Source organism: Lactobacillus sp. N54.MGS-719 (genome assembly GCF_000980505.1).
In the GTDB taxonomy this organism is placed as follows: domain Bacteria; phylum Bacillota; class Bacilli; order Lactobacillales; family Lactobacillaceae; genus Lactobacillus; species Lactobacillus amylovorus.
The window spans coordinates 1-49,072 of the sequence record NZ_LARO01000009.1; the positions used below are offsets into that span (position 1 = coordinate 1).

Annotated in this window: 46 protein-coding genes and 1 pseudogene; 38 read left to right on the forward strand and 9 right to left on the reverse strand. The window is 39.6% G+C overall.

The genetic code is table 11. The features are described from left to right. Positions 1-100: 100 nt before the first annotated feature. Positions 101-595 (forward strand): annotated as a pseudogene (locus WS44_RS02785) (ribonuclease H); the annotation flags it as partial. Positions 596-640: 45 nt separating this feature from the next. Here WS44_RS02785 and WS44_RS02790 read toward each other — a convergent pair. Beyond that, positions 641-1,600, reverse strand: coding sequence for a DUF1002 domain-containing protein (locus WS44_RS02790; protein ID WP_013436972.1), 960 nt, complete (start codon positions 1,598-1,600; stop codon positions 641-643). 150 nt (positions 1,601-1,750) lie between these two features. Here WS44_RS02790 and WS44_RS02795 point away from each other — a divergent pair, with 150 nt between their 5' ends. From WS44_RS02795 to WS44_RS02845, 12 genes are all read left to right on the forward strand, one after another. After that, positions 1,751-2,569: a glycosyltransferase family A protein gene (locus WS44_RS02795; RefSeq protein WP_013436973.1), complete on the forward strand. Its 819-nt coding sequence runs from the start codon at positions 1,751-1,753 to the stop codon at positions 2,567-2,569. An 11-nt stretch (positions 2,570-2,580) separates the two neighbouring features. After that, positions 2,581-3,237: an alpha/beta hydrolase gene (locus tag WS44_RS02800; RefSeq protein WP_046432982.1), complete on the forward strand. Its 657-nt coding sequence runs from the start codon at positions 2,581-2,583 to the stop codon at positions 3,235-3,237. Positions 3,238-3,321: 84 nt separating this feature from the next. Beyond that, positions 3,322-3,960, forward strand: a complete 639-nt coding sequence (locus WS44_RS02805; protein WP_046432985.1) for an NAD(P)H-binding protein — start codon at positions 3,322-3,324, stop codon at positions 3,958-3,960. A gap of 148 nt (positions 3,961-4,108) precedes the next feature. After that, on the forward strand, positions 4,109-4,276 hold the full coding sequence (locus WS44_RS09855; protein WP_288145674.1) for an ATP-binding protein: 168 nt from the start codon (positions 4,109-4,111) through the stop codon (positions 4,274-4,276). Between the two features lie 251 nt (positions 4,277-4,527). Next, a complete protein-coding gene (locus WS44_RS09860) occupies positions 4,528-4,953 on the forward strand; it encodes a hypothetical protein (protein ID WP_288145675.1) in 426 nt (141 codons plus the stop codon). Beyond that, entirely contained in the window at positions 4,938-5,108 is a 171-nt protein-coding gene (locus WS44_RS09865) for an ATP-binding protein (protein WP_288145676.1), read from the forward strand. Before WS44_RS09860 ends, WS44_RS09865 begins: the two co-directional genes overlap by 16 nt. Positions 5,109-5,150: 42 nt before the next feature. Further along, on the forward strand, positions 5,151-5,351 hold the full coding sequence (locus WS44_RS09870; RefSeq protein ID WP_288145677.1) for a hypothetical protein: 201 nt from the start codon (positions 5,151-5,153) through the stop codon (positions 5,349-5,351). Positions 5,352-5,437: 86 nt separating this feature from the next. Next, positions 5,438-6,424 (forward strand): ribose-phosphate diphosphokinase, encoded by a 987-nt coding sequence (locus WS44_RS02825; protein WP_013436976.1) that lies wholly within the window; start codon positions 5,438-5,440, stop codon positions 6,422-6,424. Positions 6,425-6,583: 159 nt separating this feature from the next. Further along, a complete protein-coding gene (locus tag WS44_RS02830) occupies positions 6,584-7,267 on the forward strand; it encodes a TetR/AcrR family transcriptional regulator (protein WP_013641387.1) in 684 nt (227 codons plus the stop codon). Between the two features lie 12 nt (positions 7,268-7,279). Beyond that, positions 7,280-8,104 carry a hypothetical protein gene (locus tag WS44_RS02835; RefSeq protein ID WP_013436978.1) on the forward strand — a complete coding sequence of 275 codons (825 nt, stop codon included), beginning with the start codon at positions 7,280-7,282 and terminating at the stop codon, positions 8,102-8,104. Positions 8,105-8,233: 129 nt separating this feature from the next. Further along, the gene (locus tag WS44_RS02840; RefSeq protein WP_046432989.1) at positions 8,234-9,718 is read left to right on the forward strand and encodes an ABC transporter substrate-binding protein/permease; all 1,485 of its coding nucleotides are present in this window, start codon (positions 8,234-8,236) and stop codon (positions 9,716-9,718) included. Beyond that, the gene (locus tag WS44_RS02845) at positions 9,711-10,448 is read left to right on the forward strand and encodes an amino acid ABC transporter ATP-binding protein (RefSeq protein WP_013436980.1); all 738 of its coding nucleotides are present in this window, start codon (positions 9,711-9,713) and stop codon (positions 10,446-10,448) included. The genes WS44_RS02840 and WS44_RS02845 overlap by 8 nt, the downstream gene beginning before the upstream one ends. A gap of 32 nt (positions 10,449-10,480) precedes the next feature. Here the strand turns inward: WS44_RS02845 and WS44_RS02850 are convergent, their stop codons facing one another. After that, positions 10,481-11,722, reverse strand: coding sequence for a CAP domain-containing protein (locus WS44_RS02850; RefSeq protein ID WP_013436981.1), 1,242 nt, complete (start codon positions 11,720-11,722; stop codon positions 10,481-10,483). Between the two features lie 150 nt (positions 11,723-11,872). Here WS44_RS02850 and WS44_RS02855 point away from each other — a divergent pair, with 150 nt between their 5' ends. The 5 genes from WS44_RS02855 to WS44_RS02875 all read left to right on the forward strand — a co-directional run bounded on the left by WS44_RS02855 (position 11,873) and on the right by WS44_RS02875 (position 16,550). Continuing rightward, positions 11,873-12,955, forward strand: a complete 1,083-nt coding sequence (locus WS44_RS02855; protein ID WP_013436982.1) for a D-alanine--D-alanine ligase family protein — start codon at positions 11,873-11,875, stop codon at positions 12,953-12,955. Between the two features lie 27 nt (positions 12,956-12,982). After that, the gene (locus tag WS44_RS02860; RefSeq protein ID WP_022087158.1) at positions 12,983-13,732 is read left to right on the forward strand and encodes a MerR family transcriptional regulator; all 750 of its coding nucleotides are present in this window, start codon (positions 12,983-12,985) and stop codon (positions 13,730-13,732) included. A 109-nt stretch (positions 13,733-13,841) separates the two neighbouring features. Further along, the gene (locus WS44_RS02865; protein ID WP_013436984.1) at positions 13,842-14,975 is read left to right on the forward strand and encodes a YibE/F family protein; all 1,134 of its coding nucleotides are present in this window, start codon (positions 13,842-13,844) and stop codon (positions 14,973-14,975) included. Further along, positions 14,972-15,757 carry a YibE/F family protein gene (locus WS44_RS02870; RefSeq protein WP_013436985.1) on the forward strand — a complete coding sequence of 262 codons (786 nt, stop codon included), beginning with the start codon at positions 14,972-14,974 and terminating at the stop codon, positions 15,755-15,757. Before WS44_RS02865 ends, WS44_RS02870 begins: the two co-directional genes overlap by 4 nt. Further along, the gene (locus tag WS44_RS02875) at positions 15,729-16,550 is read left to right on the forward strand and encodes an alpha/beta hydrolase (RefSeq protein ID WP_046432994.1); all 822 of its coding nucleotides are present in this window, start codon (positions 15,729-15,731) and stop codon (positions 16,548-16,550) included. The genes WS44_RS02870 and WS44_RS02875 overlap by 29 nt, the downstream gene beginning before the upstream one ends. 52 nt (positions 16,551-16,602) lie before the next feature. Here the strand turns inward: WS44_RS02875 and WS44_RS02880 are convergent, their stop codons facing one another. Beyond that, positions 16,603-19,614, reverse strand: a complete 3,012-nt coding sequence (locus tag WS44_RS02880) for a TIM-barrel domain-containing protein (RefSeq protein WP_046432996.1) — start codon at positions 19,612-19,614, stop codon at positions 16,603-16,605. Positions 19,615-19,770: 156 nt separating this feature from the next. Here WS44_RS02880 and nagA point away from each other — a divergent pair, with 156 nt between their 5' ends. Continuing rightward, on the forward strand, positions 19,771-20,925 hold the full coding sequence (gene nagA, locus WS44_RS02885) for an N-acetylglucosamine-6-phosphate deacetylase (RefSeq protein WP_046432999.1): 1,155 nt from the start codon (positions 19,771-19,773) through the stop codon (positions 20,923-20,925). Between the two features lie 388 nt (positions 20,926-21,313). On the opposite strand, the gene WS44_RS02890 is transcribed toward nagA, so the two are convergent. Beyond that, complete coding sequence (locus WS44_RS02890; protein ID WP_013436989.1) at positions 21,314-21,790, reverse strand: nucleoside 2-deoxyribosyltransferase; 477 nt, start codon at positions 21,788-21,790, stop codon at positions 21,314-21,316. Positions 21,791-21,909: 119 nt separating this feature from the next. Here WS44_RS02890 and WS44_RS02895 point away from each other — a divergent pair, with 119 nt between their 5' ends. Further along, the gene (locus tag WS44_RS02895; RefSeq protein ID WP_046433002.1) at positions 21,910-22,413 is read left to right on the forward strand and encodes a PTS sugar transporter subunit IIA; all 504 of its coding nucleotides are present in this window, start codon (positions 21,910-21,912) and stop codon (positions 22,411-22,413) included. 3 nt (positions 22,414-22,416) lie between these two features. Here WS44_RS02895 and WS44_RS02900 read toward each other — a convergent pair whose 3' ends face one another. Continuing rightward, positions 22,417-23,220 (reverse strand): tyrosine-protein phosphatase, encoded by an 804-nt coding sequence (locus WS44_RS02900; protein ID WP_013436991.1) that lies wholly within the window; start codon positions 23,218-23,220, stop codon positions 22,417-22,419. 144 nt (positions 23,221-23,364) lie between these two features. On the opposite strand from WS44_RS02900, the gene WS44_RS02905 reads away from it, so the two are divergent. From WS44_RS02905 to phnE (WS44_RS02925), 5 genes are all read left to right on the forward strand, one after another. Continuing rightward, positions 23,365-23,850: a universal stress protein gene (locus WS44_RS02905; RefSeq protein ID WP_013436992.1), complete on the forward strand. Its 486-nt coding sequence runs from the start codon at positions 23,365-23,367 to the stop codon at positions 23,848-23,850. A 353-nt stretch (positions 23,851-24,203) separates the two neighbouring features. Next, on the forward strand, positions 24,204-25,133 hold the full coding sequence (locus tag WS44_RS02910; protein ID WP_046433004.1) for a phosphate/phosphite/phosphonate ABC transporter substrate-binding protein: 930 nt from the start codon (positions 24,204-24,206) through the stop codon (positions 25,131-25,133). A gap of 29 nt (positions 25,134-25,162) precedes the next feature. Then, positions 25,163-25,936 (forward strand): phosphonate ABC transporter ATP-binding protein, encoded by a 774-nt coding sequence (phnC, locus tag WS44_RS02915; protein ID WP_013436994.1) that lies wholly within the window; start codon positions 25,163-25,165, stop codon positions 25,934-25,936. After that, positions 25,936-26,727: a phosphonate ABC transporter, permease protein PhnE gene (gene phnE / locus WS44_RS02920; RefSeq protein WP_046433007.1), complete on the forward strand. Its 792-nt coding sequence runs from the start codon at positions 25,936-25,938 to the stop codon at positions 26,725-26,727. The genes phnC and phnE (WS44_RS02920) overlap by 1 nt, the downstream gene beginning before the upstream one ends. Continuing rightward, the gene (gene phnE, locus WS44_RS02925) at positions 26,727-27,539 is read left to right on the forward strand and encodes a phosphonate ABC transporter, permease protein PhnE (protein ID WP_013436996.1); all 813 of its coding nucleotides are present in this window, start codon (positions 26,727-26,729) and stop codon (positions 27,537-27,539) included. The genes phnE (WS44_RS02920) and phnE (WS44_RS02925) overlap by 1 nt, the downstream gene beginning before the upstream one ends. A 47-nt stretch (positions 27,540-27,586) precedes the next feature. Here phnE (WS44_RS02925) and WS44_RS02930 read toward each other — a convergent pair whose 3' ends face one another. Further along, positions 27,587-28,159: a DNA-3-methyladenine glycosylase I gene (locus WS44_RS02930; protein ID WP_013436997.1), complete on the reverse strand. Its 573-nt coding sequence runs from the start codon at positions 28,157-28,159 to the stop codon at positions 27,587-27,589. Between the two features lie 150 nt (positions 28,160-28,309). Between WS44_RS02930 and WS44_RS02935 the strand changes: the two genes are divergently transcribed. From WS44_RS02935 to WS44_RS02995, 13 genes are all read left to right on the forward strand, one after another. Further along, complete coding sequence (locus WS44_RS02935) at positions 28,310-28,795, forward strand: hypothetical protein (RefSeq protein WP_013436998.1); 486 nt, start codon at positions 28,310-28,312, stop codon at positions 28,793-28,795. A 55-nt stretch (positions 28,796-28,850) separates the two neighbouring features. After that, positions 28,851-30,248, forward strand: a complete 1,398-nt coding sequence (locus WS44_RS02940) for a serine/threonine protein phosphatase (protein ID WP_013436999.1) — start codon at positions 28,851-28,853, stop codon at positions 30,246-30,248. Positions 30,249-30,365: 117 nt separating this feature from the next. Next, positions 30,366-32,315, forward strand: a complete 1,950-nt coding sequence (gene asnB / locus WS44_RS02945) for an asparagine synthase (glutamine-hydrolyzing) (RefSeq protein ID WP_013437000.1) — start codon at positions 30,366-30,368, stop codon at positions 32,313-32,315. Between the two features lie 21 nt (positions 32,316-32,336). After that, positions 32,337-33,605 (forward strand): carboxylate--amine ligase, encoded by a 1,269-nt coding sequence (locus WS44_RS02950; RefSeq protein WP_013437001.1) that lies wholly within the window; start codon positions 32,337-32,339, stop codon positions 33,603-33,605. Positions 33,606-33,956: 351 nt separating this feature from the next. Further along, positions 33,957-34,514: a BspA family leucine-rich repeat surface protein gene (locus WS44_RS02955; RefSeq protein WP_081456844.1), complete on the forward strand. Its 558-nt coding sequence runs from the start codon at positions 33,957-33,959 to the stop codon at positions 34,512-34,514. Then, positions 34,462-34,785 carry a hypothetical protein gene (locus tag WS44_RS02960; protein WP_013641396.1) on the forward strand — a complete coding sequence of 108 codons (324 nt, stop codon included), beginning with the start codon at positions 34,462-34,464 and terminating at the stop codon, positions 34,783-34,785. The genes WS44_RS02955 and WS44_RS02960 overlap by 53 nt, the downstream gene beginning before the upstream one ends. Positions 34,786-34,904: 119 nt before the next feature. Then, a complete protein-coding gene (gene nrdD, locus WS44_RS02965) occupies positions 34,905-37,100 on the forward strand; it encodes an anaerobic ribonucleoside-triphosphate reductase (RefSeq protein ID WP_013641397.1) in 2,196 nt (731 codons plus the stop codon). After that, entirely contained in the window at positions 37,084-37,797 is a 714-nt protein-coding gene (nrdG, locus tag WS44_RS02970) for an anaerobic ribonucleoside-triphosphate reductase activating protein (protein ID WP_013641398.1), read from the forward strand. Before nrdD ends, nrdG begins: the two co-directional genes overlap by 17 nt. A gap of 70 nt (positions 37,798-37,867) precedes the next feature. Continuing rightward, positions 37,868-38,449, forward strand: a complete 582-nt coding sequence (locus WS44_RS02975; protein ID WP_013437007.1) for an iron-sulfur cluster assembly protein — start codon at positions 37,868-37,870, stop codon at positions 38,447-38,449. Beyond that, the gene (locus tag WS44_RS02980; protein WP_046433013.1) at positions 38,449-39,657 is read left to right on the forward strand and encodes a DUF438 domain-containing protein; all 1,209 of its coding nucleotides are present in this window, start codon (positions 38,449-38,451) and stop codon (positions 39,655-39,657) included. The genes WS44_RS02975 and WS44_RS02980 overlap by 1 nt, the downstream gene beginning before the upstream one ends. A gap of 98 nt (positions 39,658-39,755) precedes the next feature. Next, a complete protein-coding gene (locus tag WS44_RS02985; RefSeq protein ID WP_022087593.1) occupies positions 39,756-40,973 on the forward strand; it encodes an MFS transporter in 1,218 nt (405 codons plus the stop codon). 84 nt (positions 40,974-41,057) lie between these two features. Further along, positions 41,058-43,010 (forward strand): M13-type metalloendopeptidase, encoded by a 1,953-nt coding sequence (locus WS44_RS02990; RefSeq protein ID WP_046433017.1) that lies wholly within the window; start codon positions 41,058-41,060, stop codon positions 43,008-43,010. A gap of 703 nt (positions 43,011-43,713) precedes the next feature. Further along, a complete protein-coding gene (locus WS44_RS02995) occupies positions 43,714-45,054 on the forward strand; it encodes an RNA-guided endonuclease TnpB family protein (protein ID WP_013437011.1) in 1,341 nt (446 codons plus the stop codon). A 356-nt stretch (positions 45,055-45,410) separates the two neighbouring features. On the opposite strand, the gene WS44_RS03000 is transcribed toward WS44_RS02995, so the two are convergent. From WS44_RS03000 to WS44_RS03010, 3 genes are all read right to left on the reverse strand, one after another. Further along, positions 45,411-47,432: a KUP/HAK/KT family potassium transporter gene (locus tag WS44_RS03000; RefSeq protein WP_046433019.1), complete on the reverse strand. Its 2,022-nt coding sequence runs from the start codon at positions 47,430-47,432 to the stop codon at positions 45,411-45,413. Positions 47,433-47,772: 340 nt separating this feature from the next. Continuing rightward, positions 47,773-48,210, reverse strand: coding sequence for a hypothetical protein (locus WS44_RS03005; RefSeq protein ID WP_013641406.1), 438 nt, complete (start codon positions 48,208-48,210; stop codon positions 47,773-47,775). A gap of 289 nt (positions 48,211-48,499) precedes the next feature. Then, a complete protein-coding gene (locus tag WS44_RS03010; RefSeq protein WP_288145678.1) occupies positions 48,500-48,943 on the reverse strand; it encodes an RloB family protein in 444 nt (147 codons plus the stop codon). Positions 48,944-49,072 lie beyond the last annotated feature (129 nt).

Consider the following 49,072-nt stretch of genomic DNA (forward strand, 5'->3'; position numbering starts at 1 on the left):
AACTCGATTCTCCGGGAGCCATTTCCCGATTAGGCCTGTATTTCAAAATAAAATTGCTTAAAATCGTTGATAACACTTGACTTAGAGTAGAAAAAAGCAAAATACCCAATCTAGTGAGTATTTTGCGACTACTTATACTGATGGCGGTACCCGAAATACCGGTGTTTATAAGGGCGGCCACGTTAAAAAGACAGATAAGGCTGCCTGGGCCTACTTAATTGAGTGGGATGGCGGCTCTGAAGATGGTTCTGGTGGCGAATACGGCGCAACCAACAACAAGATGGAGCAGACTGCTTTGATCAATGCATTGAAAAAGCTAATTGAGCTTGGCTTTAACGAAAAGCATTTGTTGTTTGTGCTTGATTCAAAATACGTTTTAAATGCTATTAATCAGCACTGGCTCCAAGGTTGGAAGAAACGCGGCTGGAAACGCTCATCAGGTCCATTAAAGAATGTGCCTGAATGGAAAGAACTAGACCGCTTGCTGCAATCCTTCCCTGACAGCACCTTTGAATGGACTAAAGGCCACGCCAATAACCGCGGCAACGAATATGTCGATCACGCATTGAATCGCTACATGGATGAGCATATGTAATTAAAAAAGGTCATGACTATCATTGATAATCATGGCCTTAATTTTTTAGCCTAAAATAACTCCGCCGAACATGTGGCTGAAGAAGTTCACGATACTGTCCCACAATTGTTGTAGCCAGCTGCGATTTTCTGGCGTGTTGAACTTGTTAAAGATGTTCTTAGCACTATTTTCGATTTGACTAGAAAGCTTAGAAGCTTGACCCTTGAAACTGCTGCTCTTAAGGGCACCAGAATCACGGATTTCAATCAACAGGTTAACAATTTGGTTCTTTTGATTGTTGTTAATGGTGTTGCCCAAGTGATTGATATTGATTTGGTTATTTACAATATCACGAATTTGGCTGTCAGAAATGTTTTGACCTTGCTTAGCCATTTCACTCTTGGCACCGGCAACCGCGTTGTTCAATTGAGCGTCAGAGTAGCCTTTTTTATCTTTGTTGTCTTGAGTAATGCCACTCAAAGTATTCATTTCGTCTTGAGCTGCATTAACTTGCTTTTGGTTCAAAGCATTGCCGTTTTTAGCGTATGCAGCATAAACACCAGCCAAGGCACCTGAACCGTCGATTGGAATAGCACTAGTAACGTAAATGTTAGCGTCTGTGATACCGGCAGTTAAAGCCGCGTTTTTGTATTGGTTGGCAGTGATGGTTGTAATGTTGTTTTTGCCGTTATAGTCCAAAATCTTAACGTTAATTCCGCTACCGCTGCTGGTCTTTTGAATCATGGCACTGGACCAAACGCCAGAAGAAGTAGTGAAGTTGTCACCAGATGGATTCAAATATCTAACCAAGTCAGAACCGGTAACAGTGATGGTTTGGTAGTTGCCGCCATTTAATGGGGCAGTCAAAATCTTTAATGTACCATCTTTTTGTGAGTCGGTTAATGAGGTACCAAGTGTTACCACGGGAGTTTCATCGTCAGCTAAAACACGATTGTTTTGACCAACTACGATTGTCGCGACAGCACTAAACAAAATGGCTGTTAAAATTTTAATAGTTTTTTTCATGTTTTTTCCTCTTATCGAATGTTTATTCTGTTTGATACGAAATATTATACTAGATAATTTTGAACGGAATGTAAATCTTCTCCTAAAACTTTCTTAATTTCAACCTAAAACTTGAAGATGGTATAATTAAGAGCAATAAAGGGGGACAATATGTTACAAGTGCCTAAGTTAACTATCATTATGCCGGTCTATAATACGGCACAATACCTGCCACGTGCTTTTGAAGCTCTGCTCAAGCAAGTCGACAAGAGTTTTAAGTTAATCGTGGTAGATGATGGCTCAACAGATAATTCGGCTGAGGTAGCACAGAGCTATGCCAAACGTTTTCCATACTTCAAATTAATCAAAAAGAAAAATGGTGGCCCATCCGACGCACGTAATGTCGGTATGAAATATATCGATACGCCATATGTCACCTTTCATGATGGTGATGATTGGGTAGATCCAGGTTACACAGCATTCTTTATCAGAGCTTTTGAAGAACATCCAGATGTCAGTCTGGTATCTTGTGGCTACTGGATGGATTATCCTGACAAAAAATCTCATGTTGTTGGTCATCCTGAAGGTGGTCTTTTAACACGCGGTGAAACTTACCTTAAATTGACCAATGTTTTCGGCTCGCCAATGAAGGGCTACAGCTGGAACAAAGCTTATAAGACGGCAATTATTAAGAAATACCACTTAAGATTTGATTGTGATATTTCACTGCTTGAAGATCAAATTTTTAACGTAAAGTACATCTCAGTCTGCAAGGGTGTATATTACACGCAAAAGCCTTACTACCACTACTGGCAAAGAAAAGGCAGTATTATTCACCAACCTAACATCAAGAAGGTAGCAGATAATTTCCGTGGCAATTATCGAGTATGGCATAAGATTATCAAGACCATGCTTAAAGATCGTGAAGATGAGAAGCTACGTAAGAAGATGGATGATAATCCAGCTTTGCGCGACAGCGACGCTCAATAAGAGAGGGTTTTATGAAAGAAAAAGTCAACGGTGTTGAATTTTATTACCATAAATTAGGCAAAGGTGCACCTTTGCTTCTTCTTCATGGACATCATTTAGATGGCGGCATGTTCGATAAGATCGTGGCCCCATTATCGCTATACTACTCAGTTTATGTTTTAGATATGCGTGGTCATGGACTGAGTGAAGGTGATATTGCGGAACACTATCAGACCGAAGTCGAAGACGTTTATGCTTTTATTAAGCAAGTTGGCATTGAGGGATGTTACTGCTTTGGCTTTGATGCAGGCGGCTTAGTAGCCATGATGCTTGCCAAGCAGCATCCTAATATCTTTAAGAAAATGATCGTGGCCGGCGTTTTTGTAAATGGTGCAGGAATTCGCCCATATCACTACCTCACTGAAGGATTTCATCGTTTCTTGAAGCTAGATCGTGATAGCCGCGTTGAATTGACTGAATCATTTATTTCAGAAGACGATTTGAAGAAAATCAAGACACCAACTTTGTGCGTGGTCGGTGAAAAAGATTGGATAAAAGTTGAACACGTTCGTTGGTATAGTCAATTAATGCCAAATGCGCGCTTAGTAATTATGCCCCGCCAAACACATAATAGTTATGCGGTTAGAAGCCTAAAAATGCTTGATTTAATTAAGGATTTTTGTAAGTAAATTAGCTTATTTTTTCGTTTTGGTCTAGTATGTAGATAGAATAATGCATAATGAATTTTGACTAGATTAAATAAGGAGAAAATTATGGTTAAAGTTGTAGTACTTGGTGCTCACGGACGAGTAGCCCAAATTGTAGAAAAGTTTTTATTTGCGGATAAAGACGTTCAAACATCATTGTTTTTACGTAACGCTTCTCGTATGGCAGACAAGAAGAATCAAGCTACGATTTTTGAAGGTAGTGCAACAGATGCTGCTCAACTTGAAAAGGCAATGAAGGGTCAAGATATTGTTTATGCTAACTTAGGTGGCAAGGATGATATTGATCTTGAAGCTGAAGCTACGGTTGAAGCAATGCAGAATGCCCACGTAAAGAGACTGATCTGGATTTCAACTTTAGGCATTTATGACGAAGTTCCTGGCAAGTTCGGTGAATGGAATAAGGAAACTTTAGGCGATTACATTACTGAATATGCTAAGGCTGCTAAGAGAATTGAAGAATCGGGTTTGGATTACACGATTATTCGTCCAACTTGGATGACCGATAAAAACGAAGTTGACTACGAAAAGAGTGAAAAAGGCGAGCCAATCAAGGACACCGAAGTTTCACGTAAATCTGTCGCAGCTTACGTTTACCATTTGATCAAGTATCCTAAGGAAGATATTGGTAAGTCAATCGGTTTAGGTAAACCAGGTACTGAAGGCGACAAACCAAGCTGGTATTAAGTGAATTTACGTTTCATTTTAAACGTAAAAAGGGACGCAAAAAAATGCGTCCTTTTTTACGTCTTTTTTTGGACGTAAAATCTGAAATTTACGTTTTAAAAAGGGACGCAAATACTATAATTTAGAAAAAAGAAAAGCAGGTGACTTAATGCGTGAAACGAAAAATTTGGAATTTAAAGAAAGTATAACTAATACCTTTTTAAAAACAGTTAGTGCTTTTGCCAATTATGGTGATGGAGAAATTAATTTCGGTGTTAAAGATGATGGAACTGTAGTTGGAGTAAAAGATCCAGTTCAAACATGGTTTGAATATTGAGAATAAAATCAATGATTCAATTAGACCACAAGTTGATTATCGTTTACATATTGATGAACAAACTAATGTAATTACATTGAAAATTTTTCAAGGATTATATCCTCCATATTTATATAAAAAAAGCCTACAAAAGAAATGATAGTGCATCTGTACCAGTAGATTCTTTAGAATTATCACGTCTTATTCTAGAAGGACAAAATTGTTCATACGATAGTTTGCCATCTCATGCATCAAATCTACACTTTTCTATTTTGGAAAAAGCTTTACAGAAAAAGATTGGTATTGAAAAACTTACGCCAAATTTATTGATTACGCTTGGCTTGAGAGAGAAAAATGGAAAATATACTAACGCTGGTGCATTATTTGCAGATGAAAATGATTATCGAGGCATTGACTTAGTTAAATTCGGTGACAACATTAATGTAATGCTTGATCGCGCTCAGATAGAAAAGGTGTCAGTATTGAAACTTTATCAAGATGCATTGCAAAAGTATCGACAATATTATCAAAATGAGGTAATCGATGGGGCATACCGCAGAAAAAATGAGCAAATTCCTGAAAATGCCTTTAGAGAAGCGATTGCTAATGCGATTGTTCATCGAACTTGGGATGTTAATGCTCAAATCAAGGTCGCAATGTTTGATGATCGAATTGAAGTGGTTTGCCCAAGGGCCTAAGTAAAGAAGAATATTTAGCTGGTCAATTATCTATTTTACGTAATCCAATTATTGCGAATATTTTCTTTAGACTAGGTTTAATTGAACAATTTAGTACAGGAATTCAGAGAATTCTTGCTGCTTATGCTGATAGCAAGACTCAACCACAATTTTAGATTTTCGAAAACTCAATTAAGATTGTTTTGCCAGTGGTTAAAATGGAACTTCAGGGTGTTTCAGAAGATGCCAATGAAGTATACTCAATTTTACAAAGTGCACCGTTATCAAGTTCTCACATTAGTCAAGAGACCTCTTTTAGTAAAAATAAGGTTCTGAATCTCTTAGAAGAATTAATCCAAAAGGGCTATGTAGTAAAGATTTGCAATGGTCGTGGCACTAAGTATCGTAGATCAAAGTAGAAAGAAACACCTCTTTTATTTCTAAGAGGTGTTTTTTTGTATATAATAGATCTGTATATAATTTTTAGAATTCAGAAGAGGTCGTTATGAACAAGGAAGAACTCCATCAATTATTACACCCAATGAAGGTGATCGGGTTAGGTGGTAATCCCGCATTAAATGAAAAGATTGCTTCAATTTTGCATCAACCACTAATCGAAACTGCAGTTCATCACTTTAGCGATGGTGAAATCCAAGTTAACATCGGTGAATCTGTCAGAGGTTGTGACGTTTTCGTTATTCAATCTGTTCAAGATCCAGTTAACGAAAACTTCATGGAACTTGAAATTGTGTTGGATGCACTTCACCGTGCATCAGCTCATGCTATTAACGTGGTAGCCCCATACTTAGCATATTCACGTTCAGACACCAAGACACGTTCACGTGAACCTATCACTGCCAAGCTTGTTGCTAACTTGCTTCAATTAACTGGTATGGATCGTCTGATCACTGTTGATTTGCACGCTTCACAAATTCAAGGTTTCTACAACATTCCTGTAGATCACTTACACGCTATTCCACTTCTTGGTCAATACTTCTTAGACAACGGTATTGCTACCAAGGAAGACGATGATATCGTAGTTGTTTCACCAGACCACTCAGGTGCTAAGCTTGCTCGTAACTTTGGTCAATACTTCAATGCTCCAATTGCTATTGTTGACCAACGTGGTGCACGCTACGACACTGAAGTTCACGATATTATTGGGGATGTAAAGGACAAGAAGTGTATCATTGTTGATGATTTGGTCGATACTGGTTCACGCATTTCATCTTCAACCAAGTCAGTTTTAGCTGCAGGTGCTAAGAAGGTTTACGTTGCAGCAACTCACGCACTTCTTTCAAAGAATGCAACCGAAGTACTTAACGAATTGCCAATTGAACAAATCGTTGTAACTGATACTATCAAGCACACTCGTTACCCAGACAGAATGGTTCGTATCTCTGTTGATCAACTTTTGGCTCGTGGTATTGATTATGTTTACAATGACCGTTCAATTCACCAAATTTTTGATGAGCAAAATCGCTTAAAGTAAAATATAATCCAAAGTTGATATATAATAATCCTCATCAACATTGAGGATTATTTTTTGTGTTAAAAAGTTGAGTAGATAAACCATAAAACTATTCATAAATAGCAATGATTGATATAATTGATGTAAGTTGTATAGAAAGAGAAAGTTAGAGGAATAGACATGGCACGACGGAAAAACATGAAAAGACGGAGAATTATTCTTGGCAATACTTTCCATCTGATCAGAGAAAATGGAATGGATAATGTTTCTTTGCAAATGATTGCAGAAAAATCAGGCATTTCCAAATCCCTGTTGCAATCATATTATCCGCATAAAGCCAAGTTGACTAATGATATCATCCGCAATCTTTTTAATACGTTAGGTCAACAAGTAAATAATTACGACATGGCAAACAGTAGCGCTCCATACGCTAGAACCAAGGCCTTTATTTACACAATTGTTATTTTGGGGATGCACGATGAAGGGTTAGACAGAATCATCTCAGAAGCTTTCGTAAGCAATGCTACCTTGGATAACTGGGGCGTAATGCTCAACGACTGGATTCAATCTAATCATTTGTTTGATGGCATCGATGTTGATGAAAAAGAGCTTGAAACTGGGATTGCTTTTGTTACCAGCGGTATTGGTCGCGTGTACCATGACCGTAAGAAGCATCAATTAACAGCTGAAGCATTGGCTGACTACGCAACTAGTGCATTGATGTTCAGTTTCTTGCATTGTTCTTCTGATGAAATCGATCATGCCTTAAAAGAAGGACACGAAATTATTGAATCAGCTGATATGGAAGTCGTTCATCGTGCGATTGATACGATGTTTGACGAAGGTAAAGAAATTTTCAGCTAAAGGGGAATCGTCATGGTTGAAGGCAAAAGAGCTGATTTGCGACGAATGGGACATGAGCAAAACAATCAGTATAAACGAACGCTTGCTTTCGTAATCTTTTTGATTGCGGCATTAGCCCTAATCACAGCTACTTTTCTGAATCCAATTTTTATGAAAGGTCAGATTAGAACTAGCTCCAATCAAGCTGTTGTTGTCAGACAAATTAATAAAAATTTTGATAATCTTGCTGATTTGGTAGGGGCAAGAAGCGAAGATGATGCAAATTTGCTTGCTAATGCGCAAACTCAACCCATTGCCGACCATGTTATTGACTACTCGCTAGGCATTCATGGATTTAAGGTTAATAATCTAGATCTGGCTAATCAAATTCTGACAGATATTCATAAGGGAATTGATAAGGGTTCATCTAGTGGAGCCCAAACAATCGACAGTAAATTGAAAAAGCAAGGGACTAACGCACCATATGCGGTAGCTAAGGCATTTAATCTAAGCGTAGTAACGTTAGGTGCCAATATTGCTTGTCTGCTAGTGATTGTTAATATCATTATCATCATTGTCACTATCATTACTTTGTTCTCACTGCTCAATGATATGAGAACTAAGTCGGCAACACGCATGTTGATTCACGACATCGCGGCAGCTGGCATGTGGGCTGGTTTCTGGGTGATTTTGATTTCAGGATTGTTAGCAGTAGTGCCAGTTATTTTTGACGTTGATAATATTGAGTTGGGTTTCTTGCTAGAAATTGGCAGCAGCGTCTTCTTAGAGTACGTAATTACGGGGGTAGTTATGTACGTGATCTGTGCCATTCCTTGGCAAGCAACATCAGCTAAATAGTAATGTGAAAAACGTAATTACGCAGTGTGGTTACGTTTTTTCTCTTGCACAAAGCTTATTCTTTCTTTACAATTAAAAAATAAATAATAATCTTTATATGTATTTAACGAAAGAGTTAGGCGAATTGATATGAAAAAAGCAAAGATAATCCATTTGTTTCTTGCTTTCATTACACTAATTTCAACTCTTTTTTTGTTTAATCAACCAACTTTTGCGGCCACTAAAAAGGTCGAAAGCGGCACAGTCATGAAGAAGATTAAGCAATCAAAAGAGCTCGTCGTGGGTACCTCTGCTGACTATCCGCCACTTGAATTTACTATTAGTGTGAATGGAAATACTAAATATGTTGGGATCGATATTGAATTAGCTAAAGATATCGCAAAGGACTTGCACGCCAAGTTGGTCATCAAGAACATGAGCTTTGACTCACTTCTTGTTGCCCTTGAAACTGGCAAGGTCGACATGGTTATTTCAGCCATGACGCCAAACCCTGAAAGAAAAAAGAGCGTCGATTTTTCTAGGATTTACTACAAGCCAAGCGGCGAATACTTTTTAATTAATAAACGTGATCAATCTAAATACAGAAAGATCAAGGACTTCGCTGGTCAAACCGTTGGTGCTCAAACAGGTAGTATCCAATACCAATTGATCCAATCTCAAATGAAGAAGTCTAAGGTTAAAGGCTTAGGCAAGATCAACAACTTAGTCTTGGCATTGAAATCAGGCAAGATGTCTGGAGTAGTCATGGAAGAATTGACTGCTAAAGCTTATGCGCAAAATGACAACAGTTTAATGGCTGTAAGAAGTGACTTACGTGAACAACAAGCTGGTAACGCGGTAGCTGTAGCTAAGGGCCAAGGTGACCTGGTTAAGGCAGTTAACAAGACAATTAACCGTGTAGAAAAGAAAAACTTAATTAACAAGGAATACTTGCCAGCAGCTGCCAAGTACATGAAGACAGCACAAAAGACCAACACTATGGCAAAATATGCACCATACTTTGTTAAAGGTGTCGGCTACACGATCGTGATTACTGTTTTCTCAGTATTAATCGGTATTGTGCTGGGGATGTTACTTGCTCTTATGCGTTTGTCCAGAAACAAGTTGCTCCACTGGATTGCTGTTTGCTACATTGAATTTATTCGTGGTACACCGCAAATGGTTCAAATTCTGTTTGTTTACTTCGGTGTTGGTGCATTAATTTCTAATTTATCAGCCGTAGTTGCAGGTATTATTGCGATCGGGCTTAACTCAGGTGCCTATGTTGCCGAAGACATTAGATCGGGTATTGCTTCTGTTGCTAAGGGTCAAACTGAAGCCGCAAGATCACTTGGACTTAGTCAGGCCAAGGCATACCGCTACGTCATTATTCCTCAGGCCTTAAAGAATATTTGGCCAGCTTTGGGGAACGAATTTATTACCTTATTGAAGGACAGTTCATTAGTTTCAGTTATCGGGGTAACCGAATTGATGTACCAAACTGAACTTATTCAAACTTCAACTTACCGTGGCGTCTTGCCATTATTTATTGCGATGATCATCTACTTCATCATGACCTTTACTCTAACTAGATTACTTAACTACTTCGAAAAGAGGATGAAACACAATGACTAAAATGATCGATATTCAACATCTTAAAAAGACTTTTGGCAAAAACGAAGTGTTAAAGGATATTTCAGCTTCTGTCGAAAAGGGTCAAGTAATTTGTATTATTGGTCCTTCAGGATCTGGTAAAAGTACCTTTTTGCGCTGCCTCAACGTGCTTGAACATCCTACAGCCGGAAAAATCCTTTTTGATGGCACAGACCTAGCTAGCTTAAAGGATGGCAAGGAACTAGATCAATTGCGTGAGAAAATGGGCATGGTGTTCCAAAACTTTAACCTGTTTCCAAATATGAATGTCATTGAAAATGTTAAGTTGGCACCAATGAAGGTTAAAGGAATTAGCGAAGCGCAAGCCGAAAAAACTGGCCTAGCTCTTTTAGAAAAAGTAGGTTTGGCTGATCGAGCAAAGCAATTCCCAACTAGTCTTTCAGGTGGTCAACAGCAACGTGTGGCGATTGCTAGAGCTTTAGCAATGGACCCAGAAGTGATGCTGTTTGACGAACCAACTAGTGCACTTGACCCTGAAATGGTTGGCGAAGTTTTGAAGACCATGAAGGATCTGGCTAGCTCAGGGATGACGATGGTAATCGTAACCCACGAAATGGGCTTTGCACGTGAAGTGGCCGACGAAGTCTGGTTTATGGCTGACGGCTACTTGCAGGGAAAGGGTACGCCTAAAGAAGTATTTGAACATCCTACAAGTGAAAGAGCAAAAGACTTCTTATCCAAAGTTTTATAAACGAAAAAAGACCAAACAATGTTTGGCTTTTTTTAATGCTTTTGAAGGCGAATGGTTTTGACAAAGAAGTTTTGTTTCCATTTGCCTTTTTTAGTTAATTGATCAAATAAATTATTTGAATTAGTTGGCAGTGATACGGTTTTGGCATCAATTGCCGCATTCAAGATTTTATTTTGCAATAAAATCGGTGACTGTACTTCAGTTTGTCTATCTAAAGAAGTGTTAGTCTGATTAGTTTGGTTAGCTTGCTGCTCTTCTTGAGTGGCATAGATAGTAGTGTCATTAGTGGCATCTTGTTTGAAGAGTTTAAATCTGTATTTGTAGACACCGTTGATGTTAATCTCGTATTCATGGCCTGATCTAATAACCGTCTTACCAGGTGAGTAGGTAATGATCGTCTTGAAGTTGCCATAGCCACCAGAACTATAATTTCTTACGTGCGTACCATTCGTAACGATATCTGTATCTAAATCCCTGATGGTGATCGTTGGCGTAGTTCTGACGACTCTGTTAGATAGATAAATTGACCAAACGATGTTCTTGCCTTGGGCCAATTCTGAAGGAAAGAGCCGGACGCTAGGGTAGGTAACCACTGGCTGACTAGATGCGCGGAACATATCGTTAGCGTTGAGCACTTTCTGCACGGAGTAGCGATAACCGTTATTGCCATAGGCGGCACCGATTCCGGTCGTAGTCAAACGAGTAGAAAGCAGCCATGCCCGGTGACCGGTGTCTGTTCCGCTTAAGTTATAGTGATCGGTAACCAAGTCGGTAATTACTTCGCCGGCCGATTGACGTGATACATTAAAGTTTAAGTTGGAACTTTCAGAGGTTTCTTTTGCTAATTTCCAAGTTGCTTTAGAAATAAAGCTTGGTCTTTTTTCACTAGGCAAACCGTGTTGATTGATAAAAGGATTGGCATTGATTGCGGCCATAACGGCTGCTGTTTTTTGCGCATCACTATTTGAAGAGCCACTAGTAGTAACAGGCGACAGGCCGAATAATGAGCGATAGTAGTTGATGTAGTCGACTTGCGTATTGATGTATTTAGAACGTAAGCGACCAGCTTTAAATTTTTTGCTTAAATGAGGCTTAACGGCATAAATGTTTGAAGCGCTATAATTAGTTTTATCTAAACTAGCGTACTCTTTTTGAAAATTATGGATTTCGTTAATTTCTTGAGTAGTAAAAGTGGCGGCTTGCGCATCTTGACTCACAAGTGGCACGAATAACAATGCTACGATAGCCGTGATAGAGAATTTTCGTAAAAGCATGTTTAACTCCCTTCTGGGGCTTTCTTAATATATTATTAATTATAAACTATTGTGAAAGGGCTTTAATGAAAAATATTCCACTATTTTGAGTTTTTCTGGTATTCTTTGCGTATAATAAAGGTTTGGAACATTTAAAAGAGGTATAAAACAATGACTAAAAAAATACAAGTCGGATTAATTTTTGGTGGTAACTCATCAGAATATGAAGTATCAATTGTTTCGGGTCACAACATTTATAAAGCGATTGACAAGGATAAGTTTGATGTGCACCCAATCTGGATCACTAATGAAGGCTACTTTGCAAACGAAGAAGAAAGCTTCAAAGTATTGGAAGATCCTTCATACCAAGTTAAGAATCCACACAAGGTTCACAACATTTCTAACTTAATCGAATTAGAAAACTTACCAGAAATTGATGTCTTCTTCCCAATTGTTCACGGTAACTTAGGTGAAGACGGTGTATTGCAAGGTTTATTCCGTTTAATGAACAAGCCATTCGTTGGTGACGACGTCTTAGCCGCTGCCGTAACTATGGACAAGGAATTTACCAAGATCTTGGCTCAAAAAGTTGGTGTTCCAGTTGCTGATTGGATTTCAATCAAGCGCTTTGAATACGATGACAAGAATAATGATAAACTTGATTATGAAAAGGTTGCTGAAAAGCTTGGCCGTGACATGTTCGTTAAGCCATCCAACCAAGGTTCATCAGTTGGTGTAAACCACGTTACTAACGCTGATGAATACGCTGCAGCATTAGAAGAAGCCTTCAAGTACGATGATAAAGTTTTAGTCGAAGAAACTGTACCAGGTACTGAAGTTGAAACAGCCGTTTTGGGTAACGACAAGCCAATTGTAGCAGGTGTTGGTCAAATCACCAATGCAAAAGGCTCATTCTACACTTACGAAAACAAGTACGATGACAACTCAACTTCTAAGTTGCAAATTCCAGCAGACTTGCCAGATGAAATTATCGATACAGTTAGAAAGAACGCTCGTAAGGTTTACGAAGTTACTGAATGTAGCGGTATGGCTAGAATCGACTCAATGCTTACCCCAGGTGGCAAGGTTGTTTTAACTGAAGTTAATGCTCTTCCTGGCTTTACCAACATCAGTATGTATCCTAAGTTGTTCGAAGAAGCTGGCATCCCTTACACTGAATTGATTACTCGCTTGATCGAAGCAGGTATGGAAAGATTCGACCACAAGAAGACTTTGCTTCACAAGCACGATTAATGCCGAAAAGTACAGAGGTAGATTGTAATGACTAACACGCGTGATTTTGAGGAATTAGCTGCACCTAAAACAGCCGCGGAAGAATTAGGTATTAGTGTAGCTACATTAAGGAAATATTCTTTAATCGTGGAAAAGGTAACGGGCAATACTAACTACTTTGCTCGTACTAAGCAAAAGGCTCGTTTATACCATCAAAAAGATATTGATGACTTGAAGGCCCTCCACCGTTTATCTAAGAATAGCGGTTTGACTTTGCAAGAAGCTGCTCGTCAAATTTATGCAGTTAGTGATAAAAAAGACGAAAGACCACAAGAAGAGCCAAAGAAGGTAGTTCCATACACCAATAGTGATGTAATGGATACTAAAGAAGTAGTAAAATTACTCAACACTCTTCAACAAACTATCTCTAACCAAAATGAGGCTATTAGTTCTTTGCAAAAGCAATTGAACGTGATTCAAAAGCAGAATCAAGATTTAATTGAGGCCCAAAAGCAGCTTGCTGCACCTAAGGATAATTCTGATAAGATCGCCGCATTGCCGGATATTTCTGGTGTCGTTAGCGACGATGACGCTGAACCTAAGAAGGATGCAAAGCAAAAGCGCGAAGAAGTAAAAGAAGACATGCATAAGAGTCAAGAAGAGATGCATGACGAAATTATTTCTAAGGCCAAAGAAAATGCTAAAAAGCGTGCAACTGCAAATGTTCACAGAACTCTAGAAGATATGCAACTTCCAGAAAGAAAGGAACATTGGTGGCAAAGAATTTTTAAATTTTAAACGAAAGTCTAAAGATTTTATTGAAAATCTAAAGAATTGAAAGGCGACCTAACATTAGGCCGCCTTTTGTTTTACAGTAAAAGTATCAAAGAAATAGGAAGTTGTAATAATGAAGCATAAATGTAAAAAACGCTATACTGCAGCGATTATCGTTGCAGTAGTGGGAGCAATTTTTACGGTTTTGACCTACTTTGCAACAGACATCTATCATAAGGATGAAGTAGCACTTATTACAGATGCCCAAATCAAAGATACGCTGATCGAAAAGAACGAAGACGTTTATAAGAATCAGGATCAAACCAGACAGCAAATTTTGCACTTGAAGATTTTGTCAGGTAAGAATAAAGGGGAGACGTACACCACGAAAAACGTGTACTATCCTTCACAGCTGACGACTCAGAAGTTCCGGCCGCGGCAACGAATTTTCGTGAACATCAAAAAAGGTGATCCGGCAATCGTAAATCCTAAACGTGATTGGGTATTGGTGTTAGTAGTTACGATTACTTTGACCTTGATGGTGGCTGTATCAGGTAAGCATTCGATCTCGCTGGTGGTTTCGATGATTCTCAGTTGGATTACCTTTTACTTGATCATTGTCTGGGACGTTCATTTAAATGGTGCACACATCATTTTATTGTTTGGCCTAGCCGACATTATCTTCTCATTCGTGAGTCTATTAATTGTGCAAGGCTTTAATAAAAAGATGCTGGCTACGTGGCTGGCCACACTGCTCGGAGTATTCGTCTCCTTTGCCTTGTGCTATGTCATTATGAAGTTAACCGGCGAATCTGAAATGAAGTATGAAACTGGGGACTACGCAACGCAGGATCCACGTGGATTGTTTTTAGCCCAAACCTTGATCGGAATTTTGGGTGCGGTAATGGATGAAGCAACGGATATCATTTCTAGTTTGTACGAATTGATTCAAACGAAGAAGGATATCACAACGAAGCAATTGATCCAGAGTGGTCGTACCATGGGACAAGAAATCATGGGGCCATTGATCAATGTTTTGGTTTTGATTTTCATCGCTGGGGCCTTGCCTGAGACGATTTTGTACTTGCGGGACAATAACACGTTTGCATCTACTTTCGGCTTTACGTTGTCGCTAGGAGCCACACAGAGTGTAATTTCTGCGATTGGGATTGTCTTGACGGTCATTTTTGCGACGGGATGTAGTTTATTCTTCTTGAAGAATAGAGATTGGAAGAGTTTGTTTAAAAAAGAAGGTGAGAATAAATGAGTACGCTAATGGCGTTAATCATCGTTTTAGCGATTTTGATGACGATTGTCGGCGGTGAAACTGGAATTCGTAGTTTCTTTAGTGTTTTGATTAACACCTTGCTGCTGATCTTGGTAGCGATGCTGATTTCATGGGGAATCAATATTGCAATTTTGACGTTGATCTTCATTCCGCTAAAACTAGTGACGATCATTTTCCTAGGAACGCACGATTATACTGTAGCGAAAAATTCATTCTATTCTGCCTTCTTGGTCTGCTTGATCGTGAGCTTGTTTATCTGGGGCTGCCAATATTTGGCACAAGCTGCAGGACTTGGACCAGAGGCAGGAGAACTGCTGGTAGGTTTGTCACAGATGCCAGGCTTGAGCTACCCAATGATCGCGGTAACTGTAGCCATCTTCTCAACTCTAGGTGCGATTGCGGAAGCAGCCGTAGCGATGAGTTCAGGTTTGCTTGAAATTAAGAAGCACAATCCTGATATTGGCAAAGAAGAGTTAATGAATAGTGGTACGGCGATCGGTAACGACGTTTTAGGTACAGCCATGAACACTATTTTATTCGGAATGTTTGGTAGTTTCTTATCCTTGTTCTTATGGTATTTCCGCTTAGGTTATACACCAGGTGAAGTCGTTAATGAAAAACTTTTTGTTAATGAAGCATTAATTATCATGTATTCTTTAATTGGTGTTATATTAACGGTACCTCTTTCATCATTTATGTTATCTAGAGGAATGGGTAAGAAAGGACTGAAACATGAAGATAGAAAATCTGACGCTAACTAATTTTAATCAGCGTGAATTCAAAATTCATACTTACGTGCTGGATCAAAATCCGGAGCTGGTGGAACAAAAACGTCCTTTGGCAATTGTGGTTCCGGGCGGCAGCTTTGAACACTTGTCTCAAAGAGAAAGTGAGCCAGTTGCTTTAGCGTTTAGCAATGAAGGTTTTAATAGCGTGGTAATGGAATACAACTTAGTTCATGATGAAGGCAAGATTTATCCCGATGCAGGGCTCGATGTATTGACTACGGTGAAGTACTTTAGAGATCATGCAGCTGAATATCATTTGGATCCAGAGAAGATTTTGACGATTGGCTTTTCAGCAGGTGGCCACGTTGCTAGTGTGGCTAACAACATGGCAGTGAATGAGAAGTATCAAACTAAGTATGGTTTTAGTAAAAAAGATGTATTGCCAAACAAGTCGATTTTAGGTTATCCATTAATTAACATTGAAAAGATTGGTTTTCCTGTGCCAGAAGACCAAAAGGATAAGATGCCTGAAGAAAAGGACATTTTGGATAGTTCACTTGGTGTTACACGTGAAACGCCAGATACATTTATTTTCCAAGCATGGGATGATCCGGTTGTTTTGATCGGTAATTCGATCGAATATCTTGGTGCTTTAAACAAAAATAAGGTACCAACTGAGGCGCATTTATTTAATCATGGTTATCATGGTTTTTCTTTGGCACGACATAATGTGCAGACTAAGGGCCGTGAATGGCAAGAAAATCCGCACGCAGCTCATTGGTTTAATTTAGCAATGGAATGGCTAAAGAGCGAATGGGGCGAATAAAAAAAGAGTTCTCAATTAAGAGAACTCTTTTTTAGTTTGACTATATTTAGCTTTATTTCTTTTCTCTAAAGAAGATAATTTCCTTAGATGCGATAAATGGACCAGATGACTTGTAGACCTTCAATCTGATTGTCTTAGCAGCCACATCACGTAAGCCCACAACTTTATTCTTGCTGTCGGACTTCCAAGTGAGACGTTCGCCATAAGGCTTAAAGTTGACACCATCCGTTGAAGTTTCAACGCTAACCTCAACCGGGTCACCTTGATGATCAATCTTGCGAGGTACCCAAACCATGCGGCTTAAATGCTCTAATTGGTTAAACTTGAAGTTCAATTCAAGTGGTTCATCTTCACTTACGCCATTAACTGTTTTCCATTCGCTAGCTAATTTCAAATCGGTCAAATATTCAAGTGGGTGGTCTTTTTGACTGGTTAAATTGCTAGTGACCTTGATATTGTTAATCGCATAATTCATTGGGTCCGGCTTAGTAATTGCGCCAAATGGCTCTGACCATTCAGAAACCTTATTACCTGCAACGTAACGCAAACGCAATGTGTAGCGAGTATTTGGTACCAATTCATGGAAGGTGAATGAACTGCCATCAATGCCATCATGCAAAATACCGTTGACTTCGATTTGAACTTTATCAGTCAATTGTGGCCAAACAACCGTCAATGAGTGTGAGCTGATCTTATCAGGATCAACTGTTGGTTGTTTTGGTGAACGAAGCAAAGAGTCAGTAATTGCGTGCACCAAAGTTTCGTTACCATATCTAAAGTTGCGGATGGTAATTTCAATCTTAGAATCAGTGATGTCACGCTTAGCCAACTTAATTTGCAAAGCCGTTTGCTTCTTTTCTTGGTATTGATCAAATTCAGGCATCCAGCTGTAGTTGGTGTTGAAGAAGAAGCCTTCCTTTGCGTGGGCAAAAGTATCAACTGTGCCATATTCTTGCATGTTGATGACTTGATCATTGATCTTAACGGTTAAACCATCAGGATAGCCGTCACACATGATGTTCAAGTTAGTTGTATTTTCCGTTTGGAAAGTACTGAAATCACCTTGAGTTGGATCAATCGTAATAGTTAACTTGCTTGCTTCAAGATCACTGCTGATTTGGGTAGAAACATGGTTTCTTGAGTAATCGTTGTAGCCATTATCATCGTAAGTAACCATTTTGCTGTGGCCTTGTGGGTAAAGGACGTAGTTGCGTTCACCTAAGTCAAAGATTGAACCGCCACGAACAAAGACAGGTAAGTGCCAAGATGGGTAAGATTGCTTGTTGTAAACTCGGCCACCCAAGTATTTCTTACCGTCGAACAAGTCAACCCACATTGTGCGGTGGTTTGGCAAGTAGAGGTTATCTTTTCTAGAATTGCCGTTGCCATCTTCACGACCATTAACGATTGGTGAAATCAGTAAGTTAGGTCCAAGCATGAATTCATGACCTACTTGAGGCGTGTAGTTGATTTGTTCATGTGGGAATTCCAAGAAGAGTGGTCTCATAATTGGTTCACCCACTTGTGCGCAGTAAATCAACGTGTACATGTAAGTGCGAAGTTGTTCACGCAATTTCAAGTAAGCGCGATTAATTTGAGTCATCTTGCTGTTATAAGTAAATGGCGTCTTACTGAATTTGCCTTGGTCATCCAAATTAAAGAGTAGTGGAGTGAATGCCTTCCATTCAAAGTCACGGATACTGATTTGGGCATTGCCGCCACCAGCGGTACCGTCAACTGCACTACCGATTAGAGGTTGGCCTGAAAGACTAGAACCTAAGAAACCGGCAACCTGAGTTGGGATATTTTCCCAATTGCCGCCAATATCGCCAAAGGCTAAAATAGTTCTGCTTTGGCTACCAGCAATTCCCGTATTTGAGAAAATAAGCGGGCGCTTGCGCTTTAAGTTATCACGCAAAATAATCGCATCATCTTTTAAAGTCTTAGGATTGCTGCTGGTTGTTTGAATAAAGGGAGTATCTGGAGCTGTCTTAGGCGTTTCGTCGCCACTCCAAACACCGGCATTAACGTTGCGGCTAGAAGCATAATCGCTAAAGCTGACCATTGCTTCTGGGTTAACGTCTTGAATTTCGTAGTTAGGCACAATCCAACTTAACTTGAAGTGTTGCTTCTCATAACGATCAACCATCGCACGAGCAGAGAATTGATATTCTTCTTCGCCATTCAAAGAAGCCTTACCGTTAGAATCTTCTGGATTATCGGTTCTAGTGTAGTAGTTGCCATCTTCAAAGACGGTGGCATTTCTTTCCTTGGCTTCGCCAGGTTGCCAAAGCGTGGTCAAAAAGTTGCCGATGTGGCCCAAACCTAATGCGTACTTAGGTGGCATCAATGGCTTGCCAGTCAAAGTGTAGTATTTAGCCAAAATATCTTTAGGAGAATTGCCCAAAAGATAGAAGGTATCAAACACGTTAGTGTTGTGCTTCAAGATCGTGGCATCAGCTTCAGTTTTACCGAAGTCATAGCTACCAGTTGATTCAGTGTTGCGCAATTCACCAAAACCTGAGTTAGCCCAGAAAAATGGGATTTGGCTTAGCACGCCGCCTTTACCCGTAATCTTGTCACGCTTAATTTCGATGACCTTGCCTTTATGACTGAAGTAGCCATTTTGCATCCCGCCACCAAAGTAAAATTCATTCTTATGTTGCTTCAAAATCTCAGTTGTTTGATTTTGATCGAGCTCAAGCGGACTAAGCTGCATTACGCGGTTGCGGTGCAAAGTCTCATCAAAAATATTCATCACGGCTGGTTTTTGCTGAAAAATAAGCTGGTAATTGCCAGATTGAATAATTAATGAATCGCTAGTAGCCTTAGGCTTAGATTTTTCAAAGTAACTATTATCAAATTGAGCCAGGTCAACAAAAGAGGAGTGATTCTCGTCAAAATTTTTAGCAGGATCAAGGAAATAACGGAATATTCCCTCAGCTAAAATATAAAGACGAGCAACTTCTCCAGTGGAATAATGGAGTTCATAATAATGATCACGTTTATTAGCACCGATAAGCTGACCTAATTGGTGTCTTTCTATTTGAGTATTTTGTGTCATATTGCTTTCTTCCTAATTTTACTTGTTACCCTATATTATAACGAAAAAATAGAAAACTTTTTGTTCAATTATATTAAAACTGGTATTGACCAATTTTATCGGATATAATAAAGATATTGAAAGCGATTATTATTTTTTTGATGAGAGAAGATACATATGACTTATTACATTCATGCAGACAAGTTTTTCTTAGAAAACAGAACAGAAAATGGCGGTTATCTTGAAGTTCAAGACAACGGCAAGTTTGGCTTTTTCTATCCTGAGTCTAAAAAGCCAGAAGGTAAGATCGTTGACTACAAGGGCAAGTGGGTTGCTCCAGGTTTAGTTGATACTCACATCCATGGTTCACTTCGTGAAGATGTTATGAAGAGTGACTGGGAAGGCATCAACAAGATTTCTAATGGTCTTCTTAGCGCAGGTGTAACCTCATGGCTGCCAACTACAATCACTGCCGGTAGCGATACTTTGACTAGAATCTGCAAGATGTTCGCAGACCACAAGGGTCAAGAAACTGGTGCCAAGATTCAAGGTATTCACTTTGAAGGACCTTTCTTTACTGAAGAACACGCTGGTGCTGAAAACCCTAAGTACATGATGGATCCAGACATCAACGAATTTAACAAGTGGCGCGATGCTTCAGACGGCATGCTTTGCAAGATCTCAATGGCTCCTGAAAGAAAGGGCTCAAAGGAATTTATCCGCGAAGCTGTTAAGGAAGGCGTAGTTATTTCATTAGGTCACTCAAGCGCAACCTTTGAAGAAGCAGTTGAAGGCGTTGAAGCTGGTGCAACTATGTTTACTCACACCTTTAACGGGATGCCAGATCCAAGCCACCACATTCCATCAATTTCAAACGCTGCAATGGCTTTGAACAACGTAACTGACGAATTAATCTGTGATGGTCACCACGTTCAACCATCAATGGCTAAGACCTTGATCAATGCAGTAGGTCCAGAACACATTGCTTTAATCACCGACTGTATGGAAGCTGGTATGATGCCAGATGGTGACTACATGTTGGGTGAACTTCCAGTTTACGTAAAAGACGGTATGGCTCGTCTTAAGGACGGCGACAACTTGGCTGGTTCAATTTTGCAATTGAAGCAAGCTATCAAGAATGTCGTTGATTGGAACATCGTAACTCCAGAAGAATCAGTAATGATGGCCAGCTACGTTCCAGCTAAGAGTGCTCACATCTTAGACAAGTGCGGTACTATTGCTCCAGATAAAGATGCCGACTTCTTGATCTTGAACCCTGATATGACTTTGAGTGAAACCTACATGAATGGTGAATCAAGATACAAGGCTTAATTAGTGATAAAAGATATAGAAAAATGGCGTTAGAAAGCTAACGTCATTTTTTATAATTATTTTTATGTAAGCGCTTTTAATTTTGGGAAAAGGTGGTATAGTATTGGTGAAGAGAAAAATAATTACTAGTTGAAAGGTTTGTGATACCGATGGGCATTGTAAATTGAACAGTAATAATTTCTCACCAAGTGACGAATAATTAATATAAGTGGTCCGGACCTTGTAAGGTGGACATAGAGTAATGATAATTTGGCAGTCGCTTGAAGAATGTATGTAATCTGTAGTAGAAAGACAAAAGATACATGACAAATTCTAATAAAAAATGACCCTTTGCAATACAAGTGAAATTGCGAGGGGTCATTTATTTTGTCTTTTTTTATTTTTTAAATTAATATACGGCACCATCGTAAAAGTTGAAGCGAGGTCTGTTAAAGTCGAAGTCTTTCAATTCGCTGATCTTGATTACGTTGTCGCAAACGCCCCAACTCATCAAGTTGATTGGCTTACCATAGTCTTCGTCAGGGATGACAAGCAAGATGTATTTACCTTGAGACAATGCGTAGCCAAGTTCCATCCCAAGGCCAACATCTTCTTCTTCAGGTAAATAAACACCGAGCATTACGTCTGAAGACTTAATACCAACTAAGTCATTGTGGTAGGTAGCAGATGCCCATTCAATATCGTGTAAATATTCTGGGTGTTCATCAACGCGGATGCCTTTGTATTGGTTATCAAGTGGGACGTAACTGTTTTCTAAGTCAACAGTAGGGTTCTTCTTTAAAGCTTCCATGGCTTCTTTGTAAGCCTTGTTTTGCTTTTCGTTGAACCAACCAGCACCGAAATATAAAGTCTTTGTTTTTGTCATGATATTCTCCCTAAAAAATAAACAACTATTAAGTTAACTTTATCATCTTTTTAGTTGAAAAAAACGTCTTGTTAACTTATGGTGAAAATGTTAATTCCACATTTAGAGAGGAAATTTCAATGACTAATTCAAAAAAACTTTTCGCACCTAACGCCGTCTTCGTGTCAGACCAGCCTAAGCAAGATTTAGTGTTAAAAGAAGTCTACGACAACTTGCTTGAACAAGGCTACGTAAAGGGCAACTTTTTATCCCACATTGTTGAACGGGAGCACAATTTTCCTACAGGTTTAGACACTTCAACCTTGGGTAAAAATATTCCTAATATCGCAATTCCGCACACGGAAGGGGAGTTCGTCAATACCAAATTGATTGTTCCAGTTTCATTGACTACCCCAGTTGTTTTTCACAATATGATTAATCCAGAACAACCGCTTGAAGTAAAATTTTTATTCATGCTGCTAGACAATGATCCTGATGGTCAAGCCGAATTGTTGGCCAGTGTTATGGACTTTTTGGCCGACACGCCAGCCAATGAATTGCGCGAAGTTTTTAACTTCACCGATCCGCATGCAATCTATGCTTTTTTGAAGCAAAAATTTGAGGACAAAGAAAAAGAAGACTAAAAATTAGTCTTCTAAGTAAATATCACGTAATTCCATGATGTCGGCACTTGAAAGCTTCATGACATCACGCAAGTAGTCGTTGATACTGCCGTATTCGTCGTTTAAAACTTTGACTGCGTGGTCAAGGTATTCTGCACGAACGCTTTGGATATCACGAATAGATTGCAAAACATTTTCATTACGACCATTTTGACGGGCATGTTCGATCATGCTGTCAATGAAGTCCTTAGTCGTGATGTTGGTTAAAAGGTAGTCTTTCTTGATAGTGCTAAATGGTACGCCAAGTGCACTAAGAGCAAGTAAAGCACCAAAACCGGTTCTGTCTTTACCAGCAGTACAGTGGAAGATTACACTTTCACCATCGACAGTATTTTTAAGCAAAACGTCGAAGAACTTGCGGTAAGCATTTTGGGCAGATTCACTTTCAATCATGTCTTCGTATGCGTAGTGCATATGGTTGAAACCAAAGTCTGCATCATCATGAGCTTGCTTGTTTAGGTCGTTTAAACTCTTGGATGAATTGGTCAAGTCTTCGCTAAAGACGGGATCGTAGATGTATTCTACGCCATCTGGCACACGGTCTGGTTGGTTATCAACTTCTTGTTTACTACGGAAGTCGACATCGTATTTAACACCGTAATCAGTTAAGAATTGCTTGTCGAATGGTGATAAATCGGCTAAGTTACCAGTTCTTAGTAATTTGTGCATCTTGATTTTCTTGCCAGACATGGTTTCGTAGCCTCCAAGTTCGCGGAAGTTACGGCCACTGGTGACGCCGATTAATTGATTAGTTAATTTTTTAGTCAAAAATTGCTCCCCTTTCCTTAATCTATTCATGAACAATATTTTATCAACAAAACTCACACTAAACAATTATTTAGAAAGTAACGGCTTACAAAATTATGCTAAAATAAGAATTAAGTATTAATGCATTTTTAGGAGATGAAAATTATGGCAAAAGAAAGCATTTTAGTTCCAGTAGATGGTTCAGAATCAGCTGAAAGAGCTTTTGATAAGGCTGTTAGAATCGGCCAAAGAGATGGCGCTCATGTTGATGTATTAAACGTAATCGATACACGTCAATTTATGGGTGAAATGCAAGATACCTTGATTTCTGGTGATACCATTTATCAAATGACCCAAGACTCTGAAGAATACTTGAAGAGCTTGAAGAAATGGGCACATGACAACTTCAACTTTGATGATGTTGATTACCACATTCGTTATGGTAGTCCTAAACGAATTATTTCTTACGACTTCATCAAGGACCACCACGATACTTTAATCGTAATGGGTGCTACAGGTTTGAACGCCGTTGAAAGAATGTTGATGGGTTCAGTTACTGAATACGTAAACCAACACGCTTTGGCTGATGTTTTGGTTGTTAAAACCGATATGGCCAACAATCCAGTTAAGCCAACTATGAAAAAGAACTAATATAAGAATAATCGTCAAATGATCCTAAAGTCATTGGCGATTATTTTTTTGAAAAAAGTTGCAAAATACCTTGATAGAACACGAATGTTTCTGGTATTATTTTATAAAATGAACGTGGAAATGTAATAAGGGGGAGTGAAAGACAGTGTTTATGCAATCAGAACAATTTATCGTAATGAATGATGTGTCTTTCGCTCGAAAAGACGTTTTTTCTGTTCGTTTAGTTATTAGAAACGTTATCAATTAGACTTAATTATTGATCGTCTTTGGCGACCCGTAATTAAGTCTTTTTTTGTGACGTTGGTAGTTTGTTTTATCACTATTTTTTATGTTTATGGAGGACATAAATTAAGATGAAGAGATTTAGAAGAATCTTGGTAGCAGTAGTTGCTCTTCTTGTAGCAGTAATCGCAACTGCCTGCTCAAACAAGAGCAATAGTTCTAAGGGCGGCTATACCCCAAAGTCATTGACTATTCAATTTGTGCCAAGTCAAGCCGCAACTAAGTTGCAAGCTCGTGCAAAGCCTCTTGAAAAGATGCTTTCAAAGAGATTGGGTATTCCTGTTCACGTTTCTATGTCAACTGACTACAACACTGTTGTGGAAGCTATGAAATCAAAAAAAGTTGATGTAGGTTTCCTTCCACCAGATGGTTATGTTTTAGCTCACAAGCAAGGTGCAGCTGATTTGCTTTTGCAAGCTGAACGTTACGGCGTTAAGCAACCAGGTGGTAAAGCAACTAACCAATTAGTAAAGAGCTACCGTGCAGAAATCCTTGTTAAGAAGGGTTCAAAGATCAAGAACTGGAAAGACTTAAAGGGTAAGTCAATTTCAGTTCAAAACCCAACTTCAACTGCCGGCTACGTATTCCCAGTTGCTGAACTTAAGCAAAAGGGTTTGGACGTAACTAAGGATTGTAAGTTGGTTACTGTAACTGGTCACGACCAAGCTGTTTTGAACGTCTTAAACGGCGATACTGATGCAGCTTTCGTCTTTGAAGATGCACGTAACATCGTTAAGAAGGACAATCCAAAGATCATGAGTCAAGTTGTTCCAATTTACTTTACTAAGCCAATTCCTAACGACACTATCTCAGTAATTCCAAGTATGTCTAAGTCATTCCGTAAGAAGCTTGCTAAGGCATTCATCGCTGTAGGTAAGTCAAAGGAAGGTAAGAAAGTTATCGAAAGCGTATATAGCCACGAAGGTTACGCATACGCAAAGGATAGCGACTTCAACGTTATTCGTAAATACGACAAGATTGTTGAATCAACTAAGAAATAATAATTCAAATTAAGGGAGTTAACGATTAAATGGCAGATAAGCCAATGATCCAATTAAAAGATGTTTCCAAGATCTACGACAACGGTACTGTCGGTTTAAAGGACATCAACCTAACTATTAATAAAGGCGAATTCGTAGTAGTTGTTGGTTTGTCTGGTGCTGGTAAGTCAACTTTGCTGCGTTCAATCAACCGTTTGCACGATGTTACCTCAGGCGATATTTTGATTGACGGCAAATCAATTACAAGTGCCAAGGGCAAGAATTTGCGTGAATTACGTCGCGATATTGGTATGATTTTCCAGAACTTTAACTTGGTTAAACGTTCTAGCGTTTTGCGCAATGTTTTGGTAGGCCGCGTAGCTTACTACCCAACTTGGAAGACTACTTTTAACTTATTCAGTAAAGAAGATAAACAAAAGGCTTATGAAGCTTTGCAACAAGTTGATTTGGCCGATAAAGTTTATGCACGTGCTGACGAGTTATCAGGTGGTCAACAACAACGTGTAGCGATTGCGCGTGTACTTATGCAAAATCCAAAGATCATCTTGGCCGATGAACCAACTGCATCACTTGACCCACAAACTTCAGTGAGAGTCATGAACGACTTGAAGATGCTTAATGAAAAATATGGCATGACCGTAGTTGCTAACTTGCACAGTATCGAACTTGCACAACAATTTGGTGAACGAGTAATCGGTATTCGTGCCGGTCAAGTGGTTTACGATGGCAAGATGAAAGATACTCCTAAGTCTGTCTTCACTAATATTTACAATGGTGGTAACGGCAGCGAGGAGGAAGAATAATGCCTGAACAAATAAATCAATTGCCTAAGCGCAAGTTCAAAGTCATGAACTTGGTTTGGACAATCATCATGATTGCAGGACTATTTATTTCAATCAACGTCACTAACACGCACATTAGCGTCTTGTTTGAAAACTGGAACCAATTTGCTGATATCTTCGTGCAAATGTCTCACCCAGACTGGAGCTACTTGAACGTTGTTTGGCCTAAGTTGATTGAAACCATCAAGATGGCCGTTTTGGGTACGGTAATTGGATCTGTTGTCGCATTTATCTACTCATTATTGATTGCCCGTAATATTGTTAAGAATAAGGCTGTAACTGGCGTACTTCGTGTCATTATGAATATCGTCAGAACTATTCCTGACTTGCTTCTTGGTGCAATCTTCGTAGCTATCGTAGGTATCGGCCCAGTTGCCGGTATCTTGGCTTTGGCAGTCTTCACCTTTGGTGTGGTTGTTAAGTTGTTCTACGAAGCAATCGAAACCATTGATCCAGGTCCAATTGAAGCTTTGACTGCTGTAGGTGCAAACAAGCTGCAAATTATCCATTACGCAGTTATGCCACAAATCATCACTTACTTCATTTCATATGTTTTATACGCATTTGAAATCAACGTCAGAGCGTCAACAGTCCTTGGTTATATCGGTGCCGGTGGTATTGGTCTTAACTTGCAACAAACTTTGCAAGTCTTCAATTACGCTCAAACTGGTACGATTATCATCGTTATCATCGTAGTTGTTGTTTTGATCGACTATGTATCATCTAAGTCACGGGAGGCGTTAATGAAATAATGGATACTACAATGAAAAAATTACCCGCTAAACCCGTTGACCGTAAGAAACAAGCAGCGCATTGGCTGATTGCGATAGCGACTGTTGTAATTATTGTTTGGTCATGTACCGGCATTAATTTCGGTGGTATTAAAGCTACTGCTGGTCAAATTGCTGGTGCGATCTTCGCCGGCATTTTCCATCCGGACTGGAGCTATGTTTACAATGGCTCAGGTGAAGACTTGATCTCACAATTATGGCAAACCATTTGTATCGCTTTCTTAGGTACATTTATTTCCGCAATCATTTCATTGCCATTTGCCTTCTGGGCAGCTCACACTAGACACAAGCATTGGTACACTTCGAGAATCGGTAAAATTGTTTTAGCAATTATCCGTTCATTCCCTGAAATTGTTCTTGCTTTGATGTTCATCAAGGCCGTAGGCCCTGGTTCTGCAGCCGGTGTTTTGGCATTAGGTTTCCACTCAGTTGGTATGCTTGCCAAGTTGTTCTCAGAAGCCATTGAAAACTTGGAAGAGGGACCAAACGAAGCTGTGATTGCAGCCGGTGGTTCTAAGTTCCACGTAATCATGTTTTCTACGATGCCTAACTTGATGCCAGCTTTGATTTCTAACACCTTGTACCGTTTTGATGTTTCAATTCGTTCTGCATCTATCCTTGGTTTGGTAGGTGCCGGTGGTATCGGTTACCCATTGATCATTGCACTTCAATATCGTCAATGGGACCGTGTAGGTATCATCTTACTTGGTATCATCATTATGGTTGTCATTATTGACTGGATTTCAGGTTGGATCCGTAAGAAGTTAGTTTAATTGTTAATGAACTCAAAAAGAGCGAAGATAATTCTTCGCTCTTTTTTCTATGCCCGGTATTTGAAATTGCAGCGCTCTAAATGATCGTTGATTAAGCCGATCGCTTGCAGGTATGAATAAACGATAACTGGCCCCACAAAGAAGAAGCCGTCTTTTTTCATTTGCTTAGAAATCTTCTTGGAAAGATCGTTTGAAGCAGGGACATCATCAACGATTTCGGGATGATGCATGATTTGGCTAGGGATGAAATTTTGCAGGTATTTGGCAAAACTGCCATGTTCTTCTCTTGCTGCTAAAATTGCTCGCGCATTTTTAATTGCGGCGTTTATTTTCAAATGGTTGCGAATGATGCCCTTGTCCTGCATGAGCATCCTCGCATCGTAATCGGTCATCTGCGCCACTTTTTCCACGTTGAAGTCTTTGAATGCTTTTCTAAAATTCTCGCGCTTATGCAAAATCGTGCTCCAGCTCAAACCTGATTGGAAAAGTTCAAGCACCAGCATCTCATAGAGATATTTCTCATCTAAATTAAGCTTGCCCCATTCGTGGTCATGGTATTCTTGCATTGCCTTGTCTTTAACGTCGCCCCATGGACAGCGGCTAATAATTTGATCGTTCATATTTTTCTCCTCAATCTATATTTTTACCCTACACTATTTATTACGCAAAAAATACCAATTTTTTTCTAAGAAATTTTATTTTTATGCATGAAATAGGGGCCTAAATAGCTTTTTTTGTTATAATTAGGGTTGAATTTTAAGGAGGATCATATGGAAAAATTAGATACCATGATGTTGGCTGACGATTTAGCCTTATCACAAGACAAGATTTTGAATGGTGAACAAGACTTTGATGCCGAAGCTGTTTACAAGGTGATCGACAACTTAGGCGTTTTAAATAATCCGATCAAGGATTATTTCGATATGACCGAAGAACAATACTACGAAGCAGAAAGCGATCATAAATTAACTTTGATTAAGATGGCAAACAAGTTAACTGATTTGCATGATCGTATTTTAACGAACCACGTTGACGGCTACGTTGATAAGGACGAAATCAATTTAACTTACAACCATGAAAATCCATATGAAGATGATTTATACGACCCAGCAACTGATTACCGGGTTATTGTGTACAGCTTGAAGGTTATTGGCGCAGTCCAAGCAATCGCTGCCAAGGATTTACAAGAAGTATTATCTAAAGACGCTGTATTATCAATAGGACTTGCTGCTTACGCTTTAGCACACAACGAATAAATTATTTGAGTCGGTTCGTGTTGGACCGGCTTTTTTTGTCTTTGAGGCGAAAAGAATGAATCTTTTTAAACAAACAAAAGGAATAGTTGATAGGATCATCGGAGCAAAAAAGCGTTCCGCAATCGAGAAAGAGGGGGGCTTGCTCGATCCGATGCAAAAATACACGACCATTGGCGAATACCATGTGGGACCAGAAGATGGTACGCCTGATGGCAAGAAGTTTGTCTTGACCGTTTATCAAGACAAAGATGGTGTTTTGCGTCAAGGCTTAAGCTCTGAGAATACAGCAGAACTCGCACCAGAATACGTGCGTAAATATAATGAAAAGCTGGGGCGTTTTCGTGCTTTCCGAAATAAAAAGACGGGCCGTCGCTATTTAGTAGAAGATTATCTTGATGATTTTACCAATGAAGTAAAAAAGCATATTCGTGAGGGTAGAAACTCAGTGAATATCGGCGTGATTACCGATACCCACTTTAAAGACAAGGATAGTATCGATTTTTACGGCTGGAATGGTTTGCAGCACGTACAAGAATTTTCTTACCTTGAAAAATCAGGTTTGCTTAACATGAAGGCCCACCTAGGTGATTGGATCGATGGATCTGATGCTGGTCTACTTGGCGAAAGCGAACTGATCAAGTTAAACAATTCGTTTAAGTCTGCTACGCTTCCTTACTTAAATATTAAGGGCAACCACGATGAAAATGATAAGTTTGACGAGCAACATGATTTGAAGGCTTCATTCCCAGAAAATGAGTTTGAAAATATCATGTGGCCTGACATGTACCGGCAAAAGAATATCCATTATATTTCACGCCAACATGGTGTAGCATACTTTGACTTCGATGATATCCGCGTCATTTCCGTTAATACGTCGGATTTGCCTTATGTTTTGAATAATAAGGGACAAAAGAAATACGATGCCAAGATTACTTTGGCCGTGCGTGAAGACCAAATTGAAGAGATCATCGAAATTCTGACTAGATCATCCAACAAGAAGATTATCTTCATGAGCCATGCCAACCCAATTAATCGCAAGGGCAGTAACGCCCTTAAATATAACGGTAGATCTTTGCATGAATTGCTCGTTGCCTTTAATCAAAGAGAAAAGGGCCGCATGCATGCTAGCGATGGTGAACCAGCAGAATTCCGTTTATCCAATGACTTCGACTTTACGCACGTAAAGAATGCGCGCATCATTGCCTACTTCTGCGGCCACCGTCACCGCGAAGATCAATATCGCATCAATGGTATCCAATATATTCTGTTTAATTGCTCAGCCTTAATGGGGCCAAAACATTCTTTAACAACCAAATTCAATAAGAACTTGAAGCGGCAGATCGACCACAGCAATGAAGCGGCCGGTTATATCGTTAACGTTGATTTGAAACGCCACCGCATTCAAGTCTTTGGCTATGGCGCTGCCGCAAGACGGCGAGTATATTTTATTTAGTTAAAGAAGAGTAAAGCTATTTGGCTATTACAAGTGTTTAGCTTATAATAAAAAGGTTAACGTAGAAAAATATGTATAGATAAAGTAGAGAGAATTTAGCTTAGGGGAAGTTTAAATATGTGCGGAATTGTCGCATTTTATGATCCAAAAATAAACGAAAAACAGGCCGTTATTGGCAAAATGATGGCTACGATCAAGCACCGTGGACCTAGTTCCGACGGTTACTACACTAACGATGAGGTTGCCCTTGGTTTCAGAAGATTGTCAATTATCGATCTTCGTGGGGGTACGCAACCTATTTATAATGAAGATAAAACTAGAGCAATTATCTTTAATGGTGAAATTTACAACTTTAAGCCATTAAGAGAACAATTAATTAAAGCAGGCCACACTTTCACTACCAAGGCCGATACTGAAGTATTGCTTCACGGTTATGAAGAATGGGGCATGGATGGTTTACTTAAGAAGGTACGTGGTATGTTTGCTTTCCTTATCTGGGATGACAACAACAAGACCCTTTATGGTGCACGTGACTTCTTTGGTATCAAGCCAATGTACTACAGCAACCAAGATGGCCACTTGCTTGTTGGTTCAGAACTTAAGAGTTTCTTGGAATATCCAAAGTTCAAGCGTGAATTGAACGTTGAAGCTGTTAAGCCATACCTCATGAACCAATACAACGACCTTGAAGAAACTTTCTTTAAGGGTGTTTACAGATTCCCAGCAGGTCACTGGTTCGAATACAAAGATGGCGAAATGAAGACCCACCAATACTGGGATGCTGAATACAAGGAAAACAGCTTAAGCTTTGAAGAAACTTTGAAGCGCATCAACGATGACTTGAAGGAAACTGTTGACTTGTACAGAAACGCCGACGTTAAGGTTGGTGCCTTCTTGTCAGAAGGTATCGACTCTTCATACTTGACCACTTTGCTTAACCCAGACGACGTTTTCTCAGTAAGTTTTGACGACTCAACTTACGATGAAGCTTCAAAGGCTAAGGCTTTAGCTGACATCAACCACTGGAAGTTCTTCAGTGACAAGGTTGACGCCGATGAAGCTATGCGTGATTTCCCAGAAATGCAATACCACATGGATGAACCTGATGCCAACCCATCAATCATCCCACTTTGGTACTTGTGTAAGTTGGCTCGTAAGCACGTTACTGTTGCGCTTTCTGGTGAAGGTGCCGACGAATTGTTTGCCGGTTATGTTAACTACGGGATGCACACCCATAATGATTTGATCAAGGTCTTCACTAGCGAACTTAAGAAGTTGCCTAAGAATAAGCAAGTTAAGTTGGCCCACAAGATTAAGAAGATGCCTAACTTCCCAGGTAAAGTTCACATGTACACCAATTTGGCTGAACCAAGTGAATTCTACGTTGGTCAATCAGTAATTTACGACATGGATTACCCAACTATCTTTACCTCAAAGGATGCCAACAGCATTTTGCAGCCAACTTACCGCAACAAGTTGACTGTTAACGGCATTTACCAAAAGGACTTCAAGAAGGTTAAGGGCATCGACAACGTTAAGCAAATGCAATACATCGATTTGCACCACTTCATGCTTAACGATATTGAACAAAAGGCCGACAAGATCTCAATGGCTCACTCACTTGAAGTTCGTGTGCCATATCTTGATAAGAAGATCGCAGAATTAGCTAACTCAATCCCAACTAAGTACTTGGTAAACCGTCATGATACCAAGTACGCACTTCGTAAGGCTTCAGAAAAGGTATTGCCTGACGAATGGGCTAAGCGTCCAAAGCTTGGTTTCCCAACACCAATCAAACAATGGCTTAAGGAACCACGCTTCTACAAGCAAGTACGCAGCTTGTTCGAAGAAGAATTCGTAAATGATATCTTCGATCAAAAGAAGATAATTAAGCTTCTTGATGACAACTACGAAGGCGATGGCTCACACAGAAGACAAATCTGGGCTATCTACACCTTCCTTGTTTGGTACAAGTTGTTCTTCGTAGATTACGAAAACACTGTTAAGAAGTACCAACATGTTCAACCTGAAGTTGCTAATTTGATTAAGCAAGGTAAGTTACTTTAATTTAGGGGATTATTGAAGATAATGAGTAAGAAATTTACACCAATTTTACTTGGTAGTGACATTAACGTTTATGGTATGGCTCGTTCATTCAACGAAGCATACGGCATCAAGGTTAAGGCAATGGCTGATGCCCAACTTGCCGCAACCCGTTATTCAAAGATTGTTGACGTAGAACTTCACCATGGTTTTAGCGCAGATCCAACTTTTATGGATGTTATGCGTAAAAAGATGGAAATCTACAAGGATCACAAGGAACCAGTAATTTTGATTGCTTGTGGTGATGGTTATGCGGAACTTCTTTCAAAGCACAAGGAAGAATTGAGCAAGGTATTTATCGTACCTTACATCGATTACGACTTGCTTGAAAAGTTAATTTCTAAGGAAGGCTTCTACGAAGTTGCCGAAGAATATGGTTTGCCGTATCCAAAGACTAAGATCATCACTATGGATGATTACAAGTCAGGCAAGTACACTGATGTGCCATTCCAATTCCCAGTAGAACTTAAGCCAGAAGACCCAGTTTCATGGCTTAACTGCCAATTCGAAGGTCGTAAGAAGACTTTCACCATCCACGATGAAAATGAATTCAAGGATATCGTAGGCAAGATCTACACCAATGGTTATACTGAAGACCTTATTTTGCAAGACTTCATCCCTGGTGATGACTCAAACATGAGAACCTTGAATGCTTACGTTGACAAGAACCACCAAGTTAAGATGATGTGCTTAGGTCACCCATTATTGGAAGACCCAACCCCACAATCAATCGGTAACTACATGACTATCTTGCCAGCATACGACGAAGAGTTATACGAACAAGTTCAAGCCTTCCTTGAAAAGTTGAACTACACTGGTATGGCTAACTTCGATATCAAGTACGATACTCGTGACGGCAAATACAAGTTCTTCGAAATCAACTTGCGTCAAGGTCGTTCAAGCTTCTACGTAACTTTGAACGGTTACAACTTGGCTAAGTGGTACATCGACGATTACGTTGAAGACAGCTTGAAGGATAAGGACACCGTATACGGCAATAAGTTGAAGTCTAAGCACGTTTTATGGATGGGTGTACCAGTTAAGATCTTTAAAGAATACGCCTTTGAAAACGAAGCTAAGGACACTGCAGAAGAATTAATTCACGAAGGTCGTTATGGTACTACTGTCTTTTACGACAAAGACCGCAACTTTAAGCGTTGGCTTTTGATGAAGTACATGTTCCACAACTACTACGCTCGTTACAAGAAGTACTACGAAGTAAACAAGGGTCAATACTTCAAGAAAAATAAGTAATTGAATATTTAAGAAAGCTTGGAAGTTATTTCCAAGCTTTTTTATTTTTGTTTCTATCCTTGGAATAAATAATTGATGATATAATGACAACGAATTTTTTCAAGGAGGAAAAAAGGATGAAAATTAAAAAGTTAGGTATTATTGCGGCAGCAGCTATTATGGGGATTTCTGTTGCGACTCCAGCTACTAGTGTATAAGCTAGCCCATATTCAGATGCCTTTTTGGGGTCCTTTTAACGGTTATTTAGCCGGAAGAGCAGTAAATATTAATGACTGAGACTATGGTAATTTAAGCGATGGCAATGTTGAAGTAAAGACAAAGACTGGCGTTACCTATGTTGGCGATGTAGTCATTCCAAACACTGCTGATTTATCTTATGCCTTTGCTAGTTCAGGTACCTTGCAGAAGCTTGATGTTGGTGCTTTGGATACAACTGGCGTCGATAGGATAGCTCAAACTTTTGCGATGGATCATAATTTGGTTGAAATCGATGGTTTGGAAAATTGGGATGTTTCTAAAGTAACTAATTTTACTTCTACTTTCTTAAGTGATTATAAGATTCAATGTTTGGTTAACTTAAGTAACTGGGAAATTCAAGATAATGCTCATACGGATAATATGTTTAGCCCAAGTCGGGTAGCAACACCATTAATGGTTATTGTAAAGAGTGGCGCTCAAAATATTAATAGAGGTACTGATGTTTTTGGTAAAGATAATGCCCAACACTACTTATACAAAGTAGAAATCAACGGCCAAGTTGTTGAAACACTTCCAGCTAAAGCATTTAACTCTGCTGAAGAAGCTGTAAACGAAATTCAAAAGCATTTGGGCGAAATTGCTACTAGCAGAAACTCCTGTGACTCCGGCTCAACCAACCACGGCTCCAGTCAAACCAGAAAACAAGCCTAACAAGACTAAGGACAACGGTAAGACCGTCAAGCCACACGCAGAAAATGCAACCAACAGACATGGTAGAAAGTACGCTCCAGCAGTTGCAGTAAAGAACACTACTAAGCCACAAGGTACTGTATTGAATAACACACAAACCAAACAACATCCTCAAGCAACAGCTAAACCACAAGGTGTAGTGTCAGCTAACAAGAAACAAAATCAAAAGCCTTTGCCACAAACAGGTGCTAAAAAGTTGGGAAAAATTTCTCCCAACTTTTTTTCGTGCTAAAAATCTCTTAACAGCAGTCTTTTGCTAAATACAAGGTGTAGACGCCTTTATATGTATAGAATACAAGATATTGTGTTTTATGGTAAGATTGATTCATAAATTTAGAGAGGTTGATCTTTATGTTAAAGCAAGAATTGGAGCAAAAGCTAGAAACACCAACAATGTTCGTTAAGCGTGACGGCTCTAAATATCCGTTCGAATTATTCAAATTGGAAATGGTTATTCACGCTCTCGGCTTAGATGATGTTAAGACAATTATTTTAAGCAAGATTATGGACAAGCTTGATGATGACACCGTAACGGCACAAGATGTTGCGGCCGCATTTAGACAAAGCTTGAATGAACTTGGCTATATTGAAGCTGCCAAAAAGTATGTTGCTTACCGCAAGCACGACGTTGCCGAATGGGAAAAACAAATTGATACTAAGGACCGTTTGGAACGCTTAGTTCATAAAGACCCAACCATCGTTAACGAAAACGCAAATAAAGATAGTGATGTCTTCAGCACCCAACGTGATTTGACCGCTGGTACAGTAGGTAAGACCGTTGGTTTGACCATGATGCCTGAACACATCGCTAAAGCCCACCTTCGCGGCGACATTCACTGGCACGACTTAGACTACACTCCACTTTCACCAATGTCTAACTGCTGCTTGATCGACTTCAAAGAAATGCTTACCAACGGCTTCAAGATTGGTAATGCCTACATGGAAAGTCCTAACTCAATCGGCGTTGCTACCAGCCAAGTTGCCCAAATCATCACTAACGTAGCTTCAAGTCAATACGGTGGTTGTTCGTTTGACCGTGCCGATGAAGTTTTAGCTCCTTTTGCTCAAAAGAACTACGAAAAGCACTTAAAGGATGCTAAAGAATTAATTGACGATGAAGAAAAAGCAGATGCTTTTGCTAAGAAGCGTACTAAGAAAGACATCTACGACGCTATGCAAAGCCTGGAATACGAGATCAACACTATGTTCTCAAGCCAAGGTCAAACACCATTTACTAGCTTGGGCTTCGGCCTTGGTACTTCTTGGATTGAAAAAGAAATCCAAAAAGACATTTTAAGAATCAGAATTGCTGGTTTGGGTAAAGAACACAGAACCGCGATCTTCCCTAAACTACTCTTCACCCTTAAGAAGGGTCTCAACTTGCACCCAGGCGATCCTAACTACGATGTTAAGAAGCTTGCCATCGAATGTTCAACCAAGAGAATGTACCCAGACGTTTTGAGCTACGACAAGATTAAAGAAATCACCGGCTCATTCAAGTGTCCAATGGGTTGTCGTTCATTCTTACAAGGTTGGAAGGACAAGAACGGCAAGGAAGTTAACTCAGGCAGAATGAACTTAGGTGTTGTCACTGTTAACTTGCCAAGAATCGCTATGGAAAGTCACGGCGATATGGACTTGTTCTGGAAGATCTTCGACGTTAGAATGCAAACTTGCCACGAAGCCTTACAATTCAAGGCTCACCGCGTAACCGAAGCTAAGCCAGTCAACGCACCAATCCTTTACCAATACGGTGCATTTGGCAAGCGTCTTTCAGAAGATGGCAACGTTAACGACCTCTTCAAGAACGGCCGTGCCACTATTTCCTTGGGCTACATCGGCCTTTACGAAGTAGGTACTGTCTTCTACGGTTCCGATTGGGAACACAACAAGGAAGCTCACGACTTCACTGTTGAGATCGTTAAGAAGATGCATGACTTATGTGCTAAGTGGGAAGAGGAAGATCCTAACCACTACCACTACAGCTTGTACTCAACTCCAAGTGAAAGTTTGACCGACCGCTTCTGCAGACTTGATACTGCTAAGTTCGGCAAGGTTAAGGACATCACTGACAAGGAATACTACACTAACTCATTCCACTACGATGTTAGAAAGCACCCAACTCCATTTGAAAAGTTGAGTTTCGAAATGGATTATCCAAAATACGCTGCTGGTGGTTTCATCCACTACTGCGAATACCCTAACTTGAAGCAAAACCCAGCAGCTCTTGAAGCCGTTTGGGACTGGGCTTACGACAAGGTAGGCTACCTTGGTACCAACACCCCAATCGACAAGTGCTACAAGTGTGGTTTTGCCGGTGAATTCAAGGCTACTGCTAAAGGCTTCCAATGCCCAGTCTGCGGCAACCACGATCCACGTACTTGTGACTGTGTAAAGAGAACCTGCGGCTACCTTGGTAATCCTTTGAAGAGACCTATGGTTCACGGTCGTCATGAAGAAATTGCTCACAGAGTAAAGCACATGACCATGGGCTTGGTACGCGAAGAAGCTGAAGAGGAAACTAAAGAAAATGCCAAAGAAAGATAAAAACGATCAAGAAGGCCCTGACATTCGCAGCAGTTTGATCAAGGTTAATATTGATGGTGATACGGTATTTGTTGACTCAAATCAATATAAGCCTCAGGTCGATCATGCAAAGAAGTTGCTTAAGCAAAAGGCGATGCCTAAGAATCCTAAACCACAAGAATGGAAGAGTGAAGAGCATAGTTTGCACAAGATTGCGGACTATAAGCCGTTCAACTTCGTTGATGGTGAAGGTGTAAGATGTAGCCTTTACGTTTCTGGATGTTTGTTTGACTGTCCGGGTTGCTACAACTTGGCAGCGCAGAACTTCAACTATGGTCAGCCTTATACGCAAGACCTTGAAGACCAGATCATCAAAGATATGTCTCAGCCTTATGTGCAAGGTTTGACCCTTTTAGGTGGTGAACCATTCTTGAACACTTGGGTTTGCTTGAAAATTATCAACCGGGTGAGAAAAGAATTTGGTCATACCAAAGACATCTGGTCTTGGTCAGGCTACACTTGGGATGAATTGCAAAAGGAAACTCCTGATAAAAAAGAAATGCTGTCGAAGATCGATATCTTGGTTGATGGACGATTCCTTGAAGCAAAGAAAGATTTGACCTTGCAATTCAGAGGTTCAAGCAACCAACGAATTATCGATGTGCCTAAGTCACTCAAGGCTGGCAAAGTCGTTATTTGGGATAAATTGCAAAGATAGATAATAGATAAAAACAAGGGGTAATTGTAAAATTAGATTTACAGTTACCCTTATTTTGTGGAGAAAAATGATGAAAGAAGAAAAAATAGAGTTAGTTGATCAAATTATGACAGCCTTGCAAAAGGTCATCGATCCTGAATTGCAGGTTGATATTGTTAACTTGGGTTTGATCTATGGCATTGATATTGAAGGCACGAAGGCTACGGTAAAAATGACTTTGACGATCAGTGGTTGTCCATTGTCTACTTATTTGCAAGACCACATTAAACAGGCTGTATTGACCGTTAACGGCATTGATTCATGTCAGGTACGATTAGTCTGGTATCCTGTTTGGTCGCCTGAGAGGATGACTGAGGCCGCTAAGAAGCAGCTGGGGATGCTTGATGATCAAAGTGAAAAAGAAGAGATCGAAGATACTGAAAGAGAACAAAAAGTCATCGACTTTTCTGTGCCAATTAAAAAGCTGGCTGATGAATATCCTGATTTTATCCAGATTATGTATGACTGCGGTTTTACCAGAATTAAGATTCCAGGCTTGCTCAGCACAGTAGGTAGAGTAATGACGATTCCGCTTGGTGCACAAGCAATGAAGATCGATTTAAACAAGATTAAACAGGCTTTTGAAGAAAAGGGCTACAAGGTGATTGAATAATGACGAATTTAAGTAAAGAAAGACAAGAGGCGCTGCTTAAGATCTTGCATTATATCCAAGATGGCGGCGATTTTGCGACAGCGAAGAAGATGTTTCAGGAGGCGTTCGATAAGGTCGACGTATCTGAAATTACGGCAGCAGAGCGGGAATTAATCGCACAAGGTTTGGATCCACGCAAGATTCAATATTTGTGTAACGTTCACGCTGATGTGTTTAGGGGCAATATCAAGGAAAACAAGGAGAATCCTGATTTTTCCATGCCAGGTCATCCGGTGAACACAATCAAGCAGGAAAACGTGGTTATCAAGTCGCTGGTCAATGACTTTTTATTGCCTAACTTGAAAAAGTGGGAAGATAACAAATCTGATGAAACCTTAGATAAAATCAAACAAGCATTGTCTGATTTAGCCACGATCGATAAGCACTATGCGAGAAAAGAAACCTCGCTTTTTCCACTAATGACCAAGTACGGCATCACTGCTCCGCCACAAGTAATGTGGGGCGTGGATGACAAGATTAGACGTTTAATTAAACAAGCAAATGAGATTGCTAATACTGATCCAATTGATGCAGAAAAATTAGATAAGGCAATCAAGGAAACTAGCCACGAAGTACTCGAGATGATCTTCAAAGAAGAAGACATCATGATTCCAATGATCGATGAAGTGGCATCCCCCGAAGATTGGGAAAACGTTAAGCAAGAAGAAAAGCAAATCGGTTACACCTTGATCAACCCACCAATGAATTGGAAGCCAAAAGCAGAACCAAAGGCTGCCGGCCCAATTTCGGTTGATAATCTTTCCAGCTTGTTCATTAACTTCAAGGAAGGATCATTGAATCTAAAACAACTGTCCGCAATTTTAGACATGTTGCCATTTGCTTTAACTTTCGTCGATGCTAACGACAAGGTAGCTTACTTCGGCGGCGGTGCGAATATTTTCCCTCATTCTAAAAACGCGATCGGCAACTCCGTCTTCTCCTGCCACACACCGGCCAGCAAGCCAATCATCGAGAAGATCTTCAAGGAATTTCATGAAGGTAAGAAGAACGAGATCTCATATTGGTTCACGCCAAGAAAGATGGGTAGAAAGCTCTATTTGCGTTACTACGCCGTCCATGATGACAATGATCAGTATCTGGGATGCCTCGAGGTGGCGCAAGATATCACCGACATTGAAAAATTGACGGGACAAAAGAAAACAGAATAAGTTAAATAGTTTACGAACAGTGTCAGCTTGGCACTGTTCTTTTTTTGTACTTCTTGATAAGCTAGACAATGGAGAAAAAGAACATTAGGGAGGCAAATATGAAAAATGCACATGGAAAAATTAAAACTGATGAAATTAAGTTAATTTGGCTGATCGTAGGTGAATTAGCTACTTGGATCGGTGCTAGTTTCATTTGGCCATTAACTTCTGTTTACTTAAACAAACAGCTGCACATCAGTCTGTCAATCATTGGTGTGGTCCTGTTCTGTAACTGTGCCGGCAACATCCTCGGCTCAATTATTTCAGGACGTCTTTATGATAAATACAATCCGTACCCATTGATGCTCTGGGGCTTAGGTCTAGATGCCGCAGTCTTATTTTTGATGGCCGCATTTCATGGCTGGCCAGAATATTGGGTCTGGCTGACTTTGACCGGCTTCTTGGGCGGCTGGAACGGAACCTTGATCAACTCCGTTGCCACTAGTTTGAAAAAATATCCGAGCCGCTACGTCTTCAACGTTTTGTACTTCTCACAAAACTTGGGTGTGGTAACCGGTACTTTGATCGTAGGATACCTCTACGACTTCTCAATTACGCTTCTATTCGTGATTGCGGCACTACTCTTTGTAATTGCCTTCATCAATGCAGTCTTCAACTACAAGCCAATTATCGCCTTCCACAAGGAAAGAATGGCCAAGCATAAGAAGGGTGAAAAGCACAAGGCAGAACCAATGCCAAAGCGCAACTTCATTATGACGATGGTCTTCTTCACCACCCTGGGCGTAACTTGGCTGATGTACATGAACTGGGAATCCAACTTGTCCGTTTACATGGTTTCACTTGGAATTCCATTCCACTTGTACAGCTTGCTTTGGACCCTTAATGCCGGCGTTATCGTCATCATGCAAGGGATCCTGGCTCGTTTTCCTAATATTTTTAAAAATCTCTTCCATCAGATCATCTTTGGGATCTGCATGTTCTCACTATCGTTTATCACATTAGTTTTTGCCAAAGACTTCGCGCACTTCGCTTTATCAATGTTCATCTTGACCTTGGGTGAATCAACCGCGTTCCCAGCTATTCCTGCTTACGTCAACGACTTGTCACCACTCACCAGTAAAGGCAAGTACCAAGGTGCCAACATGGTGGCTTCCGGAATCGGGCGTGCGTTTGGACCGCTCTTTGGTGGTTTAATCATCGACCATGCTGGTTATATTCCATTCTTCTGGGTAGCCGCTATCGTGATTGCCTTGATGATCGTAGTCATGATTCCAACTTACATGAAAGTGCACAAAGAATTAACTATTTATAAGTAAGTAAAAAGCATACAAAATTAAATTAAAATGATATAATTAGCTTGATTTAATTTTTTAGACACCAAAAAAGGAGGATTTTCCTGAATGAATAATAAAATGGCCGTTCGCGGCGGTGCCGGCGACATCCTCGAACCCAAAGTAGGTACTCGTCCACAAGATAATTTATACTTAGCAGTTAACTCTGAATGGCTTGAAAACGTCAAGATTCCATCAGATCGTTCAAGAATTGCCAGCTTCGACAACATTGACCTTGATGTTGAAAAGAAGTTGATGAAGGACTTCGCAGATTTTGCCGATGGTAAAAAAGAAGTTGCTGATGTGCCTAACTTGAAGAAGGCAGTTGAACTTTACAAGTTAGCGCGTGACTTTAAGCGTCGTGATGAAGATGGTGCTAAGCCTATCCAAGCTGATTTAGCCTTGCTTGAAGGTATTCGTGACTTTGCTGACTTCAACTTGAAGGCTCCAGACTTGTTCAAGGCGGCTTTTGCATTGCCATTCAGCTTCGACGTTGATGCCGATATGAAGAACACTAAGATCAATGTATTGCAATTCTTCGGTTCATCAATTTTCTTGCCAGATACAACTACTTATAAGACTGATGCGGCACAAAAATTGCTCGACGTTTTGAAGAGGCAATCAATTGAACTTCTTAAGATGGCAGGTCTTTCAGCGGGTCAAGCTGAAGAATACGTTGACGATGCCATGAAGTTCGATGACAAGGTATCTAAGGTAGTTAAGTCATCTGAAGAATGGGCAGACTACCCAGCAATGTACAACCCAATGCCAATCTCAGACTTTGAAAAGAAGATTACTAACTTCAAGATGGACTACTTCTTGAAGGAAGCTTTGGGTGAAGTTCCAGACCGCGTAATCGTCGCAGAACCTCGCTACTTGGATCACTTCGATGAATTGATTAACGAGGACAACTTCGATGAAATCAAGGGTTGGATGATCGTTAAGTTCATCAATGGTGTTGCTAGCTACTTGTCACAAGACTTCCGTGAAGCATCATTCCCATTTAGCCAAGCTTTGTCAGGTCAACCAGAACTTCAAAGCCAAGAAAAGCAAGCATACCACCTTGCTAACGGCATCTTTAGTGAAGTTGTTGGTGTTTACTACGGTAAGACTTACTTTGGCGAAGACGCTAAAAAAGACGTTTTATCAATGATTCACAAGATGCTTGATGTTTACGAAGAACGTATCAAGAACAATGACTGGCTTTCTGAAGAAACTAAGCATAAGGCAATCGTTAAGTTACGTGCCTTGATCTTGAAGATCGGTTATCCAGACAAGATTGAAGAAATCTACGATCGTTTGCACGTAACCCCAGCTAGCGAAGGTGGCAGCCTTTACTCAAACGCTAGAGCTGCTGAAATTGAACAAGTTAAGTACAACGTAGAGAAGCTGCACAAGCCAGTTGACCGTACTGTATGGCTCATGCCAGGTAACTTGGTTAACGCTTGTTACGACCCACAAAGAAACGACTTAACTTTCCCAGCCGCAATTTTGCAAGCACCATTCTACGACTTGAAGCAAGATCGTGCTGAAAACTTCGGTGGTATCGGTACTGTTATCGCCCACGAAGTTTCACACGCATTCGACAACAACGGTGCGCAATTCGACGAATACGGCAACATGAAGAACTGGTGGACTGACGCTGACTACGCAGAATTCAAGAAGCGTACGCAAGCTGAAATCGACTTGTTCGACGGCATCAAGTATGGTCCTGTAACTTTGAACGGTAAGCAAATTGTTTCAGAAAACATTGCTGACCAAGGTGGTTTGACTGCTGCTGTTCAAGCTAACAAGGGTGAAAACGGCGATATGAAGAAGTTGTTTGAAAACTTTGCTCGTATTTGGGCTAACAAGCAACTTACTGAGTCTATTAAGACGCAAGTTTCAGTTGACGTTCACGCACCTGGTCCAGAACGTGCTAACGTCCAATCACAATGCCAAGAAGAATTCTACAAGGCATTTGACGTTAAGGAAGGCGACGGTATGTGGCTTGATCCTGAAAAACGTGTGGTAATTTGGTAGTTTAGATAAAGAAATAACCTCATCCAAATGGATGGGGGTATTTCTTTATCTATCGTTAAAAAATGCCGTTTTTTTGATGATAGAAATTAGTGTAATAAAATAATATCAAAAAACAGTTGGCAACAAGGCCAACTGTCCTGGTATGGTTTAGTCGGATTACGATTTAACGCAGGTAGTGATTGAAAAGTGACTTAAGACGTTTTTTGATCCACTTCTTAAGACGCTTGATCATCTTACCGTCCGATGGTATAAATACTAGTATGAAGAAATGATACACTATAACGTATGTTGAGAGTCGACTAGCTATCGACTCGAAAGAATTGTGGGCGGTCGAAAGACCGCTTTTTTTATGCTTTATTTTCTATCGACAGAAAATTGATACAACTATAATATTTGCTCTTTTTTAATATTCTCGAGAGCAAATGTTAGCTATTTTACATTGTCGAAACTATAATATGGTTGATTGCAGTGCTGCTACTACACTGCAGTTGGTATAACTTAACTACCCATAATAAGTTTATTGCACTGAGGACCCCCGTGAGGGAGCCCTTTTTATTTCGCATTTTTAAAGGAAACACTAGTTTTGTTCTTTCCCTTTTGATATAATTTTTAGACAAGGAGGGGGAACAAATGTGCTAAAAATACAATTCTACTTAATTAGCTATTTGATTTAAGAAACTCTGAAAAGAAAGGAGATGAAATAATGGCTAAGAAAAGAAAAAAGCCCATTCCTCGTAACAGCACGCAGTATGAACAGCTAGCAAGCGAATATTTGATTAAGGCTACACCTGTTTTAGACGAGACGGCAACACAAGCTCATAATCTTTATAATCGCGCACTTTACGATATCCGCCAAGCTTTCTTTAAGCATCAGTACATTAACAGTTTTACTGATTTAAATGCCATGTTTAAAAAACGTTACGAATTAAAAGAAAACATGCTCTACCACAAGCTAGGCTACGTGCAAAGTGCTCAGCAAACGCTTAAAGAAGTCATGACGGTCTGGCAGGCATGGCTTAGGGCTTTAAAAACCTACCGCAATAATCCTACTAAGTTTACTGGTAGACCGAGAATGCCTAAATACCTGCATCGAGATCAACGTCATACTTTTTACGTAACCAGTCAAAACGCTAGGGTAAATAAAGCCGGCTTTCTAGTTATTCCTAAGCTAAGCATTAAGATTAGGCTCGCATCGACGGATATAAAAAAGATCGGTAGAGTAGCTTTTAAGCCTATGGCTAACGGATATAAGGTAATCGTGCCGTATAAGACTAATAAGGAAATTAAATATTTGTATGATAATGGTAAATATCTTGGCATTGATCCTGGCATTGATAATGCTTTTGCCTGCGTAACCAATACTGGTGATCGTCCTTTATTAATTAACGGGCATGCTATAAAATCAGTTAACCAGTACTACAACAAAAAACGTGCCGAATTAAAACAGCTCCAAGCTAAGTATCATCAGCTAGAGAAGATGATTAATACTAAGCAAGGGTTAGAACCAATCTATCAAGAGACGAAAGCCATGAAGAGAATTACCGCTTGGCGCAATGACAAGATTAGGCAGTTCGCCCACAAAGCATCTAAATGCATAGTTGATTATGCGTTAAGCTGTGGTACAAACACGATTGTCATTGGCAGAAATAAGTCATGGAAATGTTCTTCTGATATGGGCAAAAGAAATAATCAGAATTTTATTGGTATTCCCCATAAGACTATGATCGACATGATTAAATATAAGGCAAATCTTGCAGGAATCACGGTTATTCAGACCAACGAGTCCTATACTAGTCAAACCAGTGCATTAGATCATGAACAGCCTTGTTGGAACAATGCTAATAAAAGTAGAAAGAAACAAGGCAAAAGCCCTATTAACCGCAGAATTAAGCGTGGTTTGTTTAAAGCAAATGATGGCACGTTAATCAATGCCGATGTAAATGGTGCATTGCAGATCATTAAAAAAGTATTCCCGAATTTTTCATTAGATGACGGGATAGTGGGCGCAGTGTTGCGACCGATTAAGTGGAGTCCAGCCATTTAATCGGATACCATCTAAACAGGCATCTTTCATTTAAGAGCCTGCTTAGTAAATGAATATGAGTTTTGTCTTGGCTTAAGTCAGTTGAAAGCCTCGTAAAGTTGTCCTGCCAGTATTGAAAAAGATTATTCTTTTTTGGTGTGTTATTAAGCAGGTTAAGTCTGATATTGACGAAAAAGAAAAGATAAGATGCAGGAATGTAGCCAAATGGATAGATATGACTACATTCACACAATATTTTCTTACATAAGTTTATTGCACTGAAAAGATTCTATGATTGATTAATCTATCAACATTATTTCTTATATAGAGTACTTAAAAAAGACGCCCGTGATGGGCGTCTTTTTTGCTAGCTTCTATTATTTACTTTTAGCGTTGGAATAATCCTTAGGCTTAATTCTCTTAATGTAAGATGGATTTGGACGACCTAAGATCAATGGTACACGCTCGATCACAGTATCTGCGTATTCCAAGCCAAACCATGAGGCAGGGTTAGAAGACAGGTTCTGCAAACGAACACGAGCTTCAACTAACCATTTTTCGTAGCCAACTAATTGAGTTTGTGGACTAATCACGTCGTTTACGATAACAAATGAGAAGTCACCTACATCGCGCCCTGGGGTGGTGGTGTATTTCTGGGGTTGAGGTTCAATCGTGCCGTCTGCGATCAAATCATGAACGATCTGACGAATGTAGACGTTAACGCTAGTTTGTTTCTTAAATCCTAAATAAAGCTGAATGTTGATCACGTTCTTAGTGCCATATGTATTAACTGCATATTCGGCAGTGAATGGCTCGTTAGTTACGTTAACAGTGACGAACCAGTAAGCCTTCGCACGCTTTGGACGTTTATCCAAAATTGAGTACAAGATTTCACGTTTAACGAACTTGTTGTACTTAACGTTGGCCATGTAAACCAAGTTAGTTGCGTAGGTAGGGTAATCTTCATCGTGACTCAAGTTAGTCAACATGTCGGTGTATTCGTCAAGACGAACGTAGGCATTGCGTGATTCACGCTTGTCACGAACCTTGTTACCGTAGTACCAAACATACATGATGAAGCCAATTACACCGGCGATGAAGAGTGAAACATAACCACCGTGAGTAAACTTGGTCAAACTTGAAATCATGAACATGATGTCAAGAACACCGAAGAAAATTAAGAAGATCCAATTCCAGATTGGGTTAATTTTCTTCATCGCTAACCATTCATAAAGCAGGATGGTAGTTGCTAACATTGAAATTGTGATGGAAAGACCATAGGCTGCTTCCATGTGAGCAGAAGTTTGGAAGTACAAAACAATTGCAATAGTTGCAACACAGATTCCCTTGTTAATAGAAGGAATATAGATCTGACCTTTTTCTGTTGATGGATAGTTGATATTCATTCTTGGCAAGAATTTCAAACCACTAGCTTCAGCAACCAAGGTGAATGATCCAGTGATCAAAGCTTGTGAGGCAATAACAGCGGCAATAGTAGCCAATATGATGGCGAACAATCTGATGTTGATTGGAATCATTTCGTAGAATGGGTTAAGCACTCCGCCATCGGCAAGCTGGAAATGAGGATTATTTAAAATCCAAACCCCTTGACCAAAATAGTTAAGTGACAAGCAAACAAATACAAATGGCCAAGAACCAATGATATTCTTCTTACCAACGTGACCTACATCTGAGTAAAGGGCTTCAGCACCAGTAGTAGCCAGGAAGATTGATCCTAAGATAAAGATTCCAGCTTTATTGTAAGGGCTAAATAGCAATTTAATGGCGTAAACTGGGTTAATCGCTTGAATGATTGTCCAGTCGCCAGCCATGTTGATTACACCCATGACGCCTAAGAATGTGAACCAAATAAACATGATTGGTCCGAATGCCTTACCGATAATACTGGTACCCATCTTTTGAATAGAGAACAGTACCAGCAAAATGACCACGGTAATGACAATTACCATTTCCTGGGTAGAAACAGGAACGTTGCCACCGAATTTAAGACCTTTTAACCCTTCAATCGCGGTCGTAACAGTAACGGCAGGAGTCAAAGTACCATCGGCTAGGATAGCGGCACCACCGATTAAGGCTGGTAATACAAGCCATTTGGCACGCTTTCTAACCAAAGTATACAAGGCAAAGATACCACCTTCACCGTGGTTAGTTGCTTTCAGGGCAATTAATACGGTTTGCACGGTTGTCAGCAAGGTTACAGTCCAAAGGACTAGGGAAATAGAACCAACAATAAAATCGCGGTTCACATTACCAATACCACCATTGCCTTCGACAATAGACTTCATAACATAAAGTGGACTAGTTCCGATATCACCATAGACAATACCAATGGCGATAAGTAAGCCAGCCGCACTCATACGTTTTGACTTAGTATTCATTATAAATATCTCCCACAAATAAATTGTAGCTATCAATAAAAAAAGAAAATGCCACGATGACATTTCCCTCTAATACATTCATTTTCGTCTATTTTAGTTCACATTGCAAGTAAAATAATTGTGTTTTAATTTTGCAGCCAAAAAGTCAGGGTGTTCGATATAACTGACAGAATTCGCATTTTTTGTCAGTTATACTGAACACTTTGACTTAATTAAAATCAGATGTTAGTTTTCACTATGTTGGACGATTATCTTCTCAAGATAAAAATGGATTGCGTAAATTCATTGATGAATTAGGGTAACAAAAAAGCTCCCAAACGGGAGCTTTTTCAATAATAAATTATGAAAGTGATGAAGGAATCTTGGCGCGTTGTTCTTCGTCCCATTTTTCCCATGCTTCATAAGTAAGCATTTCTTCAGGCTTAACACCAGTCTTGTCAGCCATTACCTTAAGCAAATTCTTGAAGTTGTAATCATGGTATTGCAATACGTGATCAACAAGCTTCTTACGTGGGAAGTGAATGTTGTTCAAAAGGTAGCTGTTGATGTCGACCATATTGTGGTTTTCATCATAAAGGTTGATTACTTCGAGGTCATCTTCATCGAATTCAGCGATGTAGAAGTTAGCGAAAACCTTCAAGTAATCAGGTTGTTCCTTGAATTCTTCAGCTGGCATAATGGTCTTGTTAGCTTCTGGCATAACGACTTTAAGATCGTCGTTTTCTTCTTTGTTTTCTTTATCAGCTTGTGCTTGTGCGTTTTTTTCTTCTTCAGTCAAAGTTGTTACCCCTTTATTTAGAAAATAAGTAGTACAAAGTCAATAATAATTCTATCTACTTTTGCAAATAAAAGCAAATGTAACTAATCTATTTTACTACAGTTGTTAGGATGATGTGGGGAAATATTGGATTATATAAAGTAGGAACTTTCCAAAACGATAAAAAACCTTGCGATAGGACGTATCCATTAGAGCAAGGGGATTGATCTTTCTATAATTCTAATAGATATTGAACTTTAAAGCAAACTACCGTATGTATGGGATGAAAATTGGGGCAATGATGTGAGAATTAATATTGTTCCGTTTGGAAAATAGCTTTTAGATATAAATTTACGTTGGTGTAAGGATCTTTCTTGATGATCTTAGTAGATTCATCACTAGGTGAAGAAATTCGATTAGCATTCTTAACTGCGGTTGATATTCTATCACGAAGGATGTTTATCTTTTGTCCTTTGTTTCTAGAGTATTCTTCATTGAAATATTTCTCGCCTGATAATTTAGCAAAAAGTTGTTTTCTAGTGTAAGCAGCAGTTACTGGTTCAAAGTGCATTAAGATCCAAACTTCGAAGCAAATGTTTGAGAATAGAATCGTAATATCATATCTAGATTTTTTGGCTTGATCAAAGCATTCTAATAATTCTTGTGGAGTGTGTTCATCGTGGTCAAAAACTAAATATATCTTGTCTTGCTTATTTAATTTAGGGTCTTCTAGCACATCGTGCAACAAAGCCATTCCAGTAAATTCTAATTGTTGGACGTAGGTCTAACTTTTTACTCTTTCGTTTTCTCATTGTAGGTTCCTTTATGAATCTCTTGCAAAATATCCATCAATCCTTCTGTATCAACTACAGGCATACTGCCG

Coding starts and splice junctions, on each gene's coding strand:
- WS44_RS02835 (WP_013436978.1), top strand. CDS start 7,280: ATGGTTGAAGGCAAAAGAGCTGATTTGCGACGAATGGGACATGAGCAA.
- nrdG (WP_013641398.1), top strand. CDS start 37,084: ATGCCAAAGAAAGATAAAAACGATCAAGAAGGCCCTGACATTCGCAGC.
- WS44_RS02870 (WP_013436985.1), top strand. CDS start 14,972: ATGAGTACGCTAATGGCGTTAATCATCGTTTTAGCGATTTTGATGACG.
- WS44_RS02940 (WP_013436999.1), top strand. CDS start 28,851: ATGAATCTTTTTAAACAAACAAAAGGAATAGTTGATAGGATCATCGGA.
- WS44_RS02840 (WP_046432989.1), top strand. CDS start 8,234: ATGAAAAAAGCAAAGATAATCCATTTGTTTCTTGCTTTCATTACACTA.
- WS44_RS02880 (WP_046432996.1), bottom strand. CDS start 19,614: ATGACACAAAATACTCAAATAGAAAGACACCAATTAGGTCAGCTTATC.
- WS44_RS02805 (WP_046432985.1), top strand. CDS start 3,322: ATGGTTAAAGTTGTAGTACTTGGTGCTCACGGACGAGTAGCCCAAATT.
- WS44_RS02825 (WP_013436976.1), top strand. CDS start 5,438: ATGAACAAGGAAGAACTCCATCAATTATTACACCCAATGAAGGTGATC.
- WS44_RS02830 (WP_013641387.1), top strand. CDS start 6,584: ATGGCACGACGGAAAAACATGAAAAGACGGAGAATTATTCTTGGCAAT.
- WS44_RS02795 (WP_013436973.1), top strand. CDS start 1,751: ATGTTACAAGTGCCTAAGTTAACTATCATTATGCCGGTCTATAATACG.
- phnE (WP_013436996.1), top strand. CDS start 26,727: ATGGATACTACAATGAAAAAATTACCCGCTAAACCCGTTGACCGTAAG.
- WS44_RS02875 (WP_046432994.1), top strand. CDS start 15,729: ATGAAGATAGAAAATCTGACGCTAACTAATTTTAATCAGCGTGAATTC.
- WS44_RS02910 (WP_046433004.1), top strand. CDS start 24,204: ATGAAGAGATTTAGAAGAATCTTGGTAGCAGTAGTTGCTCTTCTTGTA.
- phnE (WP_046433007.1), top strand. CDS start 25,936: ATGCCTGAACAAATAAATCAATTGCCTAAGCGCAAGTTCAAAGTCATG.
- WS44_RS02790 (WP_013436972.1), bottom strand. CDS start 1,600: ATGAAAAAAACTATTAAAATTTTAACAGCCATTTTGTTTAGTGCTGTC.
- WS44_RS02990 (WP_046433017.1), top strand. CDS start 41,058: ATGAATAATAAAATGGCCGTTCGCGGCGGTGCCGGCGACATCCTCGAA.
- WS44_RS02850 (WP_013436981.1), bottom strand. CDS start 11,722: ATGCTTTTACGAAAATTCTCTATCACGGCTATCGTAGCATTGTTATTC.
- WS44_RS02905 (WP_013436992.1), top strand. CDS start 23,365: ATGGCAAAAGAAAGCATTTTAGTTCCAGTAGATGGTTCAGAATCAGCT.
- WS44_RS02950 (WP_013437001.1), top strand. CDS start 32,337: ATGAGTAAGAAATTTACACCAATTTTACTTGGTAGTGACATTAACGTT.
- phnC (WP_013436994.1), top strand. CDS start 25,163: ATGGCAGATAAGCCAATGATCCAATTAAAAGATGTTTCCAAGATCTAC.
- WS44_RS02985 (WP_022087593.1), top strand. CDS start 39,756: ATGAAAAATGCACATGGAAAAATTAAAACTGATGAAATTAAGTTAATT.
- WS44_RS02800 (WP_046432982.1), top strand. CDS start 2,581: ATGAAAGAAAAAGTCAACGGTGTTGAATTTTATTACCATAAATTAGGC.
- WS44_RS02975 (WP_013437007.1), top strand. CDS start 37,868: ATGAAAGAAGAAAAAATAGAGTTAGTTGATCAAATTATGACAGCCTTG.
- nagA (WP_046432999.1), top strand. CDS start 19,771: ATGACTTATTACATTCATGCAGACAAGTTTTTCTTAGAAAACAGAACA.
- WS44_RS02855 (WP_013436982.1), top strand. CDS start 11,873: ATGACTAAAAAAATACAAGTCGGATTAATTTTTGGTGGTAACTCATCA.
- nrdD (WP_013641397.1), top strand. CDS start 34,905: ATGTTAAAGCAAGAATTGGAGCAAAAGCTAGAAACACCAACAATGTTC.
- WS44_RS02845 (WP_013436980.1), top strand. CDS start 9,711: ATGACTAAAATGATCGATATTCAACATCTTAAAAAGACTTTTGGCAAA.
- WS44_RS02895 (WP_046433002.1), top strand. CDS start 21,910: ATGACTAATTCAAAAAAACTTTTCGCACCTAACGCCGTCTTCGTGTCA.
- WS44_RS02995 (WP_013437011.1), top strand. CDS start 43,714: ATGGCTAAGAAAAGAAAAAAGCCCATTCCTCGTAACAGCACGCAGTAT.
- WS44_RS03000 (WP_046433019.1), bottom strand. CDS start 47,432: ATGAATACTAAGTCAAAACGTATGAGTGCGGCTGGCTTACTTATCGCC.
- WS44_RS09855 (WP_288145674.1), top strand. CDS start 4,109: ATGCGTGAAACGAAAAATTTGGAATTTAAAGAAAGTATAACTAATACC.
- WS44_RS09870 (WP_288145677.1), top strand. CDS start 5,151: ATGGAACTTCAGGGTGTTTCAGAAGATGCCAATGAAGTATACTCAATT.
- asnB (WP_013437000.1), top strand. CDS start 30,366: ATGTGCGGAATTGTCGCATTTTATGATCCAAAAATAAACGAAAAACAG.
- WS44_RS02890 (WP_013436989.1), bottom strand. CDS start 21,790: ATGACAAAAACAAAGACTTTATATTTCGGTGCTGGTTGGTTCAACGAA.
- WS44_RS03010 (WP_288145678.1), bottom strand. CDS start 48,943: ATGGCTTTGTTGCACGATGTGCTAGAAGACCCTAAATTAAATAAGCAA.
- WS44_RS02865 (WP_013436984.1), top strand. CDS start 13,842: ATGAAGCATAAATGTAAAAAACGCTATACTGCAGCGATTATCGTTGCA.
- WS44_RS02980 (WP_046433013.1), top strand. CDS start 38,449: ATGACGAATTTAAGTAAAGAAAGACAAGAGGCGCTGCTTAAGATCTTG.
- WS44_RS02930 (WP_013436997.1), bottom strand. CDS start 28,159: ATGAACGATCAAATTATTAGCCGCTGTCCATGGGGCGACGTTAAAGAC.
- WS44_RS02935 (WP_013436998.1), top strand. CDS start 28,310: ATGGAAAAATTAGATACCATGATGTTGGCTGACGATTTAGCCTTATCA.
- WS44_RS02860 (WP_022087158.1), top strand. CDS start 12,983: ATGACTAACACGCGTGATTTTGAGGAATTAGCTGCACCTAAAACAGCC.